The following is a 57,671-nucleotide window of genomic DNA, read 5'->3' on the forward strand; positions in this document are numbered from 1 at the left end:
ACGATGGAAGAGGTTGCGGCGTCCTCTGCGGCTCTGTCCCGTATGGCAGAGGATCTTCAGAGTATGATTGAACGTTTCAAACTATAGAACGGCGTTGTAGAAAAAGATATGTAAGGCTGTGGGGGTGTAACCCTACAGCCTTTTTTTTGATCTTCAGCTTATAAGCTGAAGAGAGAACTTACTTCTGGATACATGTTCTGTCCTATACCCATATGAGTAAGAGTATAAGCAAGAGCATTTGTTGACATTAAACAAACTAAATTATATTATATCTATAAATAAACAAACGAAATAAAACAACGTCTATGTTTTTTTGAATAACTTAATTAGATTGAACCAGTATTAGCGATAAAGTCATGAATTCATTCACATGAGATTAACGATAGAGGATAAAGGAGAGAGTTCTTCCATGAAATCAACGGATGTTATTTTGCAAACAGCCTCATTAGAAGAGATCAAGCGAGGGTACTTGAGGGAAGCATCGAATTATGTGTGCATTTGCTGCGGTTACAGCACAGAAGTAGGCATTATCTATCCCGAAGACGGCGTGTTGTATGAAGCAGAGCGTTACATTCGAGTTCATTTGGAGAAAACGCATGGATCAGTATTTGAATATTTGCTGGAGCAGGACAAAGCGATAACTGGACTATCGGATGTACAGCGGGGCTTGCTTGCTCAATTCTATGAAGGGAAGAAAGATGCCGAAGTGCAGGAGGCACTTGGGATCGGCAGTGCTTCCACCATTCGCAACCATAGATATATGTTGAAGGAAAAGGAACGGCAAGCAAAAATATTCTTGGCATTGATGGAGCTTCTCAAAAGCAAAGATACCCATGCACCGGCTGAATTCGTGACACCTGTGAACAAACCAGTCGGTCAAATGAATGGGGGATCATTCGATATATCCGATCAGGATCGAGCCAAGGTGTTAACTAAATATTTCCCCGAAGGTACGGACGGCATGCTTACGACGTTCCAGATGCAGCAAAAGCACAAGTTTATTGTGCTGACTGAAATCATCAAACGATTCGAACCCGGACGAACCTACACGGAAAAACAAGTCAAAGCGCTGTTAAAGCAGGTCTATCATGATGATGTTGAGATCCGTCGTTATCTCGTTGACTATGGATTTCTCGGTCGAGAAGCAGATGGCAGTCAATATTGGAGGGAAGTTGATCAAGTTGATGGGGCACAAAGCAGTACGGGCGCAGCCTCCAATGGGGCATATTCAACAACGGTTGAAGAGAATAAAGTGAAGAAAGGGGAGTTGGAACGGATGAATCGCCGTAAAGAACTTCAGGAACAGGCCAAAGAGGTTAAAATTGAGGCAGGTGTATATCAAATTCGCAATGAACAAAATGGTAAGGTGTTTTTGGATAGCACTCCTAATTTGAAAACGATAAATGGACAGAAGTTCATGCTTCAGATGGGAACCCATCTTAATCGATCATTACAAGCAGAATGGAATGAATATGGAGAGCCTGCCTTTACGATCGAAGTCGTGGAGAAGTTGAAAAAGCAAGATAATCCGTTTTTTGACACAAAAGATGCGCTGGCGAAGCTGTTGCAGGCATGGATGGAGAAGCTTCAGCCTTATGGGGAGCAAGGTTACCATGGGGATAGCAAGAGTAGCTGACCCAGCCCAGGTATAAATTGAGGCAAGAGACAAGGTGTAAATGGAAGTGAAAAATGTAGAAGATGTTTCCATATGATATAACAGGTGGACCTGTTGTTTTATAGGTCGTCTTATGGATTGTTCTATCCAAAGGAAAATGCCCCGCTTGGCTAACTCTAGCCAGCGGGGCATTTTGTATTGTAATACTCCATTAATAGGTATTCATAACACCGTAACTTTAACGATGCCAAGTGAATGAATAAGAAGAATTATAGTTTGAATTGATCAACCAGCTTCTGCAGTCTGTGCGCTAAGTGCGCCAGAGAGTCAGCCGAGGATGAAATCTCCTGCATGGAGGCAACTTGTTCCTCTGTTGCTGCGGAGATATTCTCTGTACCATCTGCATTCGCTTCCGAAATAGAGTGGATATGATCGATGGATTGAACCACTTCTGCTGTACTTGCAGCCATCTGCTGTGAAGCCGCTGCGATACTCTCCAGCTGATGATTGACTACATTCACGGCTTGATTGATCTGTGCAAAAGCTTCATCGGCAGAGCGAACAGCACGGATTCCACTAGCCACATCCTGTTGCCCAGCTTGGGCATCCTTATTCGCATGCTCAATCTCCTGTCTGATGGAGGCAACGCGCTCAACAATCCGTTGGCCGGATTCGCTGGATTGTTCTGCGAGCTTGCGAACCTCACTAGCAACAACGGAGAACCCGCGTCCATGCTCACCAGCTCGTGCAGCTTCAATAGAAGCGTTCAGGGCAAGCAAGTTGGTCTGAGCTGCAATGTCGGTAATGACCGAAACCATCTCGCCAATGGAGGTAGAATGATGTCCAAGTCGCTCCGCTGTTTGGGTCATATTATCAACAAAGCGACTAACCGAATCCATTTCAGTAACGACCGTTTGAATGGAAGCATTGCCCTGCTTAGCTAGCTCGCTAGCCTGCAAAGCAGCTTCGGATACTTGCTGGGTGCTGTCCGTCACCTGTCCAACGCCTCCGGCAAGTTCATTCATCTGCTGAGAAGTATGCTTCAGACGGCTAGCTTGTTTCTCGATGCCTGTTGCAGATTCTTCGGTGATCAGCGCAACCTGTTCGGTTGCTTTCGTTGTCTCAGATGCGTTCACAGCAAGCTGGTTAGATGAGCTGGTTAGTTCATCAGCAGTCTGTCTTACATCCTGAATCACGCTACGCAGAGATTGGCTCATTTTGTTGAAGCTGGTGCTCAGTTTACCGAATTCATCTTGACCAGTAACGGGTACTTCTATTGCCAGATTACCATCACTTATCTCATTGGATGCCTGCACCAGGCGATTCAGTGGACGTGTGATGGATTGTACGATCCAGTAAATGATAATGGAGCTTACGGCAACGGCAATGGCAACGACAATGAGCGTGGTATACAGAATAGGACGAACGGATGCAGTGACTTCATCACTGTCAATAACACCTACAACTGTCCAGCCTGTTGTTTCATTTGTTGTGAAGAATGCATGCTCTTTATGTCCTTCTAATGTATACGTAAGGGAACCGTTTTTCTGATTAAATATGTCTTGGAATGGAGCAGAAGTACCTTCTGTCCCTGGCTCCACGGTAGGGTGAACGATGATTTTATTGGCGTTATCAATGATGTACACATAACCTTTGGTACCAATCTTGGTATTGTTAACGGTCTGCGACAAGCCTTCAAGCGAAAGGCTGACAGAGACGACGCCATGACCATCTGCTGCGGTCTGCGCTACTGAGGCAACAACGTTACCTGTGTTGCTAGAGATATATGGTGTGATTACGGTTGGGACATCTTTGTTCTGTGTGGCTGCTTGATACCACGGACGTTCACGAGGGTCATACCCTGCCTTATTGACCGCGGTTACGGGAGAATTGATATACACACCTTGATCCGTACCGATCGAGGCGAGCTCTACGTCATTGTGGGTTTCTTTATATGCATCAAGTAGGGTACGAATGGTTTCTGTTTCGTCTCCTTGAGTTGGGCCTACATTGCCTGCATCCATCTGAGAAGCCAGGAAATCGACATTTTTTCGTGTAGCACCAATGATCTCATCAATGGTCTGATTAAGCACATTCACACTGCTCATGGCACTTTCGTACATCTTTTCTTCCACTTTGCCTTCGGCTGTCTGGAATGAGATGATGCCTAGGCTGATCGTTGGAATGAGTAGGACAATTGCAAATGACAGAATCAGTTTCTCTCTCATCTGTATAGATCTTTTGACAACAACCTCATGTTTCTTCTTCATACATATTCCCCCTCTAAGCAACACCCGCAATAATATGGACCAACCACGTTGGAGCAAAAACAGCGACAACCTACATTGTTATTGTTTTGGATCACGACATAAGCAAGGTTAAGCATGTCCCATCATGACTTAGGTGATCATGTAATATATATTCGGCTGTATAGGTCGTTTGGATTAGGTCTATTTGAGTGCTTTTGCATAAAAAATTTTACCTCTCCCCGAATCTTTCATCTTGTGGTATATTTCTAGGTTAATGTGTGAAAAACACCCATACATCAAGAGGAGTAGGAAGGGGTTGTACCCGAATTGAGTAAAGCAGTCATGGTCGAGGCTGAGCCTTCATCCGCAGCAGACGTGCAGGATACAGCTTCTTTTATGCAAGGGGTTAAAGACTGTATCCCAACATTGTTAGGCTATTTAAGCATTGGTTTTGCTGCCGGTGTTATTGAAATGACAGCAGGTCTAAGTTTAGCGGAAACGGCCTTGCTCAGTCTGATCTTATACGCAGGATCTGCCCAGTTTATTGCTGCTGGCATGTTAGCATCGAATGGGTCGGCAGCTGCAATTATATTTACGATATTTTTTGTTAACCTTCGTCACTTGTTGCTCAGTGCAGCAGTGTCTCCGTATTTTCGCCATCTGACTCCACTGAAAAATATGTGGATTGGCTCTCTGCTCACCGATGAGTCGTTCGGTGTAGCCATGACTCGTGCGATTGGGCGCGAGAGATTAAGTGAGCGCTGGATGCATGGACTGAATATTACCGCGTATCTGAATTGGTTCGCAGCGAATATGGCGGGAGCGTACTTTGGGCGCTGGATTACGAATCCAGAGCGGTTAGGGCTTGATTTTGCATTACCTGCGATGTTCATCGGTCTGATCGTGCTTCAACTTGTACAACGGAAAAATAAAAAGCTACATATTAACGTCGCAATCATCGCAGTGGTATGTGTCATTATCGCGAGCATGGCGTCACTAGGCAGCATGAGTATTATTGTAGCCGCAGTCATTGCGGCGACCATGGGAGTGGTGATGGAAAGATGGAAGTAAGATGGGATGTATTCTGGATCATTATGGGCTCGGCATTGTTAACATTTATCCCTCGCGTGCTGCCCTTGATGTTGTTCAGTAAAATACAGATTCCGATGTGGTTGCTACGCTGGCTTGAATATGTACCTGTAGCGGTCATGGCTGCTCTAATTGGACAGGAGCTCTTCATGTCTGGTAACAAACTAGTACCGATTACACAGAATCCAGCGCTATGGGCTGCCTTGCCCACGCTTATTGTCGCAATCTGGACACGAAGCCTACTTGGAACCGTCCTGGTAGGTATTGTTGCGATGATGATTTTGAGGTATTGGATGGGTTAGTTCTACGTTAAATTTCCAGTGATTAGGAGTAAACCTTCGGCTGAATCGGTTAATAATGCTCATATAGTGCGTGTTCAAAAAGGTCGGTTTTCAGTACCGAGAAAATGGGATGAAGATAGAAATGGAGTAGTGGAGCGTAGGCAAAACTACGTGAGCAACTACATTGTTTCCGAAGGAAACAAACTTCGTAAGCATCCACTTATTTCGGCTGAATCCCATATTCGAAGCTGAGATGCCGCTCGCGCATCCTTCGTAATCAAAAGCGGACTTTTTGAACAACCTCTTATAGAAGTGTCTTACATGATAGAACATTATGCTGAGGAGCGAAGGGAGCGAACTCGATGGGAACGATAAGGCGCAAAGTGTTAATTACAGGAGCGGCTGGTGTGATAGGTCGAAGCTTACTTACGGGACTAAGAGCACTGGAAAAGTATGATATCGTCGCTGCTGATCTGCAGCAGGACGATGAGGCAGGCATTGTAGAGCTGGATGTTACGGATGCGGAGAGAATCAAGGAACTCACCCAAGGTGTGGATACAATCCTGCATATCGCGTGGGCAAAGGATGAAGAGGATTTTCTAGGCAAAGTGCTGCCGATTAATGTGACTGGGGCATATCATCTGTATGAAGCTGCTCGGTTGAATGGTGTGAAACGTATCATATTTGCAAGTTCAAACCATGCAACAGGGTTCTATAAAACAGGCGAGGATATTGAGGTTGATGACCCCTATCGGCCAGATAGCTTCTATGGACTTAGCAAGTGTTACATTGAGTTGTTGGGACGGTATTATGTGGATAAGCATGGCTTGTCTTCATTCAATATCCGAATTGGCAACTTCTCTGGTGACACCCATCCGCATTCCGAACGTTCCGCACATATCTGGATTTCGCCACGGGATATGGTGCAGTTAGCCCATTGTTGTATTGAAGCAGACGCGAACCTTACCTACCTTAATCTATATGGAACTTCAGCGAATACAGACAATTACTACGATATTGGATACCTCAAAGAGAAAATTGGTTACATTCCTTTAGATGATGCGGCAGATCTATGGGAGGAGGCCAAACGTCATGGTGCACCCGATAAGCAAGATGAAACGGCCTATCAAGGCGGCGGTTATACAGCGAAGGAGCAAAAAGGAACCTAGACATGTGTCTAGGTTCTTTCTTATTTAAAATATGAAAACGCTATTTTCTATTGGGCGGGAAAGGGATAAAATGGGGAATGAGGTAGTCAGATGTTCATTTCTATTATTATTCGAAGGAAGGAACGGTATCAATGACGAGTACACATTCATCCGTTATATTGTTTCAGGGAGATTCAATCACAGATGGAGGAAGATCCCGTAATGATGACCCGAATCATTTTCTCGGTCACGGGTACGCCTATCTAATCGCAAGCAGATTGAGTGTAGATCTAGCAGCTAGACAGCCGCTTTTCTACAATAGAGGTATTAGTGGTGACCGCGCATCCGACTTGTATGCACGCTGGAATGAGGATACGTTCAGCTTGAGGCCGGATCTAATTAGCATTCTGATTGGTGTTAACGATGCTTGGCGTAGCATGAATGGTGAAGCAAGCGGATTCACCGATCGTCTGGGACGAGCGTATCGCCACCTTTTGGACGAGACACGTGAAGTGATGCCGGATACGGGGCTGGTGCTTATGGAGCCTTTTATTTTGCAAACAGGAGCAACCGTAGAAAATTGGGATCGTTGGCAGGAGAGAATTGGCGAATATCAGCACTTGGTTCGTGAGCTTGCCCATGAGTTTGATGCTGTATTTGTACCGCTGCAACAGACATTCAACGATGCACTTCAGCAGGCAGAAGCTGCTTATTGGTTATGGGACGGTGTTCATCCAACAGCAGCAGGACATGAACTGATTGCTCGCCAGTGGTTGGATGTAGTACAGAACAGCCCATTGAAAATACAATAATACAGGTAGTTCAAAAAGTTCGCTTTTGATTACGAAGGATGCCTGTCGGCATATCAGCGTCGAATATGGGATTCAGCCGAAATGTCCGTTGCTCACGTAGTTTTGCCTACGCTCCGCTACTCCATTTCTATCTTCATCCCATCTTCTTGGTACTGAAAACCGCCCTTTTTGAACACGCACTAATTTCGTGAGCGGAGGAAGGTGAGGTGCACTTTCTTCGCTTATTGCAATGCGGTAGGAACAAGTAGGTCGAAGCGAGTAGTTCTTTTTATAAATTGGAATTTACTACCTAAAGAGTGTTAAAATGATCATATGCATATCAAGCAATAGCTTAAATTGAAATCGGTTACAGTGGTAAGGAGGCTTTTCTCATGACCGTCCATCCTGGACTGAACTGGACGACGAGGCAGATTGCAGAGGCATTGGAGCAGGGAACCTCGGAAGCTTTAGTAAGCGTTTCCGATTGGAAAGGCCAGATTGCGAATACACTGGATGATCAGGAATACCGTGATTTTTGGAAGGACATCGAGATGTATGCGTTAAGGGCAAGCCGTGAGCCTTTGCCTGAATTATCGTTTACCCTTTTGCGCCAATTCAGGGATACTGGGGAACGAAAGGCGTATGAAGCGGCTTATTTTGAACGTCGTGGGCGAATAGTTGCGCTTAGTGTATTAACGGCTACGTCGAAGACTTCTACATACGTATCTCTGCTGGAAGATCTGATCTGGAGTGTGTGTAATGAACACACCTGGTGCCTCTCTGCCCACATACCATCTGGAGAAGAAGCGACTGCTTACACATGGATTGATCTGTTTGCAGCAGAGACGGCTCAGATGCTTGCAGAGATCATGGTCATGCTGGGTGGCATCATCGATGAGCGAGTAGAGCGCCGGGTTCGCTCTGAGATGGAACGCCGGATTTTTACGCCGCTATACCGCGAGGATCGAACGTACGGCTGGGAACGTGCAGAACACAATTGGTCGGCCGTATGTAGCGGTGGCTGTGGGGTGGCTGCACTCCTTCTGCTGGAGGATCAATCGCTTCGGGTTAAAGCTGTAGAACATACCTTGCAAGCAATGGATGCCTTTCTGATTGGATACGGCGAGGATGGCGGGTGTGCAGAGGGCATCGGTTATTGGGTATATGGGTTTGGCTTCTATACGTATTATGCGGAGATGTTACGAATCTTCAGTGCAGGTACACTCGATATGTTATCTGAATCTAAGACGAGAGCCATTGCGTTATTTCCCCAGAATATTCATATGTCTGCAGGCACATTTGTTAATTATTCAGACAGTCATGAACGGGAGGTTATTCCGTCAGGCTTGTTATCGAGGTTAGCTGAGCGAGCGCAAGGGGAAGTCAACTGGCGGTTGTCCATCCCTCTTTTGACAGATGATCCATGTAGGCGCTGGGCACATGTCGCACGTAATCTGTTATGGACGGATAGGGCTGTACTTAATGGTCATCGTGATCAGGCTGGGCAGCCCCCGTCTCAGACATTTATCGTTCTGGAGGATTTATCATGGATCATGGGCAAAGCTCAACTGATACGTGCCGAAGAGATGGCAGGGATTGAGGTTGCTTACTCGGTGAAAGGTGGGCATAACGATGAACCCCATAATCACAATGATCTGGGACATTTTATTCTTCATGCAGCGGGTGACAACATACTCTGTGATCCAGGTGCAGGTGCGTATACTCAGGCTTATTTCAGTCCTGGACGGGAGAGTATTCTCCAGATAGGTTCTCAGGGACATAATGTGCCGATCATTGAAGGAACGGTGCAACAATCTGGAAAAGAAGCTGAAGCAAGGTTGCTTGAAATGAAGCATGCATCTCCACATAGTGTAGCCGTCACCTTCGACCTCACGTCAGCCTATGGGAATGCACCTACATTGGCTCGATATACAAGACAATTTAATTGGAGTTGTCCTCCTTCGGCTCAAGAGGCTGAGCTGTTGGTAGAGGATCATTTTACATGGAAGTCTGCTTATGATTCTGATCGGACAGATATAGATTTAGATGATGTGGTACGAGCAAGTGAGCTGAATCTGTCTGCTGAAGCAAGAATAAATGGAAATCCAAATGTAAATACAAATGTGACTGGAAAGGCAAGTGTGAGTGCAAGTGGAGATGAGGGCGCCAATGAAGATGTAAATTCAAATGCTAGTAATAGCGCTTATGCTTGTGTATACAAAAACGTGATTCAGCGCTTAGTCAGCCATGTTGAACCTGTGTTCCATGATGGTGTGGTTCAATGGAAGACCGATAAAGCCGTGGTGAGCATGACCTATGAATCGGAACACAGCCCAGACCGTTGGGTTGCTCGACTTGAAGTGGTGGATACGGTTGATCATGATCATCTTCCCTTGAGGCTATATGTTACCGAGCTTGTATTGGAACGTACACCGAATCAGGGTATGGAAACCACAGATCCTTCTGTGCAGGAGACCTGGTGCAGAATGAAGTTCATCACTCGGCCTAGAGTGTAGAGGGAGTAGGTTGGGCATTGTTGCTCTTATCGCTATGGAGCGCATGTGAACATGGAAGCGTTGGGTGTGCACCTATTGTAGCAGCCCTATTCATAGACCACAAAGATTGATTAGAGGAGGATACAACGTATGACAGAAACGGCTAATTGGGTAGAAGAAGCATGGCGGCAGGGTGCAGCAAAAGTACTTCGCAACGCAGAGCGGATTAAAGATACCTTTCCACATATTGCTCCGCAAGGCAGATATGATCAGAATGATCCGGAGTGGTGGACGGCTGGCTTCTGGCCGGGACTACTCTGGCTGGTCCATGAAGCAGCGCCGAAAGCTGAGGCGGTTGCCTCCTTGGCGCGTATTGCTGAAAGCTGTGAGCGCCAATTGGAGGGTTGTCTTCGTGATCCGGACTCTGTCGATCACGATCTAGGGTTCATCTGGCTGCTTAGTGGCGTAGCCAACTACAGCCAGACCGGCAGCGCAGATGGCAAGCGGCGAGGTATGCTCGCCGCCAATCTACTTGCTGCCCGGTTCCACGTGCGCGGTGAATTCATCCGCGCCTGGAATTTCAGCTCGTCAACGATGGACACGCGAGGCGTAGCCATCATTGACAGCATGATGAACCTGCCGCTGCTCTACTGGGCGTCAGAGCAGAGCGGCGATCCGCGCTTCCGCTGGCTGGCGGAAGCACATGCGGACACCGTAGCGCGTGAATTCGTGCGCGAGGACGGGTCCATCTGCCACGTGGTGGAGTTCGATCCACACACGGGGCAGAAGCTGCGGGAGCATGGCGGCCAAGGCCATGCTCCGGGTTCCGCCTGGGCGCGGGGCACCGCCTGGGCGCTGCACGGGTTTGCGCTGTCATTCCGGCATACGGGCGAAGCCCGCTATCTGGAGACAGCGGAAGGCGCGGCCGATTTCTTCCTCGCCATGCTTGGCGAAGAGATCGTGCCGATGTGGGATTTCCGCGCACCTGGGGAGCATCAGGTGGCGTGGGACTCGTCCGCTGCGGCCATTGCCGCGAGTGGACTGCTCGAGCTCGCGAAGCTGTCGCCACGCGGAGCGGAATACGCTGCGGCAGGTGAGCGCATCGCTCGTGGCTTGTACGAGCGGTATAGCTCAGGTGAGTCAGCAGCTGAGGAAGGTCTAATTATGCAGGGAACGGTGCATTATCCAGAGGGACGGGGCATTAATGTCCCGATTATCTATGGTGATTATTTCTATATGGAAGCACTGGCGAAGCTGCAAGGACGTCCCGGGTTCTTTTAATTCCTTTTAAACAGCCTTCTGCAATTATTCATGAATTATGATAACTAACTTAATCTATAAGTAGAAAACACAGTGGTTGAGTGTGCAAAGTAGAATTTTTGTGGAATCCATAAAAATTCTTACATGAGCACTTCTCGCCACTGTGTTGTTTGTTTATGCCGCAAATATAGAGAACATAGAAGGTTGCTTAGCTTTCAACGGAGTAGCATGCATAGTAATATCCTTCCGTTCATTTCATATTGGTTCAAATTCAGTTTGTAAATTATCGAGATACTAGGTTAACTTTTGAAGGATTCACGGTGTGCGCTCATGCGCGTCTCTATGTTACAGGCTACGTCTCAAAATAACAAAATCCGCTGAAGATTGATCTGGATAACGCTGTGGGATGATCTCCTGTACTTTGAATTCCGGATAATCGTACAGATAATGGAACAGATTGCGATCTTGGATCGTATCAACACCTGGATTTCCTGTCTCTTTCAGCCGGGTGTAGAGGACAACCCACTCTCCAGAGGCATGCAGGATATCATGCAGCGTATTCCGAAAATCCTGTTCATCTGTAATGTGGTAGAGCACATCGAGACAGATGGTCAGATCCGCCTGAAGAAAACCTCGGTTAATCCACAGACCAGGTGTATATAACATGAAGCTTTTGGATGTATCGCTCGCAAACTTAGAAGCACATAAACGAACGGACGATGCTGCTACGTCCATGCCGAGATAGGTACCATAGTTCATGTATTGCAGCTGATTACCGTCCCCACATCCGAACTCAATTACGCTGGTGATGCCTTCTCGCTGAATAAGCTCATTCACGACCTCAGCCTTAAATTCAGCCAGTACCCCGTAAGAGCCTCTCCCTGACGTTTCTCCGGAGCGATACGTTTGCTCCCAATATTCAATGTAGTCGAAAGACTTCGTCATCGTTGTCCCCCAATCATCCATCAATTTCAATTGCCGCTATAATAGCGTATGCGGGAACTTATCCTATATGATCTTGAGTGCTTTTTGCAGCAGAATAAGAATTAATTTCCACTAATTTTCCTGAAAGTCTAAACATCTGGAAAGAACCTGCCGACATTAAACGTAAGGAAAAAAATGATTACAATCGGGGGGAAATGATGTTAAAGCCAAGATTGACCAAGTATATGGTGATGATGCTGGTACTGGTACTGAGTATTTCCAACGTAGGCCTGGCCGCTGCGGCAGATAAAGAACTATCCAAAATTGTATTGTCTAAAAATGAGTTGTCGCTCGAAGTGGGTGATTCGACTTCAGTGACGGCTACAGGGGTATATAGCGATAATACATCGCAGAGTGTGACGATCAGCTCGGATTGGAGCAGTAGTGACAGTTCAATCGCAACAGCGAATAACGGTACGATCAGTGCCAAAGCTGAGGGTGATGCAACCGTAACCGTGTCCTATCAGGGCAAACAACAAACGATTCATGTCAATGTGACGAAAAAGGTTAAAGCGCTATCCAAGGATGTACAGACACTGGATCTGCGAATCGGAGCTTCGAAGAAGATCAATCTAACAGCAACATACAGTGACAACTCGGTAGAGGAAGCAGCAGCGAAAATTGCAGAGTGGTCCTCTAGTGATGACAAAGTAGCGACTGTAGTGAATGGTGAGGTTACCGGCCAAAGTGCAGGTACAGCCGTGATCACAGGTAAGGTTGGTAAACAAAGCGTAACGGTAGATGTTAACGTTGAAGTGGTTAAACGTGTAGATGTGAATAAGAAACAGATCAATCTGTTATTGAATGGTCAAGATGATGTAGAGCTGACGGCAACATATCCAGATGGTTCAACAAAAGTTGTGACTGAGCTTGCAGAGTGGACTACGAGCAACGAGAAGGTAGCAGATGCAATTAAAGGTAAAATTAAAGGTTACGCTGCTGGTTCAGCCAAAATCACAGCAACTTACGGTACGAAGTCCGTAACGATTGATGTTGATGTTGATCTGACGAGCAAACTGAGCGCAAGTAAACAAAGCGTGTTCTTGCGTGTCGATAGCACAAACCCGGAGAGCAATAGTACAGCAGACATTGTACTAACGGCTTCATATCCAGATAGTGCGGATAAGCCGGTCACAGATCTTGCTACATGGACATCCAGCAATGAGAAGGTAGCTACTGTATTCAAAGGCAAAATTACGGCTGTGGGCAGTGGATCAACTACGATCAAAGCGACACACAGTGGTAAAACGGTAGAGATTGCAGTGGATGTAGATACAGCGAGATACCTCGATATCGATGGTGTTGAGGACAAGGTTGCGATGAGCCTTGCGGATAATACCAAAACCAAGAATCTTGTCGTAAAAGCAGAATATATCGACGGAAGTAAAGAAACCGTAACGTCTAAAGCAACATGGACTTCCAATAATGCAGATGTCGTCTATGTATCTAACGGCGAACTGATCGCATACAAATCCGGTACAGCGACCATTACCGTTGCTTATGGAGGCAAAACCGTTAAATTCACGGTCAATGTTGATGTAGCGGACAAGTATGAGATGGAGAAGAAAAAGGCTTCCGTCGCAGTAGGTGGCACGTTTGCTGCTAAAGTTTTCGCCGTGTTCGGTGAAATCTCCAAGGATGTATCTGAGGATGCAACATGGAGCAGCAGCAGTGAAAAAATTGCTGAAGTTGACAGCAAAGGTAATGTAACGGGGGTAGCAACGGGTAAAGCGACCATTACAGCCAAAATCGAAGGAAAAACATTGACGTTGCCAGTAGAAGTTGGCATGGCTAGCGATCTGGAAGCAGATGAGAACTTCGTAGTATTGTCTGCCAAAGAAACAAAACAAATCGAGCTGACTGCTACGGATGAGGATGGATTGACGAAAGACGTATCCTCTGAAGCCACTTGGAAATCAAGCAATGCACGTGTGGCTGATGTGAAAAAAGGCGTTATCACAGCGAACAGCAGTGGTAAAGCAAACATCACAGCAGAGTACGGTTCCAAGAAAATCACCATTCAGGTTGAGGTTGACGTAATCTCACGGATCGAAGCATCCGTGCCAGCACTTTCTCTGAAATCAGGAGACACTGAAAACCTGACCGTTACCGTCCTATTGAGTGATGGTAGCGAACGTGATGTAACGGATAAAGCAGAATGGAAAACAAATAACTACAAGGTTGCACAGGTGAGCAAAGGCGCTGTAAAAGCCATCGGTTCAGGTAAAGCTAAAATTACAGCGAAGTATGGTAGTAAATCGGTTACGATTGCGGTGGATGTGGATACGTTGAAATATCTGCAAACTGACAAAGTTACGCTGACGATGAAGCCAGGTGACAAAGCGACCGTAATCGCAACAGCAACATTTGCAGATGGTAGCGAAGCAGACGTATCCAAGCCAGCGCTATGGAAGTCTTCTCGTATTGCAACTGCATCGGTGAAGGACGGCGTTATTCAAGCGAATGGTAAGGGTAAAGCAACCATTACGGTCACCTATGCTGGCGTGAAAACAAAAGTGACGATCGTTGTTGAAGCGAAGTAAACTCTTCTTAAAACCGAGGTAAATAAAAGTAGGCATGTTGTGTGAAGTACTAGCTGCAACATACTAAGATAACAAAAGAAAAACGGTGATACCTGTTCTTGTGAGCGGGTATCACCGTTTTTTTATTGTGCTAATGTTTATTAAAATATTATAACGAGCAATTCTTCTTCACAAGTGAGCAGTTGAATTACATGAAATGAGGCAGAACGAATGCGCCATAAGCAAAAGCAATGACAATCAGAATAGCAGGGTGAAGCTTGGTTTTAGTCATGACCCACAGCGAGATTCCAGCAATAATCAGGGTTTGCCAGATGCCGATCGACTCGGTGGAGACTTGGCCGAACTCCCATGTGAGCAGAATCATGAGGACGGCAATGACGGGCTGTACTAACAACGTCATACCTTTGACTTTTGGAGAGGTACGGTATTTGTTAAGCAAGCGCAGCAGTAGAATTAATGCGACGGCCGAAGGCACAATCGTAGCGAAGCTGGCAATGAATGCACCAAACCAGCCAGCAACCTGATAACCGACAAAGGCAGCAATTTTCGTGGCGATTGGCCCTGGGAGGGCATTACTAATAGCAAGTACATCACCGAATTGCTCTGTCGTTAACCACTTGTAATGATTCACAATCTCTTCTTGCATAAGCGGAATGGAAGCTGGACCGCCCCCGTATCCTAATATATTGGCTACAAAAAATCCCCAAAATAACTCCCACCATGTCTGTAGCATCGTCTAGGACACCCCCTTATCGGCGTTGTCCTTCGACTTGAAGCGCTGAACCACATCAAAGTGGAAGAAACCATAGACGAGAAAGACAGCGATGACGATACCAGGGTGAATGTCTAGTAACAACAAGAGCACAAACGCAATGACCCCAAATAGGAGGGCAAAGGTTTTGCCGAGTCCTTTCCATGCCTTCATGGCGAACTCATAAGCCATCATGCCGAGCATGACAAAAATGACTGGGCGTACGGCTGCCACCATGCCTGCGACCACTTTGGATTCTCGTAGCGCGTACATCGAGCCGAGCAGTGCAATAATGGCAATACTTGTCGGCAATATATGGGCTAGCACTGCTACAATCGCGCCCAAGAGACCTTTGGTTTTATAACCTAAGTATGCAATCATTTTGGTCGCAATTGGACCCGGGAGAGCATTCGCGATAGCTAGAATCTCCCCGAACTCCTCATCACTAACCCATTTATAACGTGTAACGGCTTCATAACGAATCAAGGGAATTACCGAAGGACCGCCGCCATATCCCAAAATTCCGGTTCGCACCATTCCTGTGACGAGACCGCTGTAAACTTTCCAACTCATGCTGTTATCCTCCTACAGTCTCATGCCCATCCGGCTTTTATAACGTTTTAACAATAGTTGTGACTCTACTTTGACGATTCCAGGCATCTTATAGAGTTTCTCTAGTAGAAACTGTTCCATCTCCTCCATGTCGGCAAAAATACCATGCATGTGCAGGGTACTTGGGCCTGTCATATGGTATAGGCTGGTTACGGCTGGTTCTTCATCGAGTTTCTCCGCTACCTCGTCCAGAAAAGGAGGTTCTACGTCGACATTGAAAAAAGCTGAGACCTGCAGTCCAACCTTGCTGGGGTTGATGACAACCGTGAATCGTTCAATAACGCCTTTTTCGGATAGTGCATTAATCCGTGCCTGTACGGCTACGCGAGATAACCCAATCTGTTGTCCCAGATCGGTATAGGACATCCGGCTATTGTGATGCAGAGCAGCCAATATTTTGCGATCTATGTCATCCAGATTGTGCATTTGGGGGATTTCTCCACCCTTAGAAGAGCGTTTCTCTGCCATGATTGACCATCCTTTTCTATCACTAATTACAGTTAGAACATGAAATGAGCATTTATACATTTTGTACGTAGCACTCTTAATTTTAATGACGAAACGTAATTCGAGTCAATATATTTATAATAAATAAGGATTATACCTGATAATTCACTTTCACTTTGTAAAATTGGCCAAGTTTACCTTCTATATAGAGTGAAAGCTACCTCAAAAATAGAAAAAAAGACTGCCCAAGGAACGCTCCTTGGCAGTCTACAATGTGTACTTTAGTATATTCGTAGCTACACAATAGCTCTATACGATCGACGTGCGCTCTGCAAGCATAGTATTCGCTAGTTATGCTGATCACGCATGATTATGATTCGCCAGTCGTGCTCGAATGTTAACGTTGTATCTACCTCAGCGCAGCATCTACTTCAAATGCACTATTGCAATCCAAATCAGTCGTTTATACTCGATTTACTTCGTTGATGTCCTTGGCAGAACGAGGGTGACGGTTGTCCCTTCACCTGGCTCTGAAGATACCCTAAGTGTTCCGCCAGCTCCGCGCGCACGTTCTTCCATGCTGAACATCCCAACACCGTTACCCACCTTCGTTCCATTGAAGCCGACGCCCTGATCTTCTATGATGACCACGGTTGCATCCTCAGCATCTTCTACGGTCACTTGTGCTTCGGATACATCCGCGTACTTCGCAATGTTGGTTAACGCTTCTTGGATGATCCGGTACATCGCAATCTCACGATTCATCTCCAGTCGTCTGCGTAGATTGCACTCCAGCTTAACTTCGATACCATAGTGCCGATTGTAATTCTCTATGTAGGTGCGAATCGCAGGTACAACCCCGAGATCATCCAATACAGAAGGTCTGAGCTCCCAAGCCATACCACGAACATCCTCCATAATTCCGGTCACTTGTTTCCGCAGGGATTCGACGCCGGGATGTGGCTGATCTGCGAGCAGGCGATCCATCTGGATGACGAGAGAGAATAGACTCTGACCGATTCCATCATGCAGCTCGCGCGAGATCCGTCGCCGTTCCTCTTCCTGAATGTTCATGACCTGAGACATCATCGTCTGCAGCTCACCCTCTACTCGTTTAAGCTTGGTCACTTCACTTCGTACAGCTAAATATTGATAGGGCTGTCCGTCGTTATCGAGAAATGGCACGATGGTGGTGTTCACCCAATAATAGTTGCCGTCTTTGGCACGGTTACGTATCTCGCCATGCCATACCCTGCCGGAGGATATCGTATCCCACAGGTTCTTCATGAATGTTTTGCCATGATATCCTGAGTTGATAATCCGATGATCCTGACCTATCAGCTCACTCCGATCATATTTCGAAATCTCGCAGAATTTATCGTTTACATATTGGATTTTCCCTTTACGATCGGTGAGCGCCACGATGGAGGATTCGTCGAGAGCAAACTTCAGGTCGCTGAGTTGATGCAATGAACCTTTCAGTCTGCTACGAAATTGGTCATCGGTGATATGCTCATCCAGCTCAAGAAGTAACTGCAGAACAGGCTGGTCGGCAAGTCCGCTGAGTCTGTTTTCATGTTCGCTATTCAAAGTTCAGCAACCCCTTTTTCATCGCAAACTTCACGAGTTCCGGCCGGGTACGGAGCCCGAGCTTCTCCATAAGATTGCTTTTGTGGGATTCTACAGTTTTGACACTAATGACGAGATGCTCGGCAATTTCCTTGTTGGCGTACCCTTTGGCGATCCATGACAAAATTTCCTTCTCTCGCTCGGAGAGCGTGTCATATGGGCCGGCATTCTCTTGTTTTGCTTTATCGAGATACTCACTCATCAGTCGTTTCGTTGCACTGGGATACAGATATGCACTGCCTTCTGCAACGGAGCGAATGGCGGCGAGCAATTCTTCATGTGGGGCACTCTTGAGGATATATCCAGAGGCTCCAGCATGGATAGCACGGAATAAATATTCTTCATCATCATGCATCGTCAGTATGAGAATGGCGATGTCTGGCATTAATTTTTTTAATTCAGCAGTGGCTGTTAAACCGTCCTTGCCTGGCGGCATGCTAAAATCCATTAAGACCACATTGGGCTTCAGTTGCTGGGCTTTGGCAATAGCTTCATCCCCGTCCGCTGCATCTCCAACGATCCGAATATCACTTTTTCCGTCTAACAAGGCAATAAGCCCGGAACGTACGACCACATGGTCATCAACGACCAATAGTTGAATCACATCATTTTCCCCCTGTCCGCATGCATATGTCTATCTCTATCATACCAAAAAAGAAAGCCACCCAGAGAAGGAATCTCAGAATGGCTGGATATCTATACAAGAACAAATAAAGGCCTTGCTCAACCTTAACAGGCGAAACAAGCCTTTGTAAGTAAAGTCTATTGCACAGGTTATCCACGAATGAGAGGTTCTAGGTCACGTGCCAGTTGCTTAACTTCGTGGATCATATCCTCTGAAAATGTACAGGACATTCGGTTACCTACGAGCAGCACCGCTTCAGGCAAGCTGCCTGACTGGAAGACAGGTACCGCAATAGCACATACGAGCCGTTCAGCAAGCATAAGCGGACACCTCCCAGGTGTATGCTCTGAACTAGATTGTGCATCTGACAGCGTAGTTCGCCCAGTTCGCAGCGCCGTGCCGACGAGGTCTTGTCCGGGACGCATTTCCATGCGCTGTACACGTTCGTTGCTGGCACCGGACGTATATTTCCAGCGGAGCAGCGTACCAGACAAACAGGCGAGACCGCAAAAATCGCTGGAGGTGTTAAGGCGCAAGCGGTCAATCATCTCCTGAATGCCAGATGGATGTTCATCATGCATGAGAGACACTTCCTTTTAGGGTCATACCGTAGAATCCGGTCGAATGAGCTAACGTTAATTAAATAGAATGAGTCATCATAATCATATGAAGATGTATATGTGTTCTTACGTTCATTTCTATTGTAGACCTTTTCCTTCTCCGTGTAATTCAGGGAAAACCCCTATTTGTTTTCTGGATTTTACTGATCATGCTTGTCCAAGTGCCCTCAGCCTAGACCTACTGCGGCATACAATGCAACTCAGGTTGTAGGTTTAGTGCCTAGTGTGACTTTTCTCACAGCAAATTCAGGGAATTTATCCGTAAGGTTCAGGTAATCCCCCGATAACCTTTATGGTCTTTTCGCGGTAAGATAGATGCATAAGGAAACACGAGGGGGACGATGAATTATGGGTACGGTATTTATAGAAAGAGCAACCCAAGCGACGGAACGAGAACAGACGGAGGGAAGCAAAATGACACAGAGGAATACTGGCGGAATTCTTTCGTTCGTAACGGCCGAACAATGGGCATCGATTGAAACCATGATGCAACCCAAACGGGTGAAGTCGGGGTATAGTCTCTTTCTAGAAGGCGATGAAGCCGGATACCTGTACTTCATTCGTTCGGGACGTGTGAAGCTGACAAAATCCACTGAGGATGGCAAAGAAATTATTTTGTCCATTCAACAAAAAGGCGATCTGATCGGGGAATTCGGTGGCATTGGTGGTCAGATGCACAGCTACAGTGCTGAGATGACGGATAAAGGGGAACTCGCGATTATCTCGCTGAGTGAACTGGAGAGTGTACTTAGTAAAGATGGCGATCTTGCGCTGAAATTCCTGCAATGGATGGCGCTCGCACAACGTATTACCCAGTCGCGTTTTCGTGATCTGCTACTCTATGGTAAAGCCGGTGCGCTGGCATCGACCCTTATCCGCGCGAGTAATTCTTACGGAAAGATGACGCCAGATGGCATCGTGCTGGAGATGAAGCTGAACCATACAGAGCTTGCAGAGATGATTGGTGCCACCCGTGAAAGTGTAACGCGGATGCTGGGTGCTTGGAAAGAGCAGGGCACGCTGGATACATTCGATGGCAAACTGATCATTCGTGACCTGGCTGCGTTACGGTGTATGTGTGGTTGTCCTACAGTTCCGAGCTGTCCAGCAGAGTTGTGCAGAATGTAATGCAGCACAAGTTAGAATAACTGTTTATCTTCATTGGCGATTGGGGTCGTTACGGAGAACGGTTGTTGTACGTAGAAAGAGGGTCAGCCTGCGGGCTGACCCTTTCTGCTATGACTTCGCCAGAATGGAGTATAGGAAGGAGTCATGATATTTCCCTTTGTAATACCAGTGTTCTCGCATCAGACCTTCGCGTTCCATGCCGATGTGCAGCATGACCTTCTCCGAAGAGCTATTCTCTGGACGACATTTGGCGAAGATGCGATGTATGCCAAGTGTATTGAAACCAAATTCCAATATCCCACGTGCGGCTTCCGTTGCATAACCTCGGCCTTGATAGCTCGGGTTCAACACATAGCCTAGTTCGGCATTGGTGTCCATGACATGAAGACCAATTCCGCCAATTAGTGTACCTTCTTGCTTCAGACATATGGCTAGTTCGTAGCCTTCTCGTGGCACTGCTTGTTGTAGCTCGATCACATAATTCACATAAGATTGGGTATCTTCTTCTGTATTCGGCCCCCATGCTGTATGTGTAGTAACCTCGGGTAGCGAAGTATATGTATGAATGTGCTCCCAATCTGACTCTACAATCTCACGAATAATTAATCGTTCTGTTTCTAGTTGCATCATGTCACCATCCTTAACTATTGTAAAATAACCGTGATTCCTTGGTGCTCTAAATTTTCAATAATCGCCTCATATAATGGTCTATTCCCTATTTCCACCTCGAAATCCTCTTCTCCTAAACGTTCGTTCTCTGCGCGTAGCCAGTCAATCTCCCGATGCCAGGCGTTATTATCCAGATATGATCTGGCGACTTGATGATTAGCCCACTTTAGGGTAAAAGGGGCGATTGCTCCGAATCCACCATAAGTGCAATCGATGAACGAGTTGAAATCCGATCCATAATAGCCGCCTGGTCCATTCATGGCTTCACCTAGTGCACAGAAAAAGGAAGCGTAACTAGTCATATATGTGCCGTCCATCTGAAATATCTTTGCCTGATCTTCGTTTATGTCGTTAGTTTTCTCAACGATTTCTGTTGTTATATTCATATTGTTATGGCTCTTCACCACACTGAGCCAGGCCCTTCTTCCATTCTCATCGTAGGTAGCCCACTGGTTAAGCTCAGAAGGGAGCGATGTTCTCCATTGATCCCATATCTGAAGTTCTTGTGCTGAGATCAGACGATGGATGGATACGTTCAACTTGAGATCTGAAGCCAGGGTAGGAAAACCGAGTTTATGATACTTTATTGTGTCATGAATGAAGAAACCATAGTAGCCTATCGTGTGGCCATCTTTATTCAACATTCCGACATAGGCATATCTTGATAGGGGTTCTTTTTTTTGCAAAATGTACTGTTGGAACTCATATGAAAATACGAAATGCTTCAATATAATCTGGTGGTAACTCTCTTGGGGGTTAATCAATGTACCATCTAGCCCGACGATATCTGTACAATGTCCTATGATCAGATCGGTTGAATCATCTAGAAGCACGAATGGAAAAGTCATGATCGTGTAACCTCCTTAACTGTTATGAATTAATTCTACACATACAGTTTGTCATGAGAAAGGCTTATACCCCAAGCGTACCACATTACTAAAAGACGCAAAAAAAGCCCATGACTAATTCTGTACGAATCGGTCAAGAGCTATTTTAAGTATCTCCGTTGCGTTCTAATCTATTGTGGCTGTTTACATTCCACTGCTGGATAAGCTGCCGTCAGCTTACGGATGATCTCCTTTTGCCATTTCACATCACCAATGTTCATTGCCAGGTTTAGAAGATCCAGATAATCATCAAGCTGCAGTGTCGTTTTTTGCAGAGTCGTATCCATTCGATGTTCGTTCCCCTTTATCTATATGATCGTTAATTCATGTACAGTAAACAGAAGAAAGACAAGTTCAAGAATGATAATCATTATCAAACGTATAATATCATTATGCATGGGTTGAAGGCAAAATGCAATGGCAAGTGCCTTGGTTTTTAGTTTTTTTGATGAAAATATGATCTACAACGCCCTTCGTATCCGTCCATTAACGAAAAAAAGCAACCAGAGATTCGGCTGCTGTTGCGATTTATTTATTGTACAGTTGTATTCCTTTTTGTTTAATGATGTGATTCTTGTCCAATGATTTTTTGGTAACTCGCGATATCCAATCTACGGCCAAATTTATAACCAATCTCTTTGAAATGGGCACATTTCTCGTACCCTAGACGCTCGAACAACCGGATGCTAAGCTCATTCTCTGTGCATATCGTTGCTACAAGTACATGGAAATTTAATGCTTTTGCTTGTAATTCAAGTGCCGATAAGGCTGTTGTACCGATTCCACTTCCAACATAGTTAGGATCTATGTAGATCGTTACTTCTGCAGTACTATCATAAGCCTGTTTGTTTTTGTGTTGAGTAAGCAACGCATAGCCTATGATCACATTCTGTTCTTCAATAACATAGGTTTGGTAGCGAGGGTGGCCATTCATTACATTGCTGCGCATCTCATCCAAAGTTAGTTCTTCCGTGTGAAAGGAAACGGTCGTATGGTTTACATAATAATTATAAATGGCCTGTAGTTGTGCCAAGTGTTGTTCTGAAACTTCTATTAGCTGCATCTCTCCGAACGCTCCTTCTATACCATGAATAGTCGCATCTTATCATAACGTAGAGAGTTCACAACGATAACTTTTTGGTCATTAAAATTTCCAAAGGCTCACCCTCAAGCAATAGGCCTCCCGCATCACGATAACCTAATTTTCGATACAGATGCTGAGCACCTTCATTGGCTAAAGTAGAGGTCATGACCAGTTCAAACCCGAGGTTCTTCATCTCATTTTCCCAGAAAAGAATGGCTTGCTTCCCGAATCCTCTGTTGCGATAGGGTTCATCAATCCAGATCATATTCATAAAAGGGGTATTGTCCCAGAAATAGCTGTGCCGCATCCAACCAATGAGTTGATCCTCATCATTTTGCAGCATATAAATCTCATTGCCTCTGATTTTTGGCAAAATAAAGCTGTCTACGATATGATGGTCATGTTCTCGAATATATTCATAGTGCGATTCTGTTGCTGCAATAATTTTCATTCTACGTCCTCCACGAGATCATGATTTAATGTAAATATTATACAATGGTTTATTTATAGGAGGAAGTAGGGATGTTGATATACATAGAATAAGGTGAATAGATTACCTATGTTACGGGAAACGTATAGAGTAATTATGCAGAAGACAAGGAAGAGGAGGCAGCGATCCATGAACCAGCGGCAAGCAGACTGTGACAGCTCATCAATGAGGCAAAAGTTAAAGGGAGATCTTCATCGTGTGGCGGAGCGCATGAACATAACATTATCCCGTTTTGACAATGATCATGCCTGCTTGCTGGGACAATTCGCTGAGATTCGAGCCGAGATCAAGCAGATCGAGGTGTTAGCCTCATCGTTTTACCTGGATTGTTATTTGTCTCCATTCACTGAAAAGTTTGCCGAGCTCTCAGCCAGCGTGCAGCATCTATCTGATCGAAGATACGGAGCACTCATTGTGATTGAACGTGAAACTCCACTGGATTCCGTCATTCACTCGGGAGTCGCTGTAGATGCGAGAATAACGCATGCCTTATTGGAGTCGATCTTTATACCTGGTGCGCCATTACATGATGGGGCTGTGTTAATTCGGGGCAACCAGATTGTGTCCGCAGGAAATGTATTACCATTGTCACAGGTTGAAGTACATGAGCGTAAAATGGGAACTCGCCACCGGGCAGCTCTGGGGCTTAGTGAACTTACCGACGCCGTGGTGCTAGTTGTTTCAGAGGAGACAGGGCAAGCATCCTTCGCAATAGGTGGAGATTTGCATCCGATTAACGTCATTGAAGTCCTCTCCTGACTTTCCCAACAACATTAGAGATCATAAATGATGCACACCTTTTTCCCTGTTCAAGGAGAGAAAGGTTTTTTAATGATAGGCAGATGCCTTACATCGTGATGTGATTTTGCACAAACTTCGTATTCATATGTACAATAGAGAGTGGTCAACAGACAGATCTATAGCGATTCAGGTCGCTAATTTGGTTAGAGGAGCGTTATAAATATGAATTGGTTTGAAGCAATGGAGCATCACGATTATGAGCAGTTGGTTCTGTGCCAAGATAAAGCCTCAGGGCTAAAAGCTATTATTGCAATACACGATACCACACTTGGACCTGCACTAGGCGGTACGCGGATGTGGACATATGCATCTGAAGATGCAGCCATGGAAGATGCCCTGCGGCTCGCAAGAGGGATGACATATAAGAATGCAATATCAGGTCTAAATCTGGGTGGTGGCAAAGCGGTCATTATCGGTGATCCAAGGCGTGATAAGAATGAAGCGATGTTTCGAGCATTCGGAAGGTATATTCAAGGGTTGAATGGACGTTATGTTACCGCAGAAGATGTGGGGACAACCGAGGAAGATATGAACCTTATCTACCAAGAGACCGATTATGTTACCGGCATTTCTCCAAGCTATGGTTCGTCAGGCAATCCATCTCCGGCAACGGCATGGGGCGTATATCGGGGGATCAAGGCAGCAGCTAAGGAAGCATTCGGCACGGATCTACTGGAAGGCAAAACGATTGCTGTCCAAGGTGTAGGGAATGTAGCGATGCACTTATGCCAATATCTGAACGAGGAAGGCGCACATCTGATTGTGACGGATATTCATAAGGATTCGGTAAAACAAGCCATAGACCGTTTCGACGCTAAGGCTGTCGACCCAGCAGACATCACCGGAGTAGAATGTGATATCTATGCCCCATGCGCATTAGGTGGGACAATTAATGATAATACCTTGAAACAGCTCAAGGCTAAAGTGGTGGCAGGCTGTGCCAATAATCAGTTACTTGAGCCAAAGCATGGTGACCAGTTGCATCAGATGGGCATTGTATACGCACCGGACTACGTCATTAATGCGGGTGGTGTGATCAACATTGCCGATGAATTAAATGGGTACAATGCGGAACGGGCATACAGTAAGGTGAGCCAGATATACAACACACTGGAGAGCATCTTTGCCTCGTCCCGTTCGGAAGGCATTCCGACATATGTGGCGGCAGATCGCCTCGCTGAGCGCCGAATTGAGATGATGAAGAACACACGCAGTACGTTTCTGCAAAATGGACACCACGCGTTAAGTTCCCGCAGATTGCGTGGATAATTCACGGTAAGTAACATGATAAGGCCTCATTAAACTGTCTAATATGCGGGAAACCCTCCTTCAAATGAACCAATGTGGAGGAGGGTGGTTCGTGCATATGGGCAGTTTTTTTATTTTCTTTTATGATAGATAATAGACATGCACATCAAATTCCCACTTCAATATACCGATAATGAATGTACATCGTTCAGATGGTTCATGAAAGTGGGGGAAATCGTAAATGGGGAAGAAGAAACAAGGCTTGTCTTATCGAATTAGAAATATCTCGCTGAAGGTTAAGTTACCGATCATGTTAAGTGTACTAGTGATCTTGGTGCTTATGGGAACAACCACAGCAACGTATTTTGTCTCATCCAAACTATTAGTGATGAAGAGTGAGGCAGAGATTAATGGCATGTCCGATCGCCTTGGGGAAGGGTTATGGACAGCCGTACAGCTTCAACAGCAGGTAAGTCACGCGATTTCTGTACATAATACGTTTAAAGAGATGCTGGAACTGCGTAATACCAACAGCATGACAGATGAAGAGTTTTTCTCGGATGCCAATCCGTATTTTAACAAAGCGAATACGATCTTGACGAACAGTGTATCGGATACAGAAGTAGCAAAGCCTAATCTGTATTTGTTAGACCAGAATGGGATTATGGTAGCTGCAACCCAGACCGAAGTCATTGGTCAGTCTCGAGATGATCGGGAGTATTTCCAGGAATCCATTAAGGGTGAATCATTTATCAGTGATGCGATTGTATCTAAGCAAAGCAAACAACTGGTGATCATTTTCTCAGAGCCGATCCAAGATGATGAAGGTAATACCATTGGTGTACTGGCGTTGGCCATGGATAGCAGCTTTTTCCTAGGACAACTGGGTAATATCCAAATTAATGGTGAAGGTAAGATTGAAGTGCTCAGTCGCAGCGGCACAATCATGTACGATTCAGTTGATGAGAGCTTGATTGGACAATCGCTTGCAGAAGATCAGAATGTGCAGGCACTTCTTCAAGAAAAGGCAACAGACGAAGTGAAAATAACGACAGCTACGATCGATAACACGTATTATCGTGTCAACCAGATTCCAGGCGCTGATCTTCTTGTTATTGTTATCGACAGCTATGAGGATATTAAGCGTCCGGTGCAGGATATGCTTCAGCAGATGTTATGGCTTACATTGCTTGCCATTGTGATAGCCATCGGAGTGGGTATGTTAATCTCTCGTAATATTACGAAACCAATTGTTAGACTTACAGGTTTGTTCAAACAGCTTGCTCAGGGGAATCTGACGGTGAAGGCAGAGGGCAGGTACAACAGTGAGTTCAAAGATCTGGCAGATAGCTTCAATAGTATGGCTGAACAGAACAAAAACCTTATTACCAATATGGGGCAATCTATCACTGTTCTACAAACGAGCACACAGGAACTGGAGGATACCTCCAAACAAACTGCTCGATCTGTGGATGAAACGTCTGCTACGCTAATGAGTATAGCGCAGGCTATGGAGGCTCAATCGGAGGATACGGAGCAGATTGCAGGTAAATTTAACAGCTTTGGCGATAAGGTAAACGCTATGAATAGCAGTGCACAGGATGTAAAGGCACACGCTGATGAAATTGAAAGTGTGTTCCACAATGGAAGCGAAGTCGTGAATGAACTGATGCGGATCAATGAGATGAATGAGCGGGAAGTGGAGAAAATCTCTGAGATTACGGTCAAGCTGCAGAACAGCTCAGGCAGTATTAGTCATATTACAGAGGCAATTAGTCAGATCGCCAAACAGACCAACCTGCTCGCATTGAATGCCTCCATTGAAGCATCTCGTGCTGGAGAGCATGGTAAAGGATTTGCGGTTGTGGCTGAGGAAATCCGCAATTTGGCAGAGCAGAGCTCCCGACAGTCGAAAGAAATTTCGAGCATTATTACCCAAAATCTAGCGGATGTAGCCGAGAACAATCAAAGTGTTGCGGAAATTCATACAATCTCGTCCAGGCAGGATGAACTTGTTATTCAGACTCGCCAGGCATTCGATGTGATTTTGGAGAAGGTAACGGAGATTAATCATCAGATCGCTTCAATGGCAGGACAGATGCAGGAGATGATACAGAACAAGGACGATGTGCTGGAGTCAGCGCATAGCCTGTCGGCATCAGGGGAGCAGGTATCTGCTTCGGTACAAGAAGTTACAGCGACAATGATGGAGCAATCAGCAACTGTACAGCAATTGGCGAATATGGTGGATACCATTGACCAGTTAACACGTAATTTGGCTGATGCTGCTGGCAAGTTCAAGGTTGAGTAAGTAGCGGAAGCAAGAATAATGCGTTAAAGAATAGCGTTAGGATACATGAATGAAATCAAAGAAGTCCCTTATGCCATTAAGGTTGGCAGATCAAGGGGCTTCTTTGGGTATATACATTAATAAATGGTATATAAATGGAATATTAAGCTAAAAAGTAGTATAATGTTTATATATAAAAATTGTAAATATGGGTGATTACGGTTATCTATACAGAAGGAGGTCTGAGATGAGACGACATTGGATGTGGCTGATGCTTACGGTTCTTATGACGAGTGTATTCATGATGGGATGTACGTCATCTACAACGACTGAACCGAGTACAGAGTCAACAAAAGAAGCGATAACAACACCTTCCGAAGTGGATAATGAGGTTCCAAAGGCTACGGATCAGGATGAGCAGGCTGCGCTGCAGACAGCAAAAGACTATAAGGCTACTGAATTTGAAGTGAATGAAAATGATGAGAAAAGCGCAACAACGATGGAGTCTGCCCTAGCCAGAGGAGAACTGATCAAGCCGTTCCTGACCGAGAAGTACTTCGAAAAACAGATGGCTGATCGCAATATCGTTTTGCCTCTTATGGTGGCTTATAAAGAGCAGGTGAAGCTGCGTAGTGAGAATATGAATTTTACGTTGAAGGAAAATAGGGGCGATTCTCTTCTCGTGTCATACACGCTAGATCTTATTTTCATAGATGATCAGGGTAAAGAAGTTCGCAACATACCGCTCGAAGGTGAGCTTACTTTCCTGTTTGAGAACAAGCAGTGGCTTATTGTAGACGATACCTACAACATCAGGGAACTTCAGGAATTAGTCTACGATTATGATAACTAATTGAGAAGAGATTGAGGAGATAAGGCGGGGGGCGATTCGGAGAATCGCCTTATTTATGTTGAACAAGAATGGCTTCGAAAGTAGGGGATTAGACCTGAAAGATCGGAGAGATGGCAGGGGGTGCCGATTGATTAGGTGTGGCGGGTTGCTGAGTTAAGGTTGGGGCATTGTCCCAGACGGAGCTGGGCAGTTCTCGTCGTAAAACGGGGGCTACCTCTTGGGCGAATCGCTCTAGCTGCTCCAGTTGCTCGCTATGACTGAGTCCATCGACACTAATACTGAGCACCTGATGTCCGTAGGCTGCATGATAATTTACGATTTTCTCAACAACCTGATCTGGACTACCAATCAAGACAGGACCGTTCGCGATATTATCCTCCAGATCCTTGAAGGGAGACTGGTTATGCTGTGCAGAAGCAGTAGCATGGAATACATCGTAATAGGGCTTGTATCTGTGAATGGCTTCTTCTCGCGTATTGGCGAGGTACAAGCTGCCAGCTCCAGATCCAATCACTGCTCGCTTGGCATCATGACCATAATGATCGAGGCGTTCTCGATAATGATCAATGAGTGCTTTGTATTTGGCCTGAGGGTGGAACGAGTTAGATGTGAAAAGCGGTTCACCGTACTGCGCTGCAAGCTCGGTTGATAAAGTACTCGATGCGCTACCATGCCAGATCGGGATGGATTGCTGTAGTGGACGTGGTTGAGTGGTTACTTTGTCTAGTGGCGGACGGTATGTGCCTTCCCAGGTCACGTCCTCCTCTGTCCATAGACGCTTGAGCAGACGATAGCGTTCACCCAATGAATCCCACTGCTCTTCCTCTGTGATCCCAAACAGCGGGTAATGCCGAGGATCATTGCCTTTCCCGATAATCATCTCCAGCCGCCCGCCGGATAACTGATCCAGTGTGGCATAGTCCTCTGCGACACGCACAGGGTCAAGTACACTGAGTACTGTAACGGTCGTTAATAGACGGATGCGAGAGGTAGCCGCGGCAACTGCCGTCAACACCACAGGCGGAGAAGAGGAGAGGAAAGGTGCGCCATGTCGCTCCCCAATTCCGTATGCATCAAATCCCAGCCGTTCTGCCAATCTGGCCTGTTCCAGAATGTTCTGGAATTTCTGCTGTGCCGTAAACGCTTCTCCGGTGATAGCATTGGGCAGATTCATCATGAGGCTAAATAACGCAAATTTCATCTGACCCTCTCCTTGATTGAAGTAAGAAACGATTACATTATTATAATTTAATCCAATCTGAATAGTGTGATATGTAAGTTGATATAACTGTAACATGTTGTCCGTGTTTCTTCTAATGGATTTTTTCTATAAGCAAATGTTCGCTCTGGTGTACCGTTTACGATCAAGCTTCTTATCGTTGTTAGTTCACTCTTAATAAAAGAGCCGTTCATCATTATGACGATGAACGGCTCTTTTCGTGTGTGGCCACAGGAGGACGTGTGTCATTGACCTTTGAGTTAGCGTGTGTTCTTTTCCGTAAAATAGTACAAGAAAGCGAGAAGTGGCATAGCAATTCCAATGATGGACGTTAGTGCCCAGCCCCCATAGGCATATGACCAACTTCCGATCGATGAGCCGGCGGCTCCGCCGATAAAAAAGATCGACATAAAGATTCCGTTGATTCTTCCTCTCGCTTCATTCCCTAAAGAATAAATGACGCGTTGTCCAAGCACGAGATTACCAGATACGGCCATATCTAAGGTGATAGCTGCAATGAGCAATACAATCAGAGCTGTTGTGGAGTTGCTTTGGAATAGATAAGTTATCGCAAATGACAGTAATGCAATCACCATTGCAGCACCCGTAAGAATCCGGGTTAACCCGCGATCGGCTAGTCTTCCCGCAATTGGCGCTGCAATCGCACCGCCCACACCGGCTAATGCAAACCAGGCAATACCTTGCTGTGACATATTGAAGTCATTGGCAAGCCGCATAGGGACTGTCGTCCAGAATAGGCTGAATGCACCAAACAGACTAGCTTGGTACAATGCTCGGCGACGCAATGGAGGGAGTTTTTTCAATAAAGTACCTAAAGAAATGATGAGTTGTCCGTAATTTAAATTAGGCTCTGGTTGACGTGCAGGGAGAGTACGGGATAGAAGGATGGTCAATAGCGCAATCATGATGGCGGAGAAGATAAATACGGCTTGCCAGCCCCAGATGCTCGTAATAAAGCTTGCTACGGGGCGAGCGAGCATGATGCCGAGCAGTAGACCGCTCATGACGTTGCCTACGACACGTCCGCGTTGCTCTTCTGAGGTCAGATAAGTGGCGTACGGGACTAGAATTTGAGCTACGACAGAGCCTACGCCAATGAATAGCGATACCATTAAGAATAGACCCGATTGAGGGGCGAATACGGCAATGATCAGAGCTAGGATCAATACGATTAAAGAAAGTGTGGCTAAACGTCGATTCTCAATAATGTCGCTGAGCGGCACGATGAATAACAGCCCAATCACGTATCCCAACTGGGTTAAGGTCACAATAAGTCCGGAAGCGGCAGAAGATAATCCTGTTGTCATGCTGATCGGACCCACTACGGTCTGAGCATAATAGAGATTGGCTACGATTAAACCGCAAGCGGACGCGAGAAGCAGCACAATCCAGGGCGAGAGCGTAGGTTGAGCAGAAGTTGTTGAAGCTTGTTTGGTTGGCATTATTATCATCCTCCGAGATTATGATGGGAATCAGTTTGTATCAGCTTAATGAAAAAAGTTAATTAGTGAACGTTACGTACACTTATTGTTGATAAATATATACTAAACGTTTAGTATTGTAAATAGGCATTTTTCAATGAACTGGGATTTTAGTATGATGTATCGTGGATACATAGATATTGCACCGAGGAGGAAACCGAATGACTGGCAAGAGAGGACGGCCTCGTAATGTCGAAACACAAAATGCAATTTTGACGGCAGCGTATGAACTGCTTTTGGAGCACGGATTTGCATCGGTTACGATTGAAAAAATTGCAGAGCGAGCACAGGTTAGTAAAGCAACGATATATAAGTGGTGGCCTAATAAAGGTGCGGTCATCATGGATGGATATATGCACGAAGCAACGGCGAGGCTACCTGTACCCGATACAGGCTCTGTATTTGAAGACATAGAGCTTCATGCGTCGAATCTGGCTCGATTTCTGACCAGCCGTGAGGGGAAAGTGATTACAGAGATTATTGGTGAAGGCCAGTCCGATCCAGCACTTGCGGTTGAATACCAGACTCGTTACATTCAGCCAAGACGACGTGAGGCATGGGGGATTATTGAAAAAGGTGTGGAGCGCGGAGAACTGAAGCCGGACTGTGATATTGCGTTATGTATCGACCTCATATATGGCTCTATCTTCTATCGAATGTTAGTTTCGGGTGAGCCGGTGGAGGTTGATTACGTTAATCGTGTAGTAACTTCATTATTCGACGGTATAAGAAAATAAGTTGACATGGATAGCGAATTGCCACGGTTTTTATTGACCAATGTAAAAATAAGGATTAAAATTGTGTATATCATATAAATTCAAATTTTTGGATTTATTATTGTGGAGGTGGGAGGTATTGGAACCTACAACTACGATACGATCCTTTATTGAGGATCACATCAGAAAACAGGGGTACACGCTGCAGTATTTTGCCGATTTATCTGGTGTAAATGCCGGAACGCTCAGTGCAATAATCAAAGGCACAAGACCCATCGCGATGGCTCAACTGGATCTCATTACGCAAGGTATGAATCTAGAGCCAGGTCATTTCTATGAACTGTATGGAGCAGAATGTTTCGTAGAATCTTCCCCTCACTGGAGAAGGCTGGAGCCCTTCTTACAACGTTGTGCCGAATTGGACAAGCTGGATTGCATTCATAGGGTCATACAGCAGGTGACAGATGATCGGTCATATATCTCGGAGTTATTCGAGATGGCTGAGGGTATGTTCGAACGAGAGCAGAATCAAGCCGCGTTGATGTTGTATGAATGTGTCGCTGAATGTGAGAAGTACCAGCATTCGGAACGACTTGCACTATGTCATTATCGAATTTTCACCCTCTCGCTGAGTCAGGATCAGAATCAAAATCTGAGAGCTGCCGTGCTGTTCGAACCGTATATTAATCGGCTGGATGAGGAGCGACAACTTGACGCCATTAAGGATCTGGCGAATACATACTTGGCGTTAAGATACTATGATAAACTATTTGCTCTAGCTGATGAGTTAGAACAGAAGTCTAAGGTTATGCAGGTATATACAACGAAAAAAAATAATCATGATAAACGTATAACGGCGTATCCGTTGTTTGTTTACGGCGTTTATGCGAATTTACTCAAAGCTTCGGCATGTGAAGGACAGGAAAAGTATAAGGAAGCTCTATATTATACTGAGGTATACACCGATCTAATCAAAAATCATGATTCTACGGAAGAAGATTGGATTTACATTGATAAGTTTAAATTTTGGACTGAAGCTAACACCTACGTATATCAACTGCTAATGGGTGATCTAACCGTATTACCAACTTACATTAACTATATAGAGAAAAATGAATCAGAAGTGCTTCCCGCAATAATAAATATTCTGGAAGTTGCTAATCAATTAGATGAGGATATTGATGAGGTTCTTCATAGATTTGGCGATCGAATCAATTCAGAGATTAATCGTCTACAAGGTTACACTAAGCAAGTGGAATCTGATCTGTATATCACGTTTCTACTGAAACGGAGTATTTACCATTTCAATCGGGGACAAGATTCAGAAGGTATGAAGCAACTTTTGGCTTGCCTGAGAGAAGCTGTTAAGAGCAACAAGCAACAGGATATTATACACTGTGTAGCGTTGTATGAGAGATATAGAACAAATATATCTACTCCAGATTACGCAAATCAGTATAAATTGATTATGATGGAGGTAGAGAATTATTATGATAAAAAAGAAAATCGCTTATTTCATCTTACTTAGCTTTATTTTGATTAATGTGGGTCAGTTAGGTTCGTTTGACAATACTTTCCCGATTGAAACCTCACTTAGTAGTACTCATGGCGGCGGAGGTTTGTAATTATTAATGAATGAAACGTGATATGTTATGAAAGGTTTATTTCCAAATTCGGAAATAGGCCTTTTTTACAATAAAAAATGAATTGACCATTGTAAAAATAAGGATTAAAATTACATTTGTTATCAATTGCAAATGGTGAATTGGAGAGCGCTATGAGAATAACATATGAGTATCTCAGGCTTTTTGTAAAGATGATGTTAAGCAACAAAATAGCCTTTGTGTGGTATTTAATTTTTCCACTCGTTGCTTTTCTTATTTATAATTATTCCTGGTTTGATTCTAGACCCACCACAATTGATTTTTACATTCAAACGAGCTTTTTTATTTCATATATTACCTTGTTGATGTCCATTGAAGTAGCTACCCATTTAATTACACTAAGAGAGAACGGCTTCTATAAGATGTTTAAATTTATATCAGGAAGTAAATATCCGTTTATTTGGGGCAAGGCTCTGAATCAGGTTTTGTTCATTATCGCTACAATCTTTCTGGTGTCATTCGTAACAGGTGTAATGTTCTTAGACCCGGCACAACTCGTGACGTTTCTGATCACTGCCATTGTGAGCTGTATCCTTGGATCCATCATTCTTATTTTGCTAACATTGGTTCTGATGCTGATCCCGATTAGACAAGAGTCGTTGAACGCAGTGATTAGTATGAGTTTGTTGGTCTTATTTTTTGTATCTGCCAAAGGATTTGCATATTCTACGGCGTATAGCTTCCTGTTTGTACTACTGAATCCGCTCGAATATGTCAGAAATATCACGTTTATCCTCGCAGATTGGTTTACGGGTCATTCATTCGATCACGAGAGTATTGGGGTTGTTGGTATAATCTCGGCATGTTATGTGGTCTGTGGATTGATTGCGCTTAAACTTGTAAACGTCATATCAAGAACTCATCGGACATAGCAGGAGGATGCATGATTACAATAGATAATGTAAGCTTTTCCTACCGAAAGTCGCCGCGTCAGAATCTGGATCATTTAAGTGTGGAATTCCGGTCGGGTACCGTGAACATGATTATTGGCAAGAATGGTTCAGGCAAAACAACATTATTTGACCTCATTACCAATGTCATTAAACGTCCTCCCGAAATTAGAGGTGTGCCTGAGGAGAAGGATATGATCTATCAGCTTCAAGGCTTATTGTTTCCACCTACGTTGAAATCGAAGGATGTATTTCGTTTCTTTCTATATTCCGATCATGCGAGCCGTATTCAAGTTACGAATGAGCCTTATGTCGATGATGATATGAGTGTCTCTGAGATTGATTTGGTAAGACGGATATGGAAAATGGAGTTTGGACAATTATCTATTGGAGAACGAAGGTATCTGTGTATTTTGGCTATTACCTTGATGGAGAGGAAACTATACATCTTTGATGAGCCGCTGGCTGGCATTGATCCCGAGATGAGGCAGTACATATTAAAAAGAATCGAAAAACTTGCATTACACAAAGAATGCACGGTGTTATTATCCAGCCATCATTTACATGATTTCCAAAGGATTAAATGTACTCTCCATCTACTGCACCAAGGCAGAATATCCTTTAGTGGTTCATACACGGAGTTTATTCAGAACGTAGAGGGAGAAAATCCGAATGATGCATTTCTAATGAAAGTTCAATGAATGGATCGAAAACCTTTTCTTGTTATACCTCCATTAATAGTTTGGAATGAGTATCTAGCGGTGACATCCAACTTATTAATCTTAGAGATGGAATGATAGGGCGTTCCTTTAGTGCAAAATGTCTATTGCATGTACGTCCCTACATTCTTACTTCATGTGAGTTATACTTTCCCTGATGCGATATATGGAAGGTAGGAGGATTCAAATAACTATATCTTGTGGGCTTATGCGATTACCAAAGTGTAGATGAAAAAGGTATGAATGTGAAAGAATTGGGATGGAAATAAACATATTGTTTTGCAAAGGATTTCATTGTAAATTTTTTAGCAATATATTCTATAATAGTACAAATAAAGGGGGTGCATGCTTGTGAATGAACGGAAGAAGATCAGCGACCAAATTGAATGGAGCAGGCAAAAGTTATGTCGTTTGGCGGAAAATCAGGGCATGCAAGACGGCCAAGTCCTGCAGCAGTCCATGATACTAGATGAACTTATTAATGAATACAATCGTTTCAAGTACAAGAAACATATTCTAAACAGACAGCCGATTACCTAGGTAATCGGCTGTTTTTTTACATAAACTTAACTATCTCTAACCACTTATTTCTAATGTAAGGATAAGGAGCCCTATTGGACTAGCTGTATATCGGTGATCATTTTAACGGAGTCTATCTGCCAGCGGAGTAGATCACGGGTTAACGAGAACGATAACATGCCGGAGTGGATATTCTTGAGTTGACCATCGTCAGCATAGGTAAACACCGCAAAGCTGGCTAGAACCTCTCTAGAGGAAAAGGTTTTTTTGATTGTATTGAATGTCACAGTTGGTGTCGGTAGTTGATGATCCGTAACATAATGATTGAATTGAGCTACTGGATTAGTGGAAGAAGCCGATGGATTAACAGTTGTAGATTGTTCGGATATGTATTTCTGTATAACTCTACTTGGTGAATTAGCCATGGTATAGATTGCGACGAATATGATTGCCATGACAAGCGCAAGTATAATCATAGCTGCTTTTCTAGTAAGCATCCTAGTCCCTCCATACGTAACTTGAGCAATAAATCAACATAAGCTGCCAAGGCAGTGATACTAAGCTCAAGCCATCTCAACTTCATTGTTGAACGATCTGTACTAATAACAATCGTAACGCTGAGAAAGTTGTCTCTTCAACTAAAATAAACATAACAGGCATACCGGGAGGTACACATGTTATGTTTATTTATTTTCCCCCTTAATTCATCCGAGCTTCGAGCCGCTTGGCTACAATGGACAAGGCGTAATTGACGACAAAGTATAGCACGGCTGCCAACAAGAGAGCAGGAATAATATAATCGAAGCTCTGTCCCCCTAGAATCTGCACATGGTGCATCAGTTCAGGCAGGGAGATGATGATTGCCAGCGACGTATCTTTGAGTAGTGAGATAAACTGGCTGACCATGGGGGGAGACATCCGGCGTAACGCCTGAGGCATGATAATCCCACCGAGTGTCTGCATGTAGCTTAACCCAGAGGAGCGAGCTGCTTCGATCTGTCCACGCTCAATGGATTTGAGTCCACTACGAACAATCTCTGCGATCATTGCTCCTTCGAACAAACTCAGACCTACGACAGTAGACCAGAACACGGACATCTTGATCCCCAATTGAGGCAATACGATATGAATGAAGAAAATGATAAGTAATAACGGTAAATTACGAATGGTGTCTACGATGACTGCGACAATCTGGGATAAGACTGGGATGCGTGTATACCGGATCGTCCCTAGAATTGTGCCCAGTGCAAAACTAAATACGATAGATAACCCTGCGACTTGCAGGGTAAGTAGAAATCCTTGTAATAGAAAGCGAAGGTTGGGCCAGGCATAGGCCCCGCTGAAGTCCATGATTCATCGACCTCCTTTTCGAGATAGTACCTGATCACATGGTGACCTGACCTGCTGGCTTCGGCTTGTTCGATTTTCCTTTAGTAGGAGTGGATTCAGCATCACTTTGTCCAAATCGCCGCTCCATATAGTGAACGAGCAAGCTGAGGGGTAACGTCAGAGCCAGGTAAAAGAGAGCGACAATGGTATACACACTTAAAGGTAGGAAGGTATCTGAGTTGATGAGATCGGCAAAATACATCAAATCCATACCTGCAACGACCGCAAGGATGGATGAATTTTTGACTAGATTAATGAATTGGTTGCCGATGGACGGCAGTACAATTTTGATCGCTTGAGGCAGAATGACTAGATTCATCGCTTGCACGTAAGATAAACCGGAAGATCTCGCTGCCTCTAGCTGACCGCGTGGTACGGACTGAATTCCCGCCCTTATGGCCTCGGCGATAAATGCCGCAGTATAGATCGTTAGACCAAGCGTGCCGGAGATGAAACCATCGAGGGAGATACCAATGGCGGGCAGTCCGAGATAGAAAAAAAATACGACAAGCAACAAAGGGATGTTGCGAATAAACTCCACAAAGGCCGTGCCAATCCAGTTTAATGGCTTGATCGGAGAGATGCGGAATATTGCAATAATCGTCCCAAGAATAAAGCTGCCAATCAACGCCATAATGCTTACTTGAATCGTGTTCAAGAATCCTTCCAGGAATCGATCGGAATGCCGGATCAGAACGTTAAAATCCAAATTGCCCATTCAGGGTAAACCTCCGTTCCTCAGATGTGAGCGGCGATGATAGCCTATCCTTACAGGGAGGAGCACACATACCATCGCCGCTGAACCATCAGTTAATCGAAGTTACTCAGGCTTGGCGCCCAGCCATTTTTCATGTAAAGTGTCGTACTCACCGCTATCCTGCAGGCTCTTGAGCAGGCTGTTCACTTCGGATACAAAAGCAGAGTCGCCTTTGCGAATCGCCATACCATAAGGCTCACTAGTGAAATTGCCACCGACCAGCTTGTAGTTATTATCCGTTTGTTGCATACCAATCAGGATGATGTTATCCGTTGTTAATGCCTCACCTTTGCCGGCTTTGAGCGCTGTGAAGGCATCCTGGTAGTTATCGAATTCCAGCACTTCGGCATCGGGAGCCTTTTCGCGAATGTTCTGAGCAGAAGTGGAGCCCTTCACAGCCAGTACCTTTACACCTCCGAGACTCTCTAGCCCGGTGATATCACTGTCGTTTTTCACAAGCAAGGATTGCCCTGCCTCAAAATATACATCACTGAAATCAACCTGCTCTTTACGTTCATCTGTAATCGTCATTGTGGCAATAATGATGTCAATGTCGCCGTTTTGCAGGAGCGGAATACGAGTCTTCGATGTTACTTCCTTCAGCTCGACCTTGGTCTCATCTCCCAGAATTTGTTTGGCGAGTGCCTTCGCGATATCGATATCGAAGCCTTCTACCTCACCGCTTGCAGGGTCTTTAAGCCCGAATAACTTCGTATCGTACTTCACGCCAGCAATGAGTTTACCCCGTTCTTTAATCTGTTCAATGGTACCTTTGGCTTCCGAGGTGTTGTCGCCAGATCCGCCAGATCCAGAGGATGAATCCCCGCCTGTGTTACAACCAGAGATGACAAGCGCCAGAATCAATACGAGCATGAGTGACGGCCACTTCAATATGTTCTTCATTTGTTAAAGACCCCTTTTCCAATGGAATGATATTAGTGGTGAATCAGACGACTCAGGAATTGTTGGGCACGTTCCTCTCTAGGGTTGTCAAAGAACGAGGCGGCAGAAGCTTCCTCCACAATGCGACCTTCATCCATAAAAATAACGCGATCCGCCACTTCACGGGCGAACCCCATCTCGTGGGTAACAACAACCATGGTCATCCCGTTGTGTGCAAGCGAGCGCATGACATCAAGCACTTCCCCGATCATTTCAGGATCCAATGCGGAAGTGGGTTCGTCGAACAGCATGATTTTGGGCTCCATAGCCAGACCGCGGGCGATCGCAACACGCTGTTGTTGTCCGCCGGACAACTGTGATGGATAACTGTCTGCCTTCTCGGCAATGCCTACACGGGTCAGATATTTCATGGCCGTAGCGGCAGCCTGTTCTTTGGGTTGTTTGCGCACCTTCATCGGTGCCAGGGTGATGTTATCAATGACTTTTTTGTGGGGATAGAGATTGAAGTGTTGAAATACCATGCCTATGTCACGGCGGAAGAGGTTAATGTCGACCTTTTTCTGATGTAAAGGAATCCCGCTAACAACGAGCTCACCTCCAGAAATGGTTTCTAGACGATTAATACAGCGGAGCAATGTGCTTTTGCCTGAGCCAGAAGGTCCGATAATGACGACAACCTCACCTTCCTCAATCCGAAGATGGATATCCTTGAGAACGTGGAAGTGACCAAAGTGCTTCTGAACCCCTTTGAATTCAATCAACAGTGCATCCCATCCTTTCTGCAACGTTAGTTTGAAAAGGAAGATTAAGGAAAACATTGGAAGTGGTTATTTCATCATACATAGTCATCCTGTGTGTGGCAATTAATTTGTTATAAAATGTGACATAAGTAATGGGTTGAGTAGGGCTAACACCTATATTGTGTTATATCTTTGTTATGTTAAAAGATTTGCTGTGACGAATTCTGACAGAAAAATGATCCGATTTTCCTAGTGGATTTACAGACATTGGAATAGATGGTTGTAGTATGATGAAAGAGATATTCTGTTAGACCATTCAGAAACCGAACAAATAACATCAAGTTCCATTAGTAGTTGGCAAAAAAGATCAACCTTTGATCCCATTGCTGCTGATATGATGGAGCGAGAATACACTTCATAGGCCTAATCTATATAAATTGAACGAAGCATTTACACGAGAACGGAGAGGACAGAAATAACATGGAGAAGCAGAGCGTTCGCCTGAAAGCTTTCTGCAAGAAAGCTACATCGGAAGCATAAGCTATCACCGGATTTTCTCTAGGGAATAGGGAATCAAAAAAATCTGGGGATAACAGCGATCGTAAGGTTATTCTGTCATCGGAGTGGCAAGTGTAAATATCCGTCTGTTCAATTTATATAATCCAATAAGAAGCAGAAAGGATGATAACTACGCGATGAATACATATAATTCCGCAATACGTGCTGGTGATGAATTAACGTCTGATAAAGTATCATACGACGTTTCTTTACCTAACATTCCTGCTCAGGATTTTCTGATTACCGAATTTGGGGCTGTAGGAGATGGTGTGACCGACAATACGGAGGTGTTCCGGCTTGCCATCGCGGCTTGTTCTGAGGCAGGCGGGGGGCGTATCGTTATTCCTGCTGGTGTATGGCTCACGGGGCCGATTATTTTACGTAGTCGAATCGAGCTGCATGTCCAGGCTGGGGCACTAGTTACCTTTAGTCGAGACTTTGATCAATATCCTTTAATTGCATCGACCTTTGAAGGGTGGCAGGCTGTCCGCTGTCAATCTCCGATTGATGGAGACCAGTTAGAGGATATCGCCATTACGGGTGAAGGGGTATGGGACGGAAATGGTGAGGCATGGCGTCCGGTCAAGCGTTCTAAACTGACGGCATCACAATGGAAAGCACTAGCAGCTTCCGGTGGAGTCATTGAACATACAAGCGGTGAGGAAGAGATCTGGTGGCCATCTCAGTCTGCGCTTGAGGGGAATGCAGTTGCGAATCGGATGCATGTAGAACAAGTGCGTGACCTATCAGCCTACGAGGGGATTAGAGATTTTCTTCGGCCCAATATGGTGAGTTTGCGTCGATGCAAACGAGTATTGTTGGATGGGCCAACCTTTCAGAATTCTCCGGCGTGGAATCTGCACCCTTGGGCTTCAGAGCATGTGACGATTCGAAACGTCAGTGTTCGAAATCCGTGGTTTTCTCAGAATGGGGATGGATTGGACATCGAATCCTGCCGTTATGTTCTGGTAGAGAACAGTGTCTTCGACGTTGGGGATGATGCAATCTGCATGAAGTCCGGCAAGGATGCCGAAGGTCGCGAACTAGGTTTGCCATCGGAGTATGTTACCATTCGGGGTTGTACCGTGTACCACGGTCATGGCGGCTTCGTCATTGGCAGTGAAATGTCTGGTGGCGTGAGACATGTGCGTGTGTCAGACTGTACGTTTATCGGAACAGATATTGGGCTTCGTTTCAAGAGTGCGCGTGGGCGTGGCGGCGTAGTGGAGGACATTGAAATTGAGCGAATCTATATGAAAGACATTATTATGGAAGCGATCTCATTTTCATTTTTCTATGCGAATCAGGAAGGTTCGGCACGAGGAAGTGACATTGCACATGAAGTCACTGAGGAGACGCCAGTGTTCCGGGATATTCGAATTAAGGATGTAGTCTGCTCCGGGGCGGACACTGCATTACTGGTTAGTGGGCTACCGGAAATGCCGCTAGATGGATTAGTGATAGAAGGATACCGTGTGTCTGCGCAAAAAGGTGTGCAATGCTCGCATGCCAAACATGTGCGGATCGCCGATCTGCAACTCACCGTAGCTGAAGGCTCGCTGATTGAGCTTCACCAGTGCAAAGGGGCGGAGCTTGAAGGCATCGAAGGAATAGGCGCGGATGGTCGACTTTTGCGGATTACAGGACATGATACGACAGGTATTGTTTGCCGGGGAGAAGTAGCCGATACCGAGGGAAGACAGATTTCCATTGGGCCAAATGTAAGAAGTGGTGCGTTAATTCGCCAATAATTAGCTTATAAAATGGGATTCGATAGTAGCCGAAGTGGTGTAGCAATGATCTCTGATGAAAGGCTGAATGAATGGTGCATCCCTAGATGGAGAATGTAGTTAGATTATTAAGGCTACCCACTCGGCTGTCCTGTATTCCAAACTGGATTGATATTAGATGGATCGCATGTTATCATGCGGTCTATTTCTGATTGATGTTTGAACCATTAAATGAATATAGAGATCTCTCGCTCGTTAATGCACAGGTTTCCTAAGTGAACCTCACTTACCGATGCTCTTTGCGATAACGAAGCGGTGTGGTGCCAGTGACTTGTTTAAAGGTTTTGTTAAAATGAGCCGTATGCTCAAACCCCACCTTCTCCGCAATGAACTGCACACGCTCCTGTGTGGACAATAATCTACGTTGGGCTTCCCGAACCCGGACAACGCGCAGATACTCACTAAATCGAAAACCAGTTAACCGGCTGAACATGCGACTCAGATAGGATGGGCTTATATAGAAACGAGCGGCGGCTTCCTCCAGCGTAAGCGGTTCGTCATAATGAGTGTTCACGTAACGGGCAATCTCGGTAATTTTGTCATGCATAGGGTGGATTGGCTCAGGTGTCATTTGCCGTGTCATTTCTAGTGCACGATGAATGCTGATTAATAGCTGGGAGAGCAGGCTGCGTACAACAATTTCATAATACGGACGACGATCTTTACACTCGCGCAGCATCTGTTCCAACAAGCGCTGTATCTCAGGCTGTTCCGATTCGGGAACATGCAGTAATCGTGATCGTTCAAACGGAAGCAGACCGCAGATGCCAAGCTCCATTCCCGTAGCGAACGAGGGAGAGAATCCGACGAGGATACGTTCAAAACTAGGAATGCTTCCTTTAGACGTAATGTGTACGTCGTGTGGATTAATTAAGATTAGATCGCCTTTGCTCGCGTTGAGCAGTTGACCGTTCATGGAATACACACGTTCTCCTTCAAGCAGATAGTATAGCTCGTAAAAAGGGTGAGCGTGGGGCTGTGGCATGGCGTTCCCATCATGTCTTCGCATATGTTCTATGGTAAAGGAATTATCTCCAATTCGATATTTGGGTCCGATTCGATCTTCGATCACACTCATAACACGGCTCCTCTCTGCTTCGGCGGTTAACGGTTATATGTATATCATAACGGAAAATCCAGTTTATTGTAAACGCTATCAACCAAGGCTGTGGCATGTTGTAGAGATAGAGTCAGACGAGAAGATAATCAAAATGGGCGGCTGTGATATAGCCTAAAGGTGACAAAAAGCTAACGATGTTTTACAGTAGGGAGAGCGAGGCAAAACTCTAGATGAAGAGTACCTCCAATTAGATGTGGAAGGAAGGAAATAGGATATGACGACACATGAATTATCGCCTCTGGTTGCAGCACTGGACATGCAGCCTCACGTTGAAGGCGGTTGGTATAAGGAAGTATGGAAGGCTTCTTATCAGATCCCACAATCCGTATTGCCGGAAGCATACTCGGGACCCCGGTTCTCGGCAAGCTCGACGTACTTTTTGCTGCACAAGCATGAAATTTCAGAGTGGCACACGGTGTTATCTGATGAACTTTGGTTGTGGCATAGCGGTAGCCCGGTTGAATTGAAGCTGGGTGGTAATGGAGAGAATCCAGAGAACGAAGAGGTTCTCGTACTCGGTATGGATCTCGCTGCTGGACAATCACCACAAGTACTTGTTCCTGCCGGCGTGTGGCAGACGGCTCGCCCGCTCGGCGATGAGCCCGTACTCGTGACGTGCGTTGTAGCACCAGGTTTCCACTTTGATGATTTTAAGCTGGTATCCAAAGGCTAAGTAAAACAAAGTTTAAGCTGAATAGGGGCATACGTTGACCCAAAGATAATAAATCCCGACTCCAATGCAGTCATGCATAGGGTCGGGATTTTGATTTTAATATCATGTGTTAGCGTATCATATTTGTTTGCTCTAAAAATTGAAGTTATCTGGATCGGAACCGAAGCGTTTATTCTCGTTCAGACTGTTGATCTGCTCGATATCTTCTGCTGTTAATTCAAAATCGTATACATCGGCATTCTCGCGAATACGCTCTGGTGTAACGGATTTAGGTATAGTTACGATGCTGTTTTGCAGATCCCAACGCAGAATCACCTGTGCAGCTGTTTTGTTGTATTTGGCTGCAATCGTTTGCAATAATGGGTGTTCTACTAGATGGCCTTGTCCCAGTGGTGACCAGGCTTCGATCTGAATCTGGTGTTTGGCACAGTACTCTCTTAGTTCCGATTGGATCAGCAATGGGTGTAGCTCGACTTGGTTGACCGCAGGTTTGATCTTAGCATCCGTCATCAGGTCTTCAAGGTGGTGAATCTGGAAGTTACTCACCCCAATGGCGCGGATGCGTCCTTCTTGATGTAGCTTCTCCAGTGCTCTCCATGTATCCTTGTACTTTCCTTTTACAGGCCAGTGGATGAGATAGAGATCGAGAACTTCGAGTTCAAGTCGTTCCATACTTGCTTCAAAAGCGGCCAGTGTGGACTCATAGCCTTGATCGCCATTCCACACTTTGGTCGTAATAAACAGATCTTCGCGGGCAATTCCGGATTCACGAATACCTTGGGCAACACCAGATTCATTGTTATAACCTTTGGCAGTATCGATGCTGCGGTACCCTGCCTGAATGGCCGTTTTAACTGTTTCAACAACTTCTTCTCCATCCTTCACCTTGAATACACCCAAACCTAACCAAGGCATTTTGACACCGTTATACAGTGTAGTTGAATCTTGCACATGTTTCATGATCCGAATTCCTCCTTTAAGATAGATGGACTAAACCCACTCGCTCTCTGTATGTATTACCCTATCAAGCAATAGAGTACCTCATAATTATAGCCTTGTACTTTGGTGGGGAACAAGACATTAGAACATGTCGATCCACTTATACTCATCGTGAAATTTTACGCTTTTTGCCCGGTAGAGGTTTGGATTTGGTGCGTTCGGGTGATAAGATGAAGTATACGAAAAGGCAATGGTCTATTTCGCTTAGCAGTGCGTACATAATGTAGATGTGATACACGACTGGCTCGCAGGGGCTGGAATGGTGTGATTAATCATAAAGGAGCAAGTGCAATGGCTAAACCTAAACAAACGAAAAAAGCAGCAGCATGGTCACTCGTCATCATGGGGGCGGGATTTGCCGCATCGTTGCCATTTCAGGGCAGTCTAGTTGGTAAAATGCTGGTTGGATCATTTGAGGCTGGATTGGTGGGTGGACTCGCAGATTGGTTCGCTGTAACGGCACTATTCCGTCATCCGCTAGGCATACCGATTCCACACACGGCATTGCTGCCGAAGAATAGAGATAAGATGACCGAAGGGCTGGTCTCTGCGGTTGAGAATAATCTCCTCAACAAAGACAGTATTACGGAGAAGATCGCGGGCTACAAAGCAGCGGAGACGATACTTGATACACTGGCTAAAGAGCTTCATACGGATGGCGCCAAAACGATGATTGATACACTCTGCAAACGAATTCTTGCTGGACTGCCAGTGGAACAGATTGCTCCACTTGTGGCGCGTGAGATTAAGTCGCAGGCGGGTGATTTTGATCTTGGGCCGATTCTAGAGCGGGCATCCATTCAGATGAGCGAGCGGGGATACGACGTTAAAGCACTGGATTATGGACTGAAGCAGGCGGAAGAATGGCTTGTAAAGCCAGAAACCATTATGTTCTTGGGTGAAGCAGGCATGAAAGCAGTCAGCGGTATTCAGTTGAATGGATTGATGCAATTTGCGATGAATGCGTTCATGGGTTACTTGAATGAAGAGCGTCTCGGTAGTATTTTGCAAGGGTATCTGTTTGACCGTGTAGAGGACATGAAACGGGAAGGCAGCGCGCTTCGTTACAAAGTGCTTGATCTGGTGCGGACACAGACGGTTCGCATAGCGATGAGTGAGAGTGTGCAGCAAGGGCTAAATGATTGGAAGAATAGTATGTTGGACGGTTGGAATGCAGAAGAAACGGTGCTGAATAAGCTCACTGAACTGAGAGACAAAGCACTTACTGGCATGGAAGATGGGCAATATGTGGATACGTATGCGCTGCCTGCAATTGAGCGGGTGTTGTCTGATCTGCGCGCAGATGAGGCGCTGCTGACGAGCCTGAATGCGAAGATCGTGGAAGGCGTAACGACTCTGCTGGAGAAAAATCATTCCAAAATCGGGAATCTCGTACGCGAAAATGTCGATAAAATGGACAATGCATCTTTGGTAGCCTTAATTGAAGATAAGGTTGGGCAAGATCTGCAATGGATTCGAATTAACGGAGCCGTTACAGGATTTATCATTGGTATCGCACTGACCGCGCTACGGATTGTACTGGAATAGTACAGCTAAACAGCGGATTAAAATAAGTGATGTAAGTAAAGTGTCCTAGAGCCGCTCATTCGAGAGCAGGCTCTTTTTGTCGTACGCTGGAAAAATAATCAAACTACCTTACGCAAATATGATGCAGGTATCGGGAAAGGGGGTAATATACACCGGGATGCACCTTTGAATCATCTAGGAATAAAGTTACATAAAAACGATTCTGCTAGCCGATGTGGCTAATGTTGATTTTGTACTATGATGCAGGTAACAGAAGAAAAGCCATTATGACGCAAGGATATGTTCCTTTTTCATAGGATGTGTGTAAAACATGAAAACAATGCGAAGAAGGTGACCCGTATGAAACCAATGCAAAAATATGCATGTTTATTTTGTTTAATTATACTATCTGTATTTATTTTAGGAGGTTGTCAGAGTATGAATAAAAATGAGGACGAAGCATTGTTAAAGGAAGCAGAAAGCATTGCTATCCAGCATATGAAGGAAAAATATGATCTTGATGTTGTCGTCACTAGCGAGAAGAAACTTCCAAGCATAGCGGTTGCTGAAATATCACTCAAAGGCCACGTCGTTGATCATGAAGAGCAACGATTCAATCTGTATGTAAATTACGAGAGAAAAGAAGTAACCAGTATGGGAATGAGTGAAGAGTTTAAGAAGCTGTTATTAGATAAAGGCTATGATCCGTTCAAAAAGTGAGTGTTAACGACTTCTTAAATTAGGAGGAGAGCGTAGTTGAGTAAAATAGATGATGAAACGTACAAAGAAATGTCGAGGCTTGCTTATGAAGATCTAGAAGCTGGGGATGAATATGATACACTCCCTGGATGGAAGGTTCTTGAGGACACACATGGCAACGGTTATTCTGGCTTTGATGCGGTAACCTTCTATAACCCCGAGACAAGTGAGGCGGTTATTGCATACCGCGGTACAGAGGGAAGTGCTGGATGGGGTCGCAAAGGGCCTGACTTATTTGCTGATGCACAGATAGGTTTGCCAGAGCTCGGGAGAAAATTGGAGCAAAAGACAGACTTTACACCGGATTGGGTAACCGGAACCGTGCAGAAAGTGAAGGATGTTACCGGAGTAACCTATTTAGAGAATGCCAAGGGCAATGTTGATAAATTTGTAGATAAACATCTGACTGTTCAGCCCAATCAAATGTACGAAGCAGAAGATTATGCGAAGGATATGCAAAATAAGCATAAGGATCTGAATTTCTCATTAACAGGACACTCACTCGGAGGCGGTAATGCCCAGTATGCGGCTGCCTACACGGGATTACAAGCGGTCACTTTTAGCGCACCGTCCGTCATCTCCAGCCTCACACCAGAGATGAAACGTAAAGCTGAAGAGGGTGGCTTTGATGGGCAGGTTACGAACTACGCTCATCCCGGTGATTTTGTGGCGAGTGGTTTCTTCGATGGATATGATCGCCATGTTGGTTCAACGTACTATATCGATTCCAACTATAAAGGCATGAATAAGGGTAGTTTATTTGGATTTGGAGACATAAAGGAGAAGATCGACAATACGTTTGGCGGAGAAAATTATCACGAGCTTGATCGATACAAATTCGATGGGAACGGATATATTGCTAACGATCTATATGATCCTGTTACTGGAGAAAAAATCAATTACTCCCCGCGCCAGCCTTCCAACGTGTTGACCGATCTCGCCGGATTTATGCGTAATTTAGGTGTTCAGGCAAGTGGTCTCGCCAAAGGTATGGCAGGAGCGGTGGCGGCTTCCGGATTGATTCAGGTAACGCCGGAAGAACTAAAAAGCGTAGCAAGCCGCTGGAAGCAGAACGCGCAGCAGTGCAATTCGGAGCTGAATCAGATCAGACATCGAATGGCACAGTATCTGCATTCCAGCCGTAGTCGTAGGCTTGAACCGATTGTTACGCAGCTCGATGCTTCGATCAATGAGCTCAGCACATGGCATATGAAGCATACGAGCCAGTTCCTGAACTTTATTGATGAGAAGGCAGATGCCTTCCGGCAAGCGGATCAGACTCAGGTGAGTTTTAAATAGGACAGGCGAATCCGCCAAACCTTGAAATTTACACAGGAGAGGTGAACATGAGTGAGCGGACAATTGCTGGTGGAATTAAATGACCTTCGAATTGCGGAAAAAGAACTGTCGCAACTGCTTGTCCGTCTGCAAGCCGACGAGCAAGAGGCGAGAGCGTTATATGCTCGTCTTAACGATTGGAAAGGCCAATCGGCAGACTATACACGAGAGCAGATTGAGGCGTTCTTTGCAGGTCTATCCTCACGTATTCATTCGATTGAACAACAGAAGAGGACCTTGATTCAATATATCGAGATTATGATTCAGACGGATCAGGAACGCTAAGGTGTGCAATGATAAAGAAAGGAACCGTTGGCATGTGGAGAACATCTCCAAGCCAACGGTTCCTTTGCGTTTATCTTCTTATGCTACGCTCAATTCATGCTACTCTCAGAGAGCAACGTGCTAATTTGTAGCGGACTTTGTGATCAATCTAAATTAGCGTTTTTTGCGGCGTGTTGCTAGAGCGATCCCCAGGAAAGACATGATCAATGCGAGAATGGATACAATCAAAGTTGCCTGTTGCAGCTTCAGTGTGCCTGGGTCTGTATCTGTATTGTTAGGTTCACCTGTCACTGTATCTGTCAGAGCATCCCCTAGTGTTGTATCATCGTCAGCTTTGGCGTCGTCGGCTGCATTAGCGTCACCAGTACCTGCTTCAGTGGACGTATCATCGTGTCCCTCGTTACCTGTAGCTGCACTGCCGTGGTGATCTCCACCTGCTGCGGCATTACCTGCTGCTGCCGGGTCTTCGCTGATGGTTGTGATGCTGTGCGGCGTGCTGTCGCTCGGTTCACCCGTCCATTCTACGATGCTACCGTCGCTATAGTACTGGAAAGCGTCCCAAGCTACTTCAGTTTCAGCTTGTGGATTCTGAGCTACGAAGTTAAACTGTTGGAATTGTCCCGCCAGAATCCCTTCGTTATCTCCATCCACTTCCCATGTAATGGAAGTGACTTCATTGGAATCATTCTTCTCAGTAGTAATCTTCCAGCCTGCGAGTGGCTGATATTGTTTAAATGCTACGCCCTCTGGAACTTTCAGCGTAATTTTGGTTGTTGGCAGTTCCTTTTCGGATGGAATCTTAATCGTGTACGTCTGCCATGCACTCGTCTGAGCTACCGTAGGATTCACAGTAACGTGAGCGCTGGCGAATCCAGCGAACAGCATAAGTGCTGCAGCACTTGCGGATACAGTAGATATAAGTTTGGAAGTCCATGATGTTTTTTTCAAAATAAATTACCCCTCTCAGTTCTTATCATATATGCTTCAGTCTCATTTCAAAAAATAAGTGTTGGTGTTATGCTAAGAGGCCGTTCCGCGTACGAATCGTTCTTACGATCGCTGTTATTCCCGGATTTTCGGATTCCACTTTATAAGTGAAAATCCGGGAATAGGCATATGCTTTCGATGTAGCTTTCTTGCAGAAAGCTTTCAGGCGAGCGCTCCGCTTCTCCAGAATCAATTTCGTACCCTTCACTACTTTTTGCATTACACCCAAACTTAATTTTAAGATTGAGCTACGAATCAATTTGATTTCGTTAATATACTATGGACTAGCGGTGTCGATTTCAAACTCTGCATCCAGCGCATCCAGGCTGCGTGTAAGAAGATGCACCTTAATATTCCAACGTCCTGGCATAGAGATATAATCCTCGGCCTTGTAGACGCCGGTGTCATTCTTCGGAATGGTAATCTCGTAAATACCCATGTCCATATCCAGGTGTGTCAGTGATAAGGTAACTTGCTCCAGATCATTAACGATACTGCCATCTGCACGCTTAACACCAACTTCGAAGACATTCTCCCCTGTCACATTGGGGCTAACCTGAAGTGATATGCTTGTGCCATCATCGGTGGTCTGAACTTCGTTGAATGGGCCAACGGGTGCAGGCTGTCCAGGAGATAGGTGAGTTAACACAGCAGCCAGGGCAAGAACAATTGCTCCTGCTGCAAGTTCGGCTTTGAGACTGCCGGCGAGTCTATCGCCACTACCTGAACGAGCGAGTCGAGCATGACGCCAAGCGAAGGCGAGCATGACAATGAGCAATACAACTTTGGCAATCAGAACAAGACCATATCCTGTAGTGAACAACGACGTAAGTATAGGTGCCGGTAGAATAATAAGGCTGCTATATATCCCCGTAGCGACCAAGAGTGCAACAGCACCAACGCCCCAAGCAGTAAAGCGGCGAATAGCTGTCCAGTAGACATCTCCTCGTAGTTTCCGAGGCAGTTGATCCGTCAGCGGCGGCAGGCAGATCGCCATGGCCGTGAGGGCACCGATCCAGAATGCAGCCCCAATCAAGTGTACATAATCCATGGTAATTGCAAGCGCCCTTTGCTCCGCAGCTGCAGGGTGACCCGTCATTGCGTGCGTGAACAACCAGCCCAGCACGAGCAGCAGGGAGCCGTACGAAGACCAGATGCGAGCTCGCATGGATCGGTCTCGATCATAGCCAGATAGAATGGTGACTGCTAGCAACATGATGATGAGCATCTGTACGATCCAGATCAAGCCGAACGAAGTTAGCTTAAGTGCACTCCCGATCAGTGCCCAGCTCAGCTCGCTTAGGGATACACCAGATTCGTATAATGTACTTAGTGGCAGGCTAAGCAATGCAGCCACTGAAGCTGCGCCGTAACTAATCCACAATAGCTTGTGGCTTCCCGGAACATCCAGCGGTTCCCTTGCCATAGATGTAGGCATGATGCGGAACAGTAGAAAGGCGAGTGTGCCAAGAATCACAGACAAACCAAGGTATTGAACCCAATCTGTTAGGGATAGAATCCACTTAATCGGCCCATTGCTTTCACCAGCACCCGAAGTAAGATCCGCCAGTCCTGCAGGTGCTCCGGAAGGTTCTCCGATGTGGAATACATAGGCACCCTGGATGGGGTGACCATCTGCAGAGACGGCTTTCCAGTTGACGGCATACGTACCATTACCTAATCCACTTTGGAGACCTGTCTCCATAATATGTGGTCGCGTAGCATCAATCCGTACATTTCCGTCATCCGCTCTTGTCCCGTCAGGCGCGGTTATTTTGATATCAAAAAAGGCAGTTTGCAAGGATTCGTTAAACTCCAAAGACAGAAGCTCTGGAGCAGTAACTAACAGCTCATTCTCTGCCGGAGAAGCCTTAACAATATAGGCATGGGCAGACGCCCATTGCGGCATAACAAGACAGCAGATCAACATCAGGGCAACAACAATGGCCCAATGCCGTTTGCTTCGTTTCAGGGTAAAGCTTACTAAACTCAAAAAATCATCACCCTCAGGTTATAGAATTGTAGTCCCTATGGTAGTTCTTTTAGAGGTTGTTCAAAAAGTCCGCTTTTGATTACGAAGGATGCGCGAGTGGCATCTCAGCGTCGAATCTGGGATTCAGCCGAAATAAGTCGAGGCTTACGAAGTTTGTTTCCTTCGGAAACAATGTAGTTGCTCACGTAGTTTTGCCTACGCTCCGCTACTCCATTTCTATCTTCATCCCACCTTCTTGGTACTGAAAACCGCTCTTTTTGAACACGCACTTTTGTTGCTTCGACAACAATCTATACCATTATAACTTTGTCCAAAATGATGGCGTATGACTACATAGGGCTATAAAAAAATGATTTAATCCGTATAATTGTGACAAAAGCATGAATGCACTGTCATTGTAGTTTACAACTTATTTTCGAAGTTTACGTCCAGCGATCCCGCTCTCTAACGCATAACGGGTCAATTGAACACGATTCTCCAATTGAAGCTTCTGCAAGATGTTCTTCAGATGGTTCTTCACAGTCTGTTCCGAAATCCCAAGCTGGTCAGCAATCTCCCGATTCGTGTAACCAGCAGATACCCATTGAAGAATCTCAAGTTCTCTTGCGGTGAGTGGGTTATCCGGAACATCTTCGCTACGAGGGGCAGGGAATTCCTGAAGGATGCGATAGGCGAGTTCCCTGCTCAGTGGAGCATCATCGGAGACGATGGCGTGCAAATATTCAAGCCAAGTAGAAGGAGATAGATTCTTCAGCAGATATCCTTGAGCCCCCTGTTTAAGTGCTTCGAATAGATAAGTTACATCATCCGATACAGTAACCATAACGATAATGACATAAGGGAAGCGCATCTTAATCAGACGTGTGGCTTCCAGTCCATCCATATCAGGCATCTGTACATCCATGAGAATTAAATCAGGCATCCATTGCTCCGTCAGTGCCAAGGCTTCCTGTCCATTCGAAGCCGTGCCAATCACTTCGAATGTGGTATCTTCCGCCAAAATACTGCAGATTGCTTCACGCGCATGGGCATGATCATCAACAACCAACACACGTACATGTTCCATGTTAGATATGCTCCTTTCCAATCGTCATCCGAGTACACCCTGGCTCCGAATCCAGCGTCAAGAACCAGCCCATCTGAACGGCACGTTCCTTCGTAATGCGCAGACCGTATCGATCCTTAAGATGCAACGGGTCTCCAAGGAATCCTTTGCCGTTATCCTGAATCTGTACATGCCACTGCCTTGAATCTCCGGTGGCTTGAATCTCAACCTTAGTAGCTTGAGCATGTTTGCGCACATTCATAAGTGCCTCCCGGATGCATGCGATCAACTCTACTTGTTCTTTTGGTGTGAAAAAGGAATCATCCAGCTCCCATGTAATCTGAGCGGTAGGCACTGTATCTCGAATGAGCGTTTCAATCTGCCCTCGGAGAGCGATACCTTCCGGAGCGGCATCTCGCACAGGCACATGTCGTAACTGAGCAATGGCTTGTCTAACGTAAGCGTTGACCTCATGTACCGTTTTGCGAATCTCCTGAATGTCTTGTTCATGACCGCTGCCTGCAAGACTTCGTTCTGCTTTGTCTGTCTTCACGGATAGAAGAAAGAGAGATTGCGCAATTCCATCATGGAGCTCGCGAGCTAGTTGATCTCGTGCTTCCAGTGCTGCCTTCGAGGCGCGCTCCTGCTCCAGAGCAGCTCTAGCACTTTCGAGCATGAGGAACAACCGACTGAGCAAGGTCACACTGACGAGATAGACAATGAGAGGCGTGAGCCAGTTCCCTGCATCCATGGAAAGATAGGGCATGAGAAACTGATGGCGTATGTATTCCCAGATCCCGACGGTGACCGTAGGAATCAGCAGGATCATCCATTTAATTTGTTTATAGGACATGAACGTAGTTAACTCCTTTGTCATAAATAGAACATCGTCTGACTACAGTATAACGCAAGCTTGTCTTAAGACCATAGCCTTCAAGGTTAAGAGGATTTTGGGGTGGATGTGGGAGGATATAGAAGGATATCTAAGAACAACATGTGTTGAAATACTGTCAAGCGATGTGAGCCTGGATGTGAAGGGGTGAGCAGGTCTGTGTCCATTTTCCCTAATGGCGAAGGTCCTCTATACTTAATATAGAACGTTAATTCATGACAAACCATGTTAAGGAGTGGAAGCATCAACATGAATCAAGAGGTATTGGAACGTCGCAGTGAGTTGCTCAAGAAGAACATTCACCAAATGCTCGTTCAAGACAATCAGCACGGGATCAGTCGCCAGGATAACATGTTTTTGCAGCAGATGATTAAAGAGCTGCATCAGACTTCACATGAGCTGAATAACGCCCGTACGGAATAGTTTCCGTATAATCTCGTACAATTTGGTACGATTCAAGTTCAGTAACTTGATCCGTAGAGTCTGCACTTGCAATTGAATAGAGCAGGCTAAGGTAAGATTTTATCCCCTACGAAAATGAAAATGGCGCTATCTCCGACTAGATCGGGGATAGCGCTTTGGCGTTGTAGGACAAGTATACTTTTTGTCCTAAACATGCTAGAACAGCGGTTGCTGCTTGTTGCGTTTCTCAACATAACGGATGAATAACTCCGCAAGCTCTGGATCGAATTGGGAGCCTGAGCAGCGACGTAGCTCATTGATCGCTTCAAGTAAGTTTTTCGTTTTCTGATATGGTCGCTCTGTAGTCATCGCGTCAAATGAATCAATAACCGTGAGCATACGGCATAATCGAGGGATCTCTTTTCCTTTTAACCCGTAAGGATATCCTTGTCCATCATACCGCTCATGATGTAATTCAATATAAGGGATGAGATCATTGAAGCGTTCGTTCGTCATGACCATTTTTTTGCCCCAAGTAACATGTCCCTTGATGGTCTCCCATTCTTCACACGTGAGTGTATCCTTCTTGTTCAGAATAGACCACGGGATCTCAAGCTTACCAATATCATGGATCAGTGCTCCCAGCACAAACAGGCGTTTCTCCGCATTGTCCAGCTCCAGTATTTCACTCATGTCCAGAGCGTATTTGTACACCCTCTTCGAATGCTTGAAAGTATCGATATCCTTGTACCTGAAAAGATTAAGCTGCTGCTCAATATCACGTACATCCTGTACGAGATCGATCTCATGCTCCATACCTTCGTTAATACCATGGCGATGCACATTGTTTTTTCCTTGCTTTTTGGCATAATAGAGTGCTTTATCCGCCTGATCCACAAGCTGAGACTTGTTATACATATCCACCTGATAAGGAGCAACACCAGCAGAGAACGAAAGGCAGCCATGAGGGAATACCTCGACACCTTCAAACGGTGTATCGTTTAGCTGTTTGCGTAGCTTATTCATGAACGTATATGCCTCGTCCAGCTCCATACCTGGCATGAGCAAGGTGAATTCTTCACCACCATATCGAAAAGCGGTAACAGCTGTGTTCTCCGTCCGTTGAATCAGAAATTCACCGAAAAAAGCGAGCAGGCTATCGCCTTGTAGATGACCGAATCGGTCATTATACTTTTTGAAATCATCGATATCGATAAGCCCAAGCGACAGTGGAGTTCCTAATCTACGAGCTTCACTCAGTTCATTTTCTAGCATCGTCTCAAAATAACTGTGATTAAACAGCTTGGTGCGTTGATCCGTATTGGCTTTCTCCTCAATGCTCTGATACATCACGAATAGTTGCTTGAATGCGTGGGACAGCAGAATGCTCAGACTCAGGTAGAGAATTAGCCCCAGTACGCCGTTGTGTACAACGAGAATTGTCAGAACAAGGGCTAGAATCAACGTACACAGATAAACCAAGAGCGATTCGGTCACGAATGCACGCTTCATTTGTTGTAATGCATCTTTCGTGGAGAAGTGGAAGAACAGTCCCAGTGTCATTGTATTAATGATGAAGTAGGCAGCGAGTGCTGCAAAATAAGGCAATAAATTATACCCATTGATCTCTCCGGGCTGTCCACCTGTCCATTCGAATACGAAGGAGGCTCCAGCGATCATTAAAGTATATATACTGAAATTGACGACATGCTTCCACCAGGTTAACTTTCGCTCCTTAATCAAGAGGATCAGGGAAACGGGTAGTAATACCGATAGGCTGAACGCTCCACCAAACATGAAGATACAAGCAAGATACACAGAAGAGTCCATCGATTGTTGGTTGCCCTTAGGCGGGATCTGAAACGTGAAATAATCAAGGATTAACGCTGCACCTAACATGGTATACACCATGACCCATCCATCGGTGGACAAGTTAAGATAAGACCACTTATTCATGTAGAGGAAAACACCGATGCCTGTGCAACTCAGCAAAATTACATATAAAAGGCTTCGGTCTGCTTTATGGATAAGGTTACGAATAAAGTTCATAAATAATCTCCTGGTTAGGGCGTGTCTTACATCTCACTGAAGGAGTTCTAAGGCACGTCCTGGTTTAGTCTGCTCTTGATGTAAAAGAATAATAACATCTTATACTATATCGATGTATAACATAACAAGTTGCTTACCAAAAATCCAGAAAGAAAAAACAGGCCGCAGGCAGCCTGTTTAGTCAAGGTTGGTAGGCTCTATTAGCCTCCCAACTTGTATCCCGAAGTTAATGCAACAACGACCGAAGCAACGATAATGGCGTTGATGACAAGGCGGGAATATTTAATGCCTTCGAATTTTTTCATGGAAAAGACCTCCCTTCCTTGGAGTCTAACTTCAGATCATCGGATTTCACGGATGCTGGAACGGATGTAGTCTTGCGATGACGTGGAACCATCATGCTCTGAATAAACAGGAATATGCCGATATTCATAACCACATCTCCGATGCTGATGACTTGCGTACGCGGATAAGGGCTGGATAGTGGGATGATATCACCTAGAAAGGCCAGATGTGTTGACGCATCCATCATATGATGTTTCGAAATGGCTCCACCTTGCAGCAGCATATCAACATAATAAGGGCCAAGCACGCTAGATGCTTCCACCGATACAGGCATGCGCCCGCCATTCACGGCCATAACGACAAAGTTGAGGAATACACCAATCCAGATTAGGGTAAAACCGGTATGATTCCGGTTCAGCCATAGAAAGGCAAGACCTGTGATGTAAATTAACGCAAATAGGTAACCGTTAATGGACGCAACCCAATCCCACTTTTCCTGTACAAAAAAGATCGCAAATTGAGCAAGCAGCAGCATGGGGAAGATCCAACCACCTCGCAGCTTGAGTTCTGAGAACTGGCGGAGGCCATTGCGAATCCCACCCCGAAATAGTCCAATGATCAGGCCGATTATAATGCCGTCATATACCATGATTAACTCCTGTTCATGCAGAAATATGTAAGATCAATGCGTATTTGTGTACCTAAGATATTCGACCTTTTACTGGTAATTCCTGCAAGAAAAATAGGCTCGACAAAGAAATTTTATAAGGTAAATTTGGATGTCTAAATTCCTTATAGATTGCTGTTCCTGCACGTCTAAATGAGGCTTGATTTCACAATGCATTTGTAGAAATAAAGAAAAAAACCGTCTTTACAAACCGAAGGGGCAAGTGCCATAAGGTTTCATAAAAACGGTTTTTTTGGAAGTCAAAAGATGACGTTTATTGCATGAGTGCGTATATCAAAATTACTCAGATTCGCCGTTCAAGTAGTTAAGGAATGGTTGATCCACCCAGAACGTGTAGCTCGTGATATCTGCGTCCGGAGCAAGCTTGCGGAAGCCGTCTTGAAGATCTTTTGCTTTCTCTTTAAGAGAGAAGGACTGTGCATAGTAATGACCCAGCGAGATTTTGGTATTGGCAATCACCGGATACCCATCAATAGCAGTAGCGGAGTAGTAGAGCGGCTGCCACCATGAAGCGTGAATCAGGTTCGATGTATTGCCTGTGCTCTTCTTCGCATATTTCAGAATAATATCATTGAAGCGTGCTTTGTCAGCCGTAGTATTGAACTCGAACTGAATGTCGTACTCTTTGGAATAGGCGATATAATTACCGTTTTCGATCTGTGTAACTTTGTAAT

At 45.3% G+C, this 57,671-nt stretch carries 55 protein-coding genes (2 of these 55 only partly in view); 26 read left to right on the forward strand and 29 right to left on the reverse strand.

Annotation, left to right across the window (positions count from 1 at the left end; genetic code table 11):
- Together V6W81_RS01715 and V6W81_RS01720 are read left to right on the forward strand one after the other, a co-directional pair.
- Positions 1-87: the 3' end of a methyl-accepting chemotaxis protein gene (locus V6W81_RS01715; RefSeq protein ID WP_338541350.1), read on the forward strand. The gene continues 1,887 nt to the left of window position 1, outside the view; only the last 87 of its 1,974 coding nucleotides appear in the window; its start codon lies off the left edge, out of view; its stop codon occupies positions 85-87.
- Between the two features lie 322 nt (positions 88-409).
- Entirely contained in the window at positions 410-1,636 is a 1,227-nt protein-coding gene (locus tag V6W81_RS01720; protein ID WP_338541351.1) for a DUF2087 domain-containing protein, read from the forward strand.
- 248 nt (positions 1,637-1,884) lie between these two features.
- Here the strand turns inward: V6W81_RS01720 and V6W81_RS01725 are convergent, their stop codons facing one another.
- A complete protein-coding gene (locus V6W81_RS01725) occupies positions 1,885-3,885 on the reverse strand; it encodes a methyl-accepting chemotaxis protein (RefSeq protein ID WP_338541352.1) in 2,001 nt (666 codons plus the stop codon).
- A gap of 321 nt (positions 3,886-4,206) precedes the next feature.
- On the opposite strand from V6W81_RS01725, the gene V6W81_RS01730 reads away from it, so the two are divergent.
- From V6W81_RS01730 to V6W81_RS01755, 6 genes are all read left to right on the forward strand, one after another.
- Positions 4,207-4,935 carry an AzlC family ABC transporter permease gene (locus tag V6W81_RS01730; protein ID WP_338543912.1) on the forward strand — a complete coding sequence of 243 codons (729 nt, stop codon included), beginning with the start codon at positions 4,207-4,209 and terminating at the stop codon, positions 4,933-4,935.
- Complete coding sequence (locus V6W81_RS01735; RefSeq protein WP_056703634.1) at positions 4,926-5,255, forward strand: AzlD domain-containing protein; 330 nt, start codon at positions 4,926-4,928, stop codon at positions 5,253-5,255. Before V6W81_RS01730 ends, V6W81_RS01735 begins: the two co-directional genes overlap by 10 nt.
- A gap of 350 nt (positions 5,256-5,605) precedes the next feature.
- Entirely contained in the window at positions 5,606-6,403 is a 798-nt protein-coding gene (locus tag V6W81_RS01740; RefSeq protein ID WP_338543913.1) for an NAD-dependent epimerase/dehydratase family protein, read from the forward strand.
- Between the two features lie 131 nt (positions 6,404-6,534).
- Positions 6,535-7,194, forward strand: a complete 660-nt coding sequence (locus V6W81_RS01745; protein ID WP_338541353.1) for an SGNH/GDSL hydrolase family protein — start codon at positions 6,535-6,537, stop codon at positions 7,192-7,194.
- 371 nt (positions 7,195-7,565) lie between these two features.
- Positions 7,566-9,689, forward strand: coding sequence for a heparinase II/III domain-containing protein (locus V6W81_RS01750; RefSeq protein WP_338541354.1), 2,124 nt, complete (start codon positions 7,566-7,568; stop codon positions 9,687-9,689).
- Positions 9,690-9,818: 129 nt separating this feature from the next.
- The gene (locus V6W81_RS01755) at positions 9,819-10,949 is read left to right on the forward strand and encodes a glycosyl hydrolase (protein ID WP_338541355.1); all 1,131 of its coding nucleotides are present in this window, start codon (positions 9,819-9,821) and stop codon (positions 10,947-10,949) included.
- 324 nt (positions 10,950-11,273) lie between these two features.
- Here V6W81_RS01755 and V6W81_RS01760 read toward each other — a convergent pair whose 3' ends face one another.
- A complete protein-coding gene (locus V6W81_RS01760; protein ID WP_338541356.1) occupies positions 11,274-11,873 on the reverse strand; it encodes a class I SAM-dependent methyltransferase in 600 nt (199 codons plus the stop codon).
- A 194-nt stretch (positions 11,874-12,067) separates the two neighbouring features.
- On the opposite strand from V6W81_RS01760, the gene V6W81_RS01765 reads away from it, so the two are divergent.
- The gene (locus V6W81_RS01765) at positions 12,068-14,455 is read left to right on the forward strand and encodes an Ig-like domain-containing protein (protein WP_338541357.1); all 2,388 of its coding nucleotides are present in this window, start codon (positions 12,068-12,070) and stop codon (positions 14,453-14,455) included.
- Positions 14,456-14,642: 187 nt separating this feature from the next.
- Here the strand turns inward: V6W81_RS01765 and V6W81_RS01770 are convergent, their stop codons facing one another.
- From V6W81_RS01770 to V6W81_RS01795, 6 genes are all read right to left on the reverse strand, one after another.
- Positions 14,643-15,188: a chromate transporter gene (locus V6W81_RS01770; protein WP_145050025.1), complete on the reverse strand. Its 546-nt coding sequence runs from the start codon at positions 15,186-15,188 to the stop codon at positions 14,643-14,645.
- A gap of 3 nt (positions 15,189-15,191) precedes the next feature.
- Entirely contained in the window at positions 15,192-15,779 is a 588-nt protein-coding gene (locus V6W81_RS01775; RefSeq protein ID WP_145050027.1) for a chromate transporter, read from the reverse strand.
- Positions 15,780-15,791: 12 nt separating this feature from the next.
- Positions 15,792-16,286, reverse strand: a complete 495-nt coding sequence (locus V6W81_RS01780; RefSeq protein ID WP_056703659.1) for an Lrp/AsnC family transcriptional regulator — start codon at positions 16,284-16,286, stop codon at positions 15,792-15,794.
- Between the two features lie 453 nt (positions 16,287-16,739).
- Positions 16,740-17,855, reverse strand: coding sequence for a PAS domain-containing sensor histidine kinase (locus V6W81_RS01785; protein ID WP_338541358.1), 1,116 nt, complete (start codon positions 17,853-17,855; stop codon positions 16,740-16,742).
- Positions 17,848-18,498, reverse strand: a complete 651-nt coding sequence (locus V6W81_RS01790) for a response regulator (RefSeq protein ID WP_056703663.1) — start codon at positions 18,496-18,498, stop codon at positions 17,848-17,850. The genes V6W81_RS01785 and V6W81_RS01790 overlap by 8 nt, the downstream gene beginning before the upstream one ends.
- Before the next feature lie 170 nt (positions 18,499-18,668).
- The gene (locus V6W81_RS01795; protein WP_310141429.1) at positions 18,669-19,100 is read right to left on the reverse strand and encodes a GAF domain-containing protein; all 432 of its coding nucleotides are present in this window, start codon (positions 19,098-19,100) and stop codon (positions 18,669-18,671) included.
- A gap of 387 nt (positions 19,101-19,487) precedes the next feature.
- Between V6W81_RS01795 and V6W81_RS01800 the strand changes: the two genes are divergently transcribed.
- Complete coding sequence (locus tag V6W81_RS01800; RefSeq protein WP_145050033.1) at positions 19,488-20,267, forward strand: Crp/Fnr family transcriptional regulator; 780 nt, start codon at positions 19,488-19,490, stop codon at positions 20,265-20,267.
- Positions 20,268-20,375: 108 nt separating this feature from the next.
- Here the strand turns inward: V6W81_RS01800 and V6W81_RS01805 are convergent, their stop codons facing one another.
- From V6W81_RS01805 to V6W81_RS01825, 5 genes are all read right to left on the reverse strand, one after another.
- A complete protein-coding gene (locus V6W81_RS01805) occupies positions 20,376-20,894 on the reverse strand; it encodes a GNAT family N-acetyltransferase (RefSeq protein ID WP_338543914.1) in 519 nt (172 codons plus the stop codon).
- A gap of 17 nt (positions 20,895-20,911) precedes the next feature.
- Positions 20,912-21,784, reverse strand: coding sequence for a barstar family protein (locus V6W81_RS01810; RefSeq protein ID WP_338541359.1), 873 nt, complete (start codon positions 21,782-21,784; stop codon positions 20,912-20,914).
- A gap of 170 nt (positions 21,785-21,954) precedes the next feature.
- Positions 21,955-22,110, reverse strand: a complete 156-nt coding sequence (locus V6W81_RS01815) for a hypothetical protein (protein WP_338541360.1) — start codon at positions 22,108-22,110, stop codon at positions 21,955-21,957.
- 272 nt (positions 22,111-22,382) lie between these two features.
- On the reverse strand, positions 22,383-22,886 hold the full coding sequence (locus V6W81_RS01820) for a GNAT family N-acetyltransferase (protein ID WP_338541361.1): 504 nt from the start codon (positions 22,884-22,886) through the stop codon (positions 22,383-22,385).
- 58 nt (positions 22,887-22,944) lie between these two features.
- A complete protein-coding gene (locus tag V6W81_RS01825) occupies positions 22,945-23,358 on the reverse strand; it encodes a GNAT family N-acetyltransferase (RefSeq protein ID WP_338541362.1) in 414 nt (137 codons plus the stop codon).
- Between the two features lie 168 nt (positions 23,359-23,526).
- On the opposite strand from V6W81_RS01825, the gene cdaS reads away from it, so the two are divergent.
- The 4 genes from cdaS (at position 23,527) to V6W81_RS01845 (ending at position 28,589) form a co-directional block, all read left to right on the forward strand.
- Positions 23,527-24,156 (forward strand): sporulation-specific diadenylate cyclase CdaS, encoded by a 630-nt coding sequence (cdaS, locus tag V6W81_RS01830; RefSeq protein ID WP_145050041.1) that lies wholly within the window; start codon positions 23,527-23,529, stop codon positions 24,154-24,156.
- A gap of 204 nt (positions 24,157-24,360) precedes the next feature.
- Positions 24,361-25,467 (forward strand): Glu/Leu/Phe/Val family dehydrogenase, encoded by a 1,107-nt coding sequence (locus V6W81_RS01835; RefSeq protein WP_338541363.1) that lies wholly within the window; start codon positions 24,361-24,363, stop codon positions 25,465-25,467.
- A 220-nt stretch (positions 25,468-25,687) separates the two neighbouring features.
- Positions 25,688-27,757, forward strand: a complete 2,070-nt coding sequence (locus V6W81_RS01840) for a methyl-accepting chemotaxis protein (protein WP_145050045.1) — start codon at positions 25,688-25,690, stop codon at positions 27,755-27,757.
- A 226-nt stretch (positions 27,758-27,983) separates the two neighbouring features.
- Positions 27,984-28,589, forward strand: coding sequence for a hypothetical protein (locus tag V6W81_RS01845; protein WP_338541364.1), 606 nt, complete (start codon positions 27,984-27,986; stop codon positions 28,587-28,589).
- Between the two features lie 88 nt (positions 28,590-28,677).
- Here the strand turns inward: V6W81_RS01845 and V6W81_RS01850 are convergent, their stop codons facing one another.
- Together V6W81_RS01850 and V6W81_RS01855 are read right to left on the reverse strand one after the other, a co-directional pair.
- Positions 28,678-29,790 carry an LLM class flavin-dependent oxidoreductase gene (locus V6W81_RS01850; protein WP_338541365.1) on the reverse strand — a complete coding sequence of 371 codons (1,113 nt, stop codon included), beginning with the start codon at positions 29,788-29,790 and terminating at the stop codon, positions 28,678-28,680.
- Between the two features lie 278 nt (positions 29,791-30,068).
- Positions 30,069-31,271 (reverse strand): MFS transporter, encoded by a 1,203-nt coding sequence (locus V6W81_RS01855; RefSeq protein WP_338541366.1) that lies wholly within the window; start codon positions 31,269-31,271, stop codon positions 30,069-30,071.
- 200 nt (positions 31,272-31,471) lie between these two features.
- Here V6W81_RS01855 and V6W81_RS01860 point away from each other — a divergent pair, with 200 nt between their 5' ends.
- The 5 genes from V6W81_RS01860 to V6W81_RS01880 all read left to right on the forward strand — a co-directional run bounded on the left by V6W81_RS01860 (position 31,472) and on the right by V6W81_RS01880 (position 35,839).
- A complete protein-coding gene (locus V6W81_RS01860) occupies positions 31,472-32,047 on the forward strand; it encodes a TetR/AcrR family transcriptional regulator (RefSeq protein ID WP_145050052.1) in 576 nt (191 codons plus the stop codon).
- A 118-nt stretch (positions 32,048-32,165) separates the two neighbouring features.
- Positions 32,166-33,554 carry a helix-turn-helix domain-containing protein gene (locus V6W81_RS01865; RefSeq protein ID WP_338541367.1) on the forward strand — a complete coding sequence of 463 codons (1,389 nt, stop codon included), beginning with the start codon at positions 32,166-32,168 and terminating at the stop codon, positions 33,552-33,554.
- Between the two features lie 249 nt (positions 33,555-33,803).
- Positions 33,804-34,562 carry a hypothetical protein gene (locus V6W81_RS01870; RefSeq protein WP_338541368.1) on the forward strand — a complete coding sequence of 253 codons (759 nt, stop codon included), beginning with the start codon at positions 33,804-33,806 and terminating at the stop codon, positions 34,560-34,562.
- Positions 34,563-34,573: 11 nt separating this feature from the next.
- Positions 34,574-35,281: an ATP-binding cassette domain-containing protein gene (locus V6W81_RS01875; protein WP_338541369.1), complete on the forward strand. Its 708-nt coding sequence runs from the start codon at positions 34,574-34,576 to the stop codon at positions 35,279-35,281.
- Positions 35,282-35,650: 369 nt separating this feature from the next.
- Positions 35,651-35,839: an aspartyl-phosphate phosphatase Spo0E family protein gene (locus V6W81_RS01880; RefSeq protein ID WP_260985479.1), complete on the forward strand. Its 189-nt coding sequence runs from the start codon at positions 35,651-35,653 to the stop codon at positions 35,837-35,839.
- Positions 35,840-35,910: 71 nt separating this feature from the next.
- On the opposite strand, the gene V6W81_RS01885 is transcribed toward V6W81_RS01880, so the two are convergent.
- From V6W81_RS01885 to V6W81_RS01905, 5 genes are all read right to left on the reverse strand, one after another.
- Positions 35,911-36,315, reverse strand: a complete 405-nt coding sequence (locus V6W81_RS01885) for a hypothetical protein (RefSeq protein WP_338541370.1) — start codon at positions 36,313-36,315, stop codon at positions 35,911-35,913.
- 202 nt (positions 36,316-36,517) lie between these two features.
- Positions 36,518-37,168 (reverse strand): amino acid ABC transporter permease, encoded by a 651-nt coding sequence (locus tag V6W81_RS01890; protein ID WP_056703717.1) that lies wholly within the window; start codon positions 37,166-37,168, stop codon positions 36,518-36,520.
- Positions 37,169-37,202: 34 nt separating this feature from the next.
- Positions 37,203-37,925 carry an amino acid ABC transporter permease gene (locus V6W81_RS01895; protein ID WP_056703721.1) on the reverse strand — a complete coding sequence of 241 codons (723 nt, stop codon included), beginning with the start codon at positions 37,923-37,925 and terminating at the stop codon, positions 37,203-37,205.
- Positions 37,926-38,027: 102 nt separating this feature from the next.
- Positions 38,028-38,867 carry a transporter substrate-binding domain-containing protein gene (locus V6W81_RS01900; protein ID WP_056703724.1) on the reverse strand — a complete coding sequence of 280 codons (840 nt, stop codon included), beginning with the start codon at positions 38,865-38,867 and terminating at the stop codon, positions 38,028-38,030.
- A gap of 32 nt (positions 38,868-38,899) precedes the next feature.
- Positions 38,900-39,685, reverse strand: coding sequence for an amino acid ABC transporter ATP-binding protein (locus V6W81_RS01905; RefSeq protein WP_145050081.1), 786 nt, complete (start codon positions 39,683-39,685; stop codon positions 38,900-38,902).
- Between the two features lie 617 nt (positions 39,686-40,302).
- On the opposite strand from V6W81_RS01905, the gene V6W81_RS01910 reads away from it, so the two are divergent.
- Positions 40,303-41,916 carry a glycoside hydrolase family 28 protein gene (locus tag V6W81_RS01910; RefSeq protein ID WP_338541371.1) on the forward strand — a complete coding sequence of 538 codons (1,614 nt, stop codon included), beginning with the start codon at positions 40,303-40,305 and terminating at the stop codon, positions 41,914-41,916.
- A 265-nt stretch (positions 41,917-42,181) separates the two neighbouring features.
- On the opposite strand, the gene V6W81_RS01915 is transcribed toward V6W81_RS01910, so the two are convergent.
- A complete protein-coding gene (locus tag V6W81_RS01915) occupies positions 42,182-43,033 on the reverse strand; it encodes a helix-turn-helix transcriptional regulator (protein WP_338541372.1) in 852 nt (283 codons plus the stop codon).
- A gap of 256 nt (positions 43,034-43,289) precedes the next feature.
- Here V6W81_RS01915 and V6W81_RS01920 point away from each other — a divergent pair, with 256 nt between their 5' ends.
- Complete coding sequence (locus tag V6W81_RS01920; RefSeq protein ID WP_056703735.1) at positions 43,290-43,748, forward strand: cupin domain-containing protein; 459 nt, start codon at positions 43,290-43,292, stop codon at positions 43,746-43,748.
- A 132-nt stretch (positions 43,749-43,880) separates the two neighbouring features.
- On the opposite strand, the gene V6W81_RS01925 is transcribed toward V6W81_RS01920, so the two are convergent.
- A complete protein-coding gene (locus V6W81_RS01925; RefSeq protein ID WP_338541373.1) occupies positions 43,881-44,708 on the reverse strand; it encodes an aldo/keto reductase in 828 nt (275 codons plus the stop codon).
- Positions 44,709-45,038: 330 nt separating this feature from the next.
- Between V6W81_RS01925 and V6W81_RS01930 the strand changes: the two genes are divergently transcribed.
- The 4 genes from V6W81_RS01930 to V6W81_RS01945 all read left to right on the forward strand — a co-directional run bounded on the left by V6W81_RS01930 (position 45,039) and on the right by V6W81_RS01945 (position 48,656).
- Positions 45,039-46,295 (forward strand): DUF445 domain-containing protein, encoded by a 1,257-nt coding sequence (locus V6W81_RS01930; protein WP_145050091.1) that lies wholly within the window; start codon positions 45,039-45,041, stop codon positions 46,293-46,295.
- 417 nt (positions 46,296-46,712) lie between these two features.
- Entirely contained in the window at positions 46,713-46,994 is a 282-nt protein-coding gene (locus V6W81_RS01935) for a hypothetical protein (protein WP_338541374.1), read from the forward strand.
- A gap of 69 nt (positions 46,995-47,063) precedes the next feature.
- On the forward strand, positions 47,064-48,332 hold the full coding sequence (locus V6W81_RS01940) for a lipase family protein (protein WP_430701322.1): 1,269 nt from the start codon (positions 47,064-47,066) through the stop codon (positions 48,330-48,332).
- A gap of 51 nt (positions 48,333-48,383) precedes the next feature.
- Positions 48,384-48,656 (forward strand): hypothetical protein, encoded by a 273-nt coding sequence (locus V6W81_RS01945; RefSeq protein WP_056703751.1) that lies wholly within the window; start codon positions 48,384-48,386, stop codon positions 48,654-48,656.
- A 153-nt stretch (positions 48,657-48,809) separates the two neighbouring features.
- Here the strand turns inward: V6W81_RS01945 and V6W81_RS01950 are convergent, their stop codons facing one another.
- The 4 genes from V6W81_RS01950 to V6W81_RS01965 form a co-directional block, all read right to left on the reverse strand.
- On the reverse strand, positions 48,810-49,604 hold the full coding sequence (locus tag V6W81_RS01950; protein ID WP_338541376.1) for a YcnI family copper-binding membrane protein: 795 nt from the start codon (positions 49,602-49,604) through the stop codon (positions 48,810-48,812).
- Between the two features lie 316 nt (positions 49,605-49,920).
- Positions 49,921-51,636: a copper resistance CopC/CopD family protein gene (locus V6W81_RS01955; RefSeq protein ID WP_338541377.1), complete on the reverse strand. Its 1,716-nt coding sequence runs from the start codon at positions 51,634-51,636 to the stop codon at positions 49,921-49,923.
- A gap of 409 nt (positions 51,637-52,045) precedes the next feature.
- The gene (locus V6W81_RS01960; protein ID WP_145050099.1) at positions 52,046-52,702 is read right to left on the reverse strand and encodes a response regulator; all 657 of its coding nucleotides are present in this window, start codon (positions 52,700-52,702) and stop codon (positions 52,046-52,048) included.
- 1 nt (position 52,703) lies between these two features.
- The gene (locus V6W81_RS01965) at positions 52,704-53,534 is read right to left on the reverse strand and encodes a sensor histidine kinase (RefSeq protein WP_338541378.1); all 831 of its coding nucleotides are present in this window, start codon (positions 53,532-53,534) and stop codon (positions 52,704-52,706) included.
- Between the two features lie 288 nt (positions 53,535-53,822).
- Here V6W81_RS01965 and V6W81_RS01970 point away from each other — a divergent pair, with 288 nt between their 5' ends.
- Complete coding sequence (locus V6W81_RS01970; protein ID WP_164848580.1) at positions 53,823-53,996, forward strand: hypothetical protein; 174 nt, start codon at positions 53,823-53,825, stop codon at positions 53,994-53,996.
- 195 nt (positions 53,997-54,191) lie between these two features.
- Here V6W81_RS01970 and V6W81_RS01975 read toward each other — a convergent pair whose 3' ends face one another.
- The 3 genes from V6W81_RS01975 to V6W81_RS01985 all read right to left on the reverse strand — a co-directional run.
- Positions 54,192-56,024 (reverse strand): bifunctional diguanylate cyclase/phosphohydrolase, encoded by a 1,833-nt coding sequence (locus V6W81_RS01975; RefSeq protein ID WP_145050103.1) that lies wholly within the window; start codon positions 56,022-56,024, stop codon positions 54,192-54,194.
- 301 nt (positions 56,025-56,325) lie between these two features.
- Positions 56,326-56,958 carry a DUF5317 domain-containing protein gene (locus V6W81_RS01980; protein WP_338541379.1) on the reverse strand — a complete coding sequence of 211 codons (633 nt, stop codon included), beginning with the start codon at positions 56,956-56,958 and terminating at the stop codon, positions 56,326-56,328.
- A gap of 318 nt (positions 56,959-57,276) precedes the next feature.
- Positions 57,277-57,671, reverse strand: the 3' end of a protein-coding gene (locus V6W81_RS01985; RefSeq protein ID WP_338541380.1) for a hypothetical protein. The gene runs 1,039 nt beyond the window's last position; only the last 395 of its 1,434 coding nucleotides appear in the window; its start codon lies off the right edge, out of view; its stop codon occupies positions 57,277-57,279.

Source organism: Paenibacillus tundrae (assembly GCF_036884255.1).
In the GTDB taxonomy this organism is placed as follows: Bacteria; Bacillota; Bacilli; order Paenibacillales; family Paenibacillaceae; genus Paenibacillus.

Coding starts and splice junctions, on each gene's coding strand:
- V6W81_RS01845 (WP_338541364.1), top strand. CDS start 27,984: ATGAGACGACATTGGATGTGGCTGATGCTTACGGTTCTTATGACGAGT.
- V6W81_RS01725 (WP_338541352.1), bottom strand. CDS start 3,885: ATGAAGAAGAAACATGAGGTTGTTGTCAAAAGATCTATACAGATGAGA.
- V6W81_RS01935 (WP_338541374.1), top strand. CDS start 46,713: ATGAATAAAAATGAGGACGAAGCATTGTTAAAGGAAGCAGAAAGCATT.
- V6W81_RS01915 (WP_338541372.1), bottom strand. CDS start 43,033: ATGAGTGTGATCGAAGATCGAATCGGACCCAAATATCGAATTGGAGAT.
- V6W81_RS01835 (WP_338541363.1), top strand. CDS start 24,361: ATGAATTGGTTTGAAGCAATGGAGCATCACGATTATGAGCAGTTGGTT.
- V6W81_RS01735 (WP_056703634.1), top strand. CDS start 4,926: ATGGAAGTAAGATGGGATGTATTCTGGATCATTATGGGCTCGGCATTG.
- V6W81_RS01940 (WP_430701322.1), top strand. CDS start 47,064: ATGTCGAGGCTTGCTTATGAAGATCTAGAAGCTGGGGATGAATATGAT.
- V6W81_RS01720 (WP_338541351.1), top strand. CDS start 410: ATGAAATCAACGGATGTTATTTTGCAAACAGCCTCATTAGAAGAGATC.
- V6W81_RS01730 (WP_338543912.1), top strand. CDS start 4,207: ATGGTCGAGGCTGAGCCTTCATCCGCAGCAGACGTGCAGGATACAGCT.
- V6W81_RS01970 (WP_164848580.1), top strand. CDS start 53,823: ATGAATCAAGAGGTATTGGAACGTCGCAGTGAGTTGCTCAAGAAGAAC.
- V6W81_RS01975 (WP_145050103.1), bottom strand. CDS start 56,024: ATGAACTTTATTCGTAACCTTATCCATAAAGCAGACCGAAGCCTTTTA.
- V6W81_RS01960 (WP_145050099.1), bottom strand. CDS start 52,702: ATGGAACATGTACGTGTGTTGGTTGTTGATGATCATGCCCATGCGCGT.
- V6W81_RS01885 (WP_338541370.1), bottom strand. CDS start 36,315: ATGCTTACTAGAAAAGCAGCTATGATTATACTTGCGCTTGTCATGGCA.
- V6W81_RS01900 (WP_056703724.1), bottom strand. CDS start 38,867: ATGAAGAACATATTGAAGTGGCCGTCACTCATGCTCGTATTGATTCTG.
- V6W81_RS01895 (WP_056703721.1), bottom strand. CDS start 37,925: ATGGGCAATTTGGATTTTAACGTTCTGATCCGGCATTCCGATCGATTC.
- V6W81_RS01770 (WP_145050025.1), bottom strand. CDS start 15,188: ATGCTACAGACATGGTGGGAGTTATTTTGGGGATTTTTTGTAGCCAAT.
- V6W81_RS01810 (WP_338541359.1), bottom strand. CDS start 21,784: ATGACTTTTCCATTCGTGCTTCTAGATGATTCAACCGATCTGATCATA.
- V6W81_RS01875 (WP_338541369.1), top strand. CDS start 34,574: ATGATTACAATAGATAATGTAAGCTTTTCCTACCGAAAGTCGCCGCGT.
- cdaS (WP_145050041.1), top strand. CDS start 23,527: ATGAACCAGCGGCAAGCAGACTGTGACAGCTCATCAATGAGGCAAAAG.
- V6W81_RS01775 (WP_145050027.1), bottom strand. CDS start 15,779: ATGAGTTGGAAAGTTTACAGCGGTCTCGTCACAGGAATGGTGCGAACC.
- V6W81_RS01870 (WP_338541368.1), top strand. CDS start 33,804: ATGAGAATAACATATGAGTATCTCAGGCTTTTTGTAAAGATGATGTTA.
- V6W81_RS01965 (WP_338541378.1), bottom strand. CDS start 53,534: ATGTCCTATAAACAAATTAAATGGATGATCCTGCTGATTCCTACGGTC.
- V6W81_RS01930 (WP_145050091.1), top strand. CDS start 45,039: ATGGCTAAACCTAAACAAACGAAAAAAGCAGCAGCATGGTCACTCGTC.
- V6W81_RS01980 (WP_338541379.1), bottom strand. CDS start 56,958: ATGGTATATGACGGCATTATAATCGGCCTGATCATTGGACTATTTCGG.
- V6W81_RS01925 (WP_338541373.1), bottom strand. CDS start 44,708: ATGAAACATGTGCAAGATTCAACTACACTGTATAACGGTGTCAAAATG.
- V6W81_RS01780 (WP_056703659.1), bottom strand. CDS start 16,286: ATGGCAGAGAAACGCTCTTCTAAGGGTGGAGAAATCCCCCAAATGCAC.
- V6W81_RS01755 (WP_338541355.1), top strand. CDS start 9,819: ATGACAGAAACGGCTAATTGGGTAGAAGAAGCATGGCGGCAGGGTGCA.
- V6W81_RS01750 (WP_338541354.1), top strand. CDS start 7,566: ATGACCGTCCATCCTGGACTGAACTGGACGACGAGGCAGATTGCAGAG.
- V6W81_RS01800 (WP_145050033.1), top strand. CDS start 19,488: ATGGGTACGGTATTTATAGAAAGAGCAACCCAAGCGACGGAACGAGAA.
- V6W81_RS01815 (WP_338541360.1), bottom strand. CDS start 22,110: ATGGATACGACTCTGCAAAAAACGACACTGCAGCTTGATGATTATCTG.
- V6W81_RS01890 (WP_056703717.1), bottom strand. CDS start 37,168: ATGGACTTCAGCGGGGCCTATGCCTGGCCCAACCTTCGCTTTCTATTA.
- V6W81_RS01840 (WP_145050045.1), top strand. CDS start 25,688: ATGGGGAAGAAGAAACAAGGCTTGTCTTATCGAATTAGAAATATCTCG.
- V6W81_RS01745 (WP_338541353.1), top strand. CDS start 6,535: ATGACGAGTACACATTCATCCGTTATATTGTTTCAGGGAGATTCAATC.
- V6W81_RS01920 (WP_056703735.1), top strand. CDS start 43,290: ATGACGACACATGAATTATCGCCTCTGGTTGCAGCACTGGACATGCAG.
- V6W81_RS01765 (WP_338541357.1), top strand. CDS start 12,068: ATGATGTTAAAGCCAAGATTGACCAAGTATATGGTGATGATGCTGGTA.
- V6W81_RS01795 (WP_310141429.1), bottom strand. CDS start 19,100: ATGCATGATGAACATCCATCTGGCATTCAGGAGATGATTGACCGCTTG.
- V6W81_RS01820 (WP_338541361.1), bottom strand. CDS start 22,886: ATGCAGCTAATAGAAGTTTCAGAACAACACTTGGCACAACTACAGGCC.
- V6W81_RS01825 (WP_338541362.1), bottom strand. CDS start 23,358: ATGAAAATTATTGCAGCAACAGAATCGCACTATGAATATATTCGAGAA.
- V6W81_RS01760 (WP_338541356.1), bottom strand. CDS start 11,873: ATGACGAAGTCTTTCGACTACATTGAATATTGGGAGCAAACGTATCGC.
- V6W81_RS01850 (WP_338541365.1), bottom strand. CDS start 29,790: ATGAAATTTGCGTTATTTAGCCTCATGATGAATCTGCCCAATGCTATC.
- V6W81_RS01905 (WP_145050081.1), bottom strand. CDS start 39,685: ATGTTTTCCTTAATCTTCCTTTTCAAACTAACGTTGCAGAAAGGATGG.
- V6W81_RS01910 (WP_338541371.1), top strand. CDS start 40,303: ATGAATACATATAATTCCGCAATACGTGCTGGTGATGAATTAACGTCT.
- V6W81_RS01805 (WP_338543914.1), bottom strand. CDS start 20,894: ATGCAACTAGAAACAGAACGATTAATTATTCGTGAGATTGTAGAGTCA.
- V6W81_RS01860 (WP_145050052.1), top strand. CDS start 31,472: ATGACTGGCAAGAGAGGACGGCCTCGTAATGTCGAAACACAAAATGCA.
- V6W81_RS01855 (WP_338541366.1), bottom strand. CDS start 31,271: ATGCCAACCAAACAAGCTTCAACAACTTCTGCTCAACCTACGCTCTCG.